This window comes from Massilistercora timonensis (assembly GCF_048354975.1).
Classification (GTDB): Bacteria; Bacillota; Clostridia; order Lachnospirales; family Lachnospiraceae; genus Massilistercora; species Massilistercora timonensis.
Genome location: NZ_DBGCJQ010000070.1, coordinates 1 through 56,014, shown reverse-complemented (window position 1 = coordinate 56,014; position 56,014 = coordinate 1). Strand labels below are relative to the sequence as shown.

Annotated in this window: 58 protein-coding genes and 1 tRNA gene (1 of these 59 cut by a window edge); 9 read left to right on the top strand and 50 right to left on the bottom strand. The window is 54.7% G+C overall.

The window, feature by feature from the left end:
* Together ACML7B_RS06570 and argS are read right to left on the bottom strand one after the other, a co-directional pair.
* A protein-coding gene (locus tag ACML7B_RS06570; protein ID WP_418540034.1) for an alanyl-tRNA editing protein crosses the window boundary here: on the bottom strand, positions 1-607 show its 5' portion. Its footprint begins 569 nt before the window's first position; the window shows 607 of its 1,176 coding nt (coding positions 1-607); its start codon is at positions 605-607; its stop codon lies off the left edge, out of view.
* 3 nt (positions 608-610) lie between these two features.
* On the bottom strand, positions 611-2,377 hold the full coding sequence (argS, locus tag ACML7B_RS06565) for an arginine--tRNA ligase (RefSeq protein WP_418540031.1): 1,767 nt from the start codon (positions 2,375-2,377) through the stop codon (positions 611-613).
* 187 nt (positions 2,378-2,564) lie between these two features.
* Between argS and ACML7B_RS06560 the strand changes: the two genes are divergently transcribed.
* Positions 2,565-3,212: a flavin reductase gene (locus tag ACML7B_RS06560; protein ID WP_418540029.1), complete on the top strand. Its 648-nt coding sequence runs from the start codon at positions 2,565-2,567 to the stop codon at positions 3,210-3,212.
* Positions 3,213-3,263: 51 nt separating this feature from the next.
* Here ACML7B_RS06560 and ACML7B_RS06555 read toward each other — a convergent pair whose 3' ends face one another.
* The 14 genes from ACML7B_RS06555 to ACML7B_RS06490 all read right to left on the bottom strand — a co-directional run bounded on the left by ACML7B_RS06555 (position 3,264) and on the right by ACML7B_RS06490 (position 16,174).
* Complete coding sequence (locus ACML7B_RS06555) at positions 3,264-3,803, bottom strand: stage II sporulation protein M (protein ID WP_418540028.1); 540 nt, start codon at positions 3,801-3,803, stop codon at positions 3,264-3,266.
* A 61-nt stretch (positions 3,804-3,864) separates the two neighbouring features.
* Positions 3,865-4,407 carry an NUDIX domain-containing protein gene (locus ACML7B_RS06550; RefSeq protein WP_418540027.1) on the bottom strand — a complete coding sequence of 181 codons (543 nt, stop codon included), beginning with the start codon at positions 4,405-4,407 and terminating at the stop codon, positions 3,865-3,867.
* 73 nt (positions 4,408-4,480) lie between these two features.
* On the bottom strand, positions 4,481-6,034 hold the full coding sequence (rny, locus tag ACML7B_RS06545) for a ribonuclease Y (RefSeq protein WP_106790412.1): 1,554 nt from the start codon (positions 6,032-6,034) through the stop codon (positions 4,481-4,483).
* A gap of 72 nt (positions 6,035-6,106) precedes the next feature.
* Complete coding sequence (locus ACML7B_RS06540; RefSeq protein ID WP_106790411.1) at positions 6,107-6,721, bottom strand: regulatory protein RecX; 615 nt, start codon at positions 6,719-6,721, stop codon at positions 6,107-6,109.
* Positions 6,722-7,783, bottom strand: a complete 1,062-nt coding sequence (recA, locus tag ACML7B_RS06535) for a recombinase RecA (RefSeq protein WP_418540026.1) — start codon at positions 7,781-7,783, stop codon at positions 6,722-6,724. It abuts the gene before it with no gap.
* Positions 7,784-7,965: 182 nt separating this feature from the next.
* Positions 7,966-8,586 (bottom strand): sugar O-acetyltransferase, encoded by a 621-nt coding sequence (locus ACML7B_RS06530; protein ID WP_418540025.1) that lies wholly within the window; start codon positions 8,584-8,586, stop codon positions 7,966-7,968.
* 18 nt (positions 8,587-8,604) lie between these two features.
* A complete protein-coding gene (locus ACML7B_RS06525; protein ID WP_418540023.1) occupies positions 8,605-10,275 on the bottom strand; it encodes an alpha-glucosidase in 1,671 nt (556 codons plus the stop codon).
* Between the two features lie 96 nt (positions 10,276-10,371).
* On the bottom strand, positions 10,372-11,259 hold the full coding sequence (locus tag ACML7B_RS06520; protein ID WP_346708242.1) for an AraC family transcriptional regulator: 888 nt from the start codon (positions 11,257-11,259) through the stop codon (positions 10,372-10,374).
* 4 nt (positions 11,260-11,263) lie between these two features.
* Entirely contained in the window at positions 11,264-11,731 is a 468-nt protein-coding gene (locus ACML7B_RS06515; RefSeq protein WP_346708241.1) for a YbaK/EbsC family protein, read from the bottom strand.
* Positions 11,732-11,793: 62 nt separating this feature from the next.
* On the bottom strand, positions 11,794-12,999 hold the full coding sequence (locus tag ACML7B_RS06510) for a D-alanyl-D-alanine carboxypeptidase family protein (RefSeq protein WP_418540021.1): 1,206 nt from the start codon (positions 12,997-12,999) through the stop codon (positions 11,794-11,796).
* 108 nt (positions 13,000-13,107) lie between these two features.
* On the bottom strand, positions 13,108-13,686 hold the full coding sequence (gene scpB, locus ACML7B_RS06505) for an SMC-Scp complex subunit ScpB (protein WP_197710834.1): 579 nt from the start codon (positions 13,684-13,686) through the stop codon (positions 13,108-13,110).
* An 11-nt stretch (positions 13,687-13,697) separates the two neighbouring features.
* Positions 13,698-14,444, bottom strand: a complete 747-nt coding sequence (locus ACML7B_RS06500; protein ID WP_106790404.1) for a segregation and condensation protein A — start codon at positions 14,442-14,444, stop codon at positions 13,698-13,700.
* A 68-nt stretch (positions 14,445-14,512) separates the two neighbouring features.
* A complete protein-coding gene (locus tag ACML7B_RS06495) occupies positions 14,513-15,367 on the bottom strand; it encodes a metallophosphoesterase (protein WP_418540018.1) in 855 nt (284 codons plus the stop codon).
* Positions 15,368-16,174, bottom strand: a complete 807-nt coding sequence (locus tag ACML7B_RS06490) for an HAD-IIA family hydrolase (protein ID WP_418540015.1) — start codon at positions 16,172-16,174, stop codon at positions 15,368-15,370.
* 151 nt (positions 16,175-16,325) lie between these two features.
* Here ACML7B_RS06490 and ACML7B_RS06485 point away from each other — a divergent pair, with 151 nt between their 5' ends.
* The 3 genes from ACML7B_RS06485 to ACML7B_RS06475 are packed head-to-tail and all read left to right on the top strand — an operon-like array spanning position 16,326 to position 18,219.
* On the top strand, positions 16,326-16,694 hold the full coding sequence (locus ACML7B_RS06485; RefSeq protein ID WP_106790401.1) for a GntR family transcriptional regulator: 369 nt from the start codon (positions 16,326-16,328) through the stop codon (positions 16,692-16,694).
* Positions 16,695-16,696: 2 nt separating this feature from the next.
* Positions 16,697-17,398: an ABC transporter ATP-binding protein gene (locus ACML7B_RS06480; protein WP_418540013.1), complete on the top strand. Its 702-nt coding sequence runs from the start codon at positions 16,697-16,699 to the stop codon at positions 17,396-17,398.
* Positions 17,392-18,219, top strand: a complete 828-nt coding sequence (locus ACML7B_RS06475; protein ID WP_418540011.1) for a hypothetical protein — start codon at positions 17,392-17,394, stop codon at positions 18,217-18,219. Before ACML7B_RS06480 ends, ACML7B_RS06475 begins: the two co-directional genes overlap by 7 nt.
* A 75-nt stretch (positions 18,220-18,294) precedes the next feature.
* Here the strand turns inward: ACML7B_RS06475 and ACML7B_RS06470 are convergent, their stop codons facing one another.
* The 17 genes from ACML7B_RS06470 to ACML7B_RS06390 form a co-directional block, all read right to left on the bottom strand.
* Complete coding sequence (locus tag ACML7B_RS06470) at positions 18,295-20,700, bottom strand: ATP-dependent DNA helicase (protein ID WP_418540009.1); 2,406 nt, start codon at positions 20,698-20,700, stop codon at positions 18,295-18,297.
* 48 nt (positions 20,701-20,748) lie between these two features.
* Positions 20,749-21,558 (bottom strand): TIGR03915 family putative DNA repair protein, encoded by an 810-nt coding sequence (locus tag ACML7B_RS06465; RefSeq protein ID WP_418540007.1) that lies wholly within the window; start codon positions 21,556-21,558, stop codon positions 20,749-20,751.
* Positions 21,555-22,865, bottom strand: a complete 1,311-nt coding sequence (locus ACML7B_RS06460; RefSeq protein ID WP_418540005.1) for a putative DNA modification/repair radical SAM protein — start codon at positions 22,863-22,865, stop codon at positions 21,555-21,557. The genes ACML7B_RS06465 and ACML7B_RS06460 overlap by 4 nt, the downstream gene beginning before the upstream one ends.
* A 90-nt stretch (positions 22,866-22,955) precedes the next feature.
* Complete coding sequence (locus ACML7B_RS06455) at positions 22,956-23,768, bottom strand: Uma2 family endonuclease (RefSeq protein ID WP_346708230.1); 813 nt, start codon at positions 23,766-23,768, stop codon at positions 22,956-22,958.
* Between the two features lie 137 nt (positions 23,769-23,905).
* A complete protein-coding gene (locus ACML7B_RS06450; protein ID WP_106790395.1) occupies positions 23,906-24,736 on the bottom strand; it encodes an Mrp/NBP35 family ATP-binding protein in 831 nt (276 codons plus the stop codon).
* A 25-nt stretch (positions 24,737-24,761) separates the two neighbouring features.
* Positions 24,762-25,136, bottom strand: coding sequence for a RidA family protein (locus tag ACML7B_RS06445; RefSeq protein WP_106790394.1), 375 nt, complete (start codon positions 25,134-25,136; stop codon positions 24,762-24,764).
* A 3-nt stretch (positions 25,137-25,139) separates the two neighbouring features.
* Positions 25,140-26,090 (bottom strand): ornithine cyclodeaminase family protein, encoded by a 951-nt coding sequence (locus tag ACML7B_RS06440; protein WP_346708229.1) that lies wholly within the window; start codon positions 26,088-26,090, stop codon positions 25,140-25,142.
* Positions 26,091-26,110: 20 nt separating this feature from the next.
* Positions 26,111-27,292: an iron-containing alcohol dehydrogenase gene (locus tag ACML7B_RS06435; protein ID WP_418540001.1), complete on the bottom strand. Its 1,182-nt coding sequence runs from the start codon at positions 27,290-27,292 to the stop codon at positions 26,111-26,113.
* Between the two features lie 18 nt (positions 27,293-27,310).
* On the bottom strand, positions 27,311-29,425 hold the full coding sequence (gene glgX / locus ACML7B_RS06430; RefSeq protein ID WP_346708227.1) for a glycogen debranching protein GlgX: 2,115 nt from the start codon (positions 29,423-29,425) through the stop codon (positions 27,311-27,313).
* Between the two features lie 166 nt (positions 29,426-29,591).
* Positions 29,592-30,743 (bottom strand): double-cubane-cluster-containing anaerobic reductase, encoded by a 1,152-nt coding sequence (locus ACML7B_RS06425; RefSeq protein ID WP_418539998.1) that lies wholly within the window; start codon positions 30,741-30,743, stop codon positions 29,592-29,594.
* 28 nt (positions 30,744-30,771) lie between these two features.
* Positions 30,772-31,545, bottom strand: coding sequence for an acyl-CoA dehydratase activase (locus ACML7B_RS06420; protein ID WP_418539995.1), 774 nt, complete (start codon positions 31,543-31,545; stop codon positions 30,772-30,774).
* Positions 31,546-31,734: 189 nt separating this feature from the next.
* A complete protein-coding gene (gene dnaJ, locus ACML7B_RS06415) occupies positions 31,735-32,928 on the bottom strand; it encodes a molecular chaperone DnaJ (protein WP_346708215.1) in 1,194 nt (397 codons plus the stop codon).
* 119 nt (positions 32,929-33,047) lie between these two features.
* On the bottom strand, positions 33,048-34,934 hold the full coding sequence (gene dnaK / locus ACML7B_RS06410) for a molecular chaperone DnaK (protein ID WP_106790387.1): 1,887 nt from the start codon (positions 34,932-34,934) through the stop codon (positions 33,048-33,050).
* Between the two features lie 32 nt (positions 34,935-34,966).
* On the bottom strand, positions 34,967-35,644 hold the full coding sequence (gene grpE / locus ACML7B_RS06405) for a nucleotide exchange factor GrpE (protein ID WP_418539993.1): 678 nt from the start codon (positions 35,642-35,644) through the stop codon (positions 34,967-34,969).
* 17 nt (positions 35,645-35,661) lie between these two features.
* On the bottom strand, positions 35,662-36,705 hold the full coding sequence (gene hrcA / locus ACML7B_RS06400; protein ID WP_106790386.1) for a heat-inducible transcriptional repressor HrcA: 1,044 nt from the start codon (positions 36,703-36,705) through the stop codon (positions 35,662-35,664).
* Between the two features lie 244 nt (positions 36,706-36,949).
* Positions 36,950-37,243, bottom strand: a complete 294-nt coding sequence (locus ACML7B_RS06395) for a hypothetical protein (RefSeq protein WP_106790385.1) — start codon at positions 37,241-37,243, stop codon at positions 36,950-36,952.
* Positions 37,244-37,308: 65 nt separating this feature from the next.
* On the bottom strand, positions 37,309-37,935 hold the full coding sequence (locus tag ACML7B_RS06390; RefSeq protein ID WP_418539990.1) for a Crp/Fnr family transcriptional regulator: 627 nt from the start codon (positions 37,933-37,935) through the stop codon (positions 37,309-37,311).
* A 121-nt stretch (positions 37,936-38,056) separates the two neighbouring features.
* On the opposite strand from ACML7B_RS06390, the gene ACML7B_RS06385 reads away from it, so the two are divergent.
* Positions 38,057-38,719 carry an ATP-binding protein gene (locus ACML7B_RS06385; protein WP_418539988.1) on the top strand — a complete coding sequence of 221 codons (663 nt, stop codon included), beginning with the start codon at positions 38,057-38,059 and terminating at the stop codon, positions 38,717-38,719.
* A 21-nt stretch (positions 38,720-38,740) separates the two neighbouring features.
* Here the strand turns inward: ACML7B_RS06385 and ACML7B_RS06380 are convergent, their stop codons facing one another.
* From ACML7B_RS06380 to ACML7B_RS06370, 3 genes are read right to left on the bottom strand one after another with little or no spacing between them, the layout of a single operon-like run.
* Entirely contained in the window at positions 38,741-40,057 is a 1,317-nt protein-coding gene (locus ACML7B_RS06380; RefSeq protein ID WP_418539985.1) for a replication-associated recombination protein A, read from the bottom strand.
* Positions 40,058-40,077: 20 nt separating this feature from the next.
* The gene (locus ACML7B_RS06375) at positions 40,078-40,797 is read right to left on the bottom strand and encodes a ThiF family adenylyltransferase (protein ID WP_418539982.1); all 720 of its coding nucleotides are present in this window, start codon (positions 40,795-40,797) and stop codon (positions 40,078-40,080) included.
* A gap of 16 nt (positions 40,798-40,813) precedes the next feature.
* The gene (locus tag ACML7B_RS06370; RefSeq protein ID WP_418539979.1) at positions 40,814-41,500 is read right to left on the bottom strand and encodes a polysaccharide deacetylase family protein; all 687 of its coding nucleotides are present in this window, start codon (positions 41,498-41,500) and stop codon (positions 40,814-40,816) included.
* A gap of 134 nt (positions 41,501-41,634) precedes the next feature.
* Here ACML7B_RS06370 and ACML7B_RS06365 point away from each other — a divergent pair, with 134 nt between their 5' ends.
* Complete coding sequence (locus tag ACML7B_RS06365; RefSeq protein ID WP_418539976.1) at positions 41,635-43,029, top strand: MATE family efflux transporter; 1,395 nt, start codon at positions 41,635-41,637, stop codon at positions 43,027-43,029.
* A 71-nt stretch (positions 43,030-43,100) separates the two neighbouring features.
* On the opposite strand, the gene ACML7B_RS06360 is transcribed toward ACML7B_RS06365, so the two are convergent.
* Positions 43,101-43,667, bottom strand: a complete 567-nt coding sequence (locus ACML7B_RS06360; protein ID WP_418539974.1) for a flavin reductase family protein — start codon at positions 43,665-43,667, stop codon at positions 43,101-43,103.
* Between the two features lie 13 nt (positions 43,668-43,680).
* Entirely contained in the window at positions 43,681-45,327 is a 1,647-nt protein-coding gene (locus ACML7B_RS06355) for a putative manganese-dependent inorganic diphosphatase (protein ID WP_418539971.1), read from the bottom strand.
* A gap of 172 nt (positions 45,328-45,499) precedes the next feature.
* Between ACML7B_RS06355 and ACML7B_RS06350 the strand changes: the two genes are divergently transcribed.
* Positions 45,500-46,222 carry a S1 RNA-binding domain-containing protein gene (locus tag ACML7B_RS06350; protein WP_346708199.1) on the top strand — a complete coding sequence of 241 codons (723 nt, stop codon included), beginning with the start codon at positions 45,500-45,502 and terminating at the stop codon, positions 46,220-46,222.
* A gap of 41 nt (positions 46,223-46,263) precedes the next feature.
* On the opposite strand, the gene ACML7B_RS06345 is transcribed toward ACML7B_RS06350, so the two are convergent.
* The 6 genes from ACML7B_RS06345 to ACML7B_RS06320 all read right to left on the bottom strand — a co-directional run bounded on the left by ACML7B_RS06345 (position 46,264) and on the right by ACML7B_RS06320 (position 50,980).
* The gene (locus ACML7B_RS06345; protein ID WP_418539968.1) at positions 46,264-46,692 is read right to left on the bottom strand and encodes a C-GCAxxG-C-C family protein; all 429 of its coding nucleotides are present in this window, start codon (positions 46,690-46,692) and stop codon (positions 46,264-46,266) included.
* A gap of 27 nt (positions 46,693-46,719) precedes the next feature.
* A complete protein-coding gene (locus tag ACML7B_RS06340; RefSeq protein WP_418539965.1) occupies positions 46,720-48,630 on the bottom strand; it encodes an NAD(+) synthase in 1,911 nt (636 codons plus the stop codon).
* A 15-nt stretch (positions 48,631-48,645) separates the two neighbouring features.
* Complete coding sequence (hslO, locus tag ACML7B_RS06335; protein ID WP_418539963.1) at positions 48,646-49,521, bottom strand: Hsp33 family molecular chaperone HslO; 876 nt, start codon at positions 49,519-49,521, stop codon at positions 48,646-48,648.
* Positions 49,522-49,539: 18 nt separating this feature from the next.
* A complete protein-coding gene (locus tag ACML7B_RS06330) occupies positions 49,540-50,298 on the bottom strand; it encodes a class I SAM-dependent DNA methyltransferase (protein WP_106790372.1) in 759 nt (252 codons plus the stop codon).
* 64 nt (positions 50,299-50,362) lie between these two features.
* Complete coding sequence (locus ACML7B_RS06325) at positions 50,363-50,764, bottom strand: type II toxin-antitoxin system HicB family antitoxin (RefSeq protein ID WP_346708192.1); 402 nt, start codon at positions 50,762-50,764, stop codon at positions 50,363-50,365.
* Between the two features lie 33 nt (positions 50,765-50,797).
* Positions 50,798-50,980 carry a type II toxin-antitoxin system HicA family toxin gene (locus ACML7B_RS06320; protein ID WP_346708191.1) on the bottom strand — a complete coding sequence of 61 codons (183 nt, stop codon included), beginning with the start codon at positions 50,978-50,980 and terminating at the stop codon, positions 50,798-50,800.
* 145 nt (positions 50,981-51,125) lie between these two features.
* Between ACML7B_RS06320 and ACML7B_RS06315 the strand changes: the two genes are divergently transcribed.
* Positions 51,126-51,716: a chromate transporter gene (locus ACML7B_RS06315; RefSeq protein WP_418539958.1), complete on the top strand. Its 591-nt coding sequence runs from the start codon at positions 51,126-51,128 to the stop codon at positions 51,714-51,716.
* Positions 51,716-52,291, top strand: a complete 576-nt coding sequence (locus ACML7B_RS06310) for a chromate transporter (RefSeq protein WP_106790370.1) — start codon at positions 51,716-51,718, stop codon at positions 52,289-52,291. Before ACML7B_RS06315 ends, ACML7B_RS06310 begins: the two co-directional genes overlap by 1 nt.
* 266 nt (positions 52,292-52,557) lie before the next feature.
* On the opposite strand, the gene ACML7B_RS06305 is transcribed toward ACML7B_RS06310, so the two are convergent.
* The 6 genes from ACML7B_RS06305 to ACML7B_RS06280 all read right to left on the bottom strand — a co-directional run.
* A tRNA-Thr gene (locus ACML7B_RS06305) sits at positions 52,558-52,630 on the bottom strand.
* Between the two features lie 81 nt (positions 52,631-52,711).
* Complete coding sequence (locus ACML7B_RS06300) at positions 52,712-53,371, bottom strand: hypothetical protein (protein ID WP_106790368.1); 660 nt, start codon at positions 53,369-53,371, stop codon at positions 52,712-52,714.
* A 92-nt stretch (positions 53,372-53,463) separates the two neighbouring features.
* Positions 53,464-53,772: a helix-turn-helix transcriptional regulator gene (locus ACML7B_RS06295; protein ID WP_346708188.1), complete on the bottom strand. Its 309-nt coding sequence runs from the start codon at positions 53,770-53,772 to the stop codon at positions 53,464-53,466.
* Positions 53,756-54,313: an O-acetyl-ADP-ribose deacetylase gene (locus tag ACML7B_RS06290; RefSeq protein ID WP_418539954.1), complete on the bottom strand. Its 558-nt coding sequence runs from the start codon at positions 54,311-54,313 to the stop codon at positions 53,756-53,758. The genes ACML7B_RS06295 and ACML7B_RS06290 overlap by 17 nt, the downstream gene beginning before the upstream one ends.
* A 41-nt stretch (positions 54,314-54,354) precedes the next feature.
* Positions 54,355-55,845, bottom strand: a complete 1,491-nt coding sequence (locus ACML7B_RS06285) for an AAA family ATPase (protein ID WP_418539951.1) — start codon at positions 55,843-55,845, stop codon at positions 54,355-54,357.
* Between the two features lie 24 nt (positions 55,846-55,869).
* Positions 55,870-56,014 (bottom strand): lecithin retinol acyltransferase family protein (locus ACML7B_RS06280; RefSeq protein WP_418540046.1); only part of this gene is annotated, 145 nt, incomplete at its 5' end.

Sequence of the window (56,014 nt, the reverse complement as noted above, 5' to 3'; positions counted from 1 at the left end):
TATGGGGAGCGCAGCAGGCGCACAGGTCGTATCCCGGGATGGAGACCAGACGCACCTGTCCCTGGATCTCGATCTTGCTTCGGTATTCCAGGTCTTCCAGTTCCTCTTTCGACGGATAGAAAACGGTCACCGGGAGATCGGCGAACACTGCCCGGTTGGCTTCTCTCTCGATCTCTTTTAACTGGTCTCTGGAAATGGGACCGCTAAAATCCATGGTACAGTAGTCTTCCCCCAGATGGAAGCCTACATTGTCATAGCCAAACCGCTGATGGACCAGACCGGAGACAATGTGTTCCCCCGTGTGCTGCTGCATCCGGTCGAAACGCTGCTCCCAGTCAATAATCCCGTGAACCCTGGTCCCCGGCTCCAGAGGTCCTTCCGTCTTATGCCAGATCATCCCCTTCCGGTCTTTTACATCCAGCACCCGGACCCCGTTCAGCACGCCGGTATCTGCATACTGGCCGCCTCCTTCCGGGAAGAAAGCAGTCTGGTCCAGCAGCACCTGGAACGCTTCCCCCTCCGTCTCACAGGCCAGTACCTCTCCGTCAAATTCTCTCTGATGGCTGTCCTCATAATACAGCCGCCTGGTCGTCTTCTCTTTCTCCATGGCCTACATCCTCTCCGGAGCCTCAAAGCCCAGCATGTCAATGCAGGCTTCCAGTACCTTTCTGGTAAGCACCAGAAGGGCGATATAGCTTTCCTTCTTCTCCTGATCTTCCTCCGCCAGGATCCTTGTCTCATGGTAGAACCGGTTGAAATCATTTGCCAGGTCATAGATATAGGCGCAGATCTTGTGGGGCGCCAACTCCTCATAGGCTCCCTCGATCACCTCGTTGTACCGGGCACAGCTGAGCATCAGAGCCCGGGTCAGTTCCTCGTCTGTCCCCCGGATCACAGCCTTGTCCGGGTCAGCTCCCTCCGCCTGGTATTTATTCAGGATGGATTTGATCCGCACGATGGTATACAGGATATAGGGTCCGGTATTACCCTCAAAAGAGGTAAACCGGTCCACGTCGAACACATAATCCTTGGAAGCCTGGTTGGACAGATCTCCGTACTTGATAGCAGAAAGCCCTACGATGCCGGCGGTCTGTCTTGCCTCCGCCTCCTCCACCGTACGATTCTCCGTGATCTTCTTGTACATCTCTTCCTGGATCTCCGAGATCAGGACCTCCAGGCGCATCACGCCGCCTTCCCTGGTCTTGAAAGGCTTCCCGTCCTTGCCGTTCATGGTGCCAAATCCCAAGAAGCGAAGCCTGGTCTCCTCCGGCACGATGCCGCTCTTGCGGGCCGCCCGGAACACCTGGACAAAATGCAGTTCCTGGCGCTTATCCACCACATAGATGATCTGATCCGGGTGATAGTCCCTCTCCCTCTGGACCAGAGTGGCAAGATCAGTGGTCCCGTAGAGGGAGGCGCCGTCCGACTTCTGGATCATACAGGGCGGCACTTCCTTGGTATCGGATTCCTCCTGCACGTCGATCACAAGAGCCCCCTGATCCGTGTGGGCATATCCCTCTTCCTTCAGCCGCCGGATCATATCCGGGATATCCGCCTGGGCGTCAGACTCCCCTTTCCACAGGTCAAAATCCACATTCAGATTGGCATAGTTCTTCTTCAGATCCGCCACGGAAACATGCATGATATGCTGCCAGATGGCCCGGCAGCCCCGGTCTCCGTTCTGCAGGAGGTAGGTGGCATGAAGCGCCCTCTCCCGGTACTCTTCATCCTCTTTGGCCCTTGCGCTGGCCGCAGGATAGATCTCCTCCAGTTCTCCGATGGTAAAGGGCGCCTCCGCGGGATAGTCCCCCTCATAATCCTTCTGAAAATAAGGAAGGTCCGGCTGGCGCTCCTGAAGCTCGGTGATGATAAGCCCCATCTGATAGCCCCAGTCGCCCAGATGGATGTCTCCCAGCACCTTGTGCCCCATCCGGCGGGCGATCCTTTTCACACTCTCCCCGATGATGGCTGAGCGAAGATGTCCCACATGGAGAGGCTTGGCCACATTGGGGCCGCCGTAGTCCAGAACGATGGTCTGAGGCTTATCCGTCTTCTCAAGGCCCAGCCCCTCATCCTCCTTCATGGCGTTTAAGTAGGCTGCCGTCTTGTCTGTATTTACATGGATGTTGATGAAGCCCGGCTTCACCACCTCCACCTTCTCCATCCATTCCCGCTTCTCAAGATGGGCGATCACATCCTCCGCGATCATAAAGGGCGCCTTATGGTAAGCTCTGGCCCCCGCCATGGCCCCGTTGCACTGATACTCGCACAGATCCGGGCGGTCTGAGAGGGTCACCTTGGCGTAAGACGGGTCGTATCCGGCCTTCTCAAAGGCTTCCGCCAGTTCCTGTCCGATCAGGTCCACCATTTTCTTCATGCTGCTTCCTCCTCCATTTATCCGTAAAACATTTCTTATTGTACTGCAGTTTTCATACTTAGTCATTCTATCATAAGAAAATCCCGGCAACAACTATATCTTACAACTCTCTTGCAAAAACTCCGGCTCCATGATACTATAATGATAACTATTACTGTTTTTCTAAGATAAAGAAAAGGAGGTTCCTATGAATACCAAAGTGTTTCGCAATCTTTCTTACGGGGTCTATGTGATCTCTTCCCTGGACGGGGAGCGTCCCACCGGCTGTATCGCCAACAGCGTCATGCAGATCACCTCTTCCCCTGCCACCATCGCCCTCAGCATGAACCACGACAACTATACCAACTCCTGCATCGCCGCTTCTGGTAAGTTTGCCGTCTCCATCCTGTCTGAGGAGTCGGATCCCGGCCTGATCGGCAACTTCGGCTTCCAGTCAGGGAAAAACGTAAATAAATTCGACGCTGCCGACTACCGGATGGAAAGCGGCCTCCCCATCGTCACCGATTCCTGCGGCTACATTGTCTGCCGGGTCATCGACAAGATGGAGACTTCTACCCACACCGTATTCCTGGGAGAAGTAATGGACGGGGACGTGATCGGTTCCAATCCTCCCATGACCTACGCGTATTACCATCAGGTGGTCAAGGGCAAGAGCCCCAAAAACGCGCCCACCTACCTGCCGGAAGAAGACGCTCCGGCCGCGAAGGAAGTCTGGAAATGCAGCGTCTGCGGCTACGTCTACGACGGGGAGACACCTTTTGAAGAGCTCCCGGATTCCTATACCTGCCCCATCTGCCGGCAGCCCAAATCCAAATTTCAGAAGGTTTCTTCATAACCTTTAACCTTAAGTGGGGACGTGGTATTTTTAAAAATACCACGTCCCCACTTATAAGCTTCCGATCATCCACTTCAGGAGCACCGGGTTCACATAGCACTCCAGCAATACCCCCACCGCCGTAAGAAGAAAAAAAACCAGGGTTTTCATCCGGTTCCATTCCACCTTCGGATACTGGAAGAAGTACCACAGAAGGATCACCCACGCCGCCCCGTAGAAAAGGAAATGGGGAAATAAAGCCGCCAGGCACAAAAAGATCCCCCGGATCCCTGTCTGCAGCACTGCGGAGGTCATCAGGATCCCGCCGGAAAAGCCTGTCCACGCCAGGAACCCCACCGCCACCGCTCTTCGAAGCCTGGTGCAGCCCAGGGCACAGACAAGGATCAGCGGAAGACTCCTCTTTTGCAGGACAAACCACAGAAACTCCTCTCCATCAATACTGGTCTGTCCGTACTGCTCCAGAAAATAATCGCTGAAACTCCCCATGCTGGCAATATAATCCCGGGACAACAGATTGGTATACAGGATCCCAGCCAGGAATCCCAGCATACAGAATAAAATGAAGCATCTCTTACTCTCCCGTATCCTCACAGACCGGCCCCCTTATCATCAAGATACTCCATATATATGTCCGGGGCTCCCGAATATGCCCCTACCTTCTCAGATACTTCGCCTCATAGGCCAGAAGGGCCGCAATGGTCTTGGCGTCCTCGATCTGACCGGCGAAGATCTTCTCCTTCAGCTCCTCCAGGTCACAGGGCTGCACATCCACATACTCATCCTCATCCAGGTGCTGTCTGGAAGGGATCAGGTCCCTTGCAAGGAAGATCTGGATCTTCTCATCACAGTAGGCGATGGTAGGCCGCAGGGTAAGAAGCCACTCCAGGTTCTCACAGCGGTATCCCGTCTCCTCCTCCAGCTCTCTTGCGGCGCATACAATGCCCTCTTCATCCGCCCCGTCCAGTTTTCCCGCCGGGATCTCCAGCGCCTCTCTCCCAAGGGCAGTCCGGTACTGACGCACCATCAGGATCCGGCCGTCCTCCAGCACCGGAACTACAGCCGCCGCGCCGTCATGGTGGATATAATCCCAGTCCGCCTTGTTCCCGTTGGCGAACTCCATATGATCCTGATAGACCTCAATAATGGCTCCCCGGTAGATCAGGTCTCTGCCCACCCGCTTTACATTCTCACTCATCTTCTATCTCCTTTCCTGTCCGTAAAACAAAACAGGACCGGCGATGACACCGGTCCTGCTCTACATTTATCTTCTACTTGGCATAGTCAACCACCCGGGATTCCCGGATCACATTGACCTTGATCTGGCCAGGATACTCGAGTTCACACTCGATCTGCTTCGCGATATCTCTGGCCATCAATACCATGTCTGCATCAGATACATGCTCTGGAACTACCATTACACGAATCTCTCTACCCGCCTGAATTGCAAAAGATTTGTCAACACCTTTAAACTGATTGGTGATATCCTCTAACTGTTTTAACCTGTTGGTGTATGTCTCCAGCGTCTCTCTTCTCGCGCCCGGTCTCGCCGCGGAAATGGTATCCGCCGCCTGGACCACGCAGGCGATCAGGGTCTGCGGTTCCACATCACCGTGATGTGCTTCTACTGCGTTGATAACGGTTGCCGATTCTTTGTACTTGCGGCAAAGATCGACACCGATCTGGATATGTGATCCTTCTACATCATGATCGATGGATTTGCCAATGTCATGAAGAAGTCCGGCCCGCTTCGCCACTCTGACGTCCAGACCGATCTCACCGGCCAGAAGTCCGGCCAGCTGCGCAACCTCAATGGAATGCTTCAGCGCATTCTGACCATAGCTGGTCCGGAATTTCATCCGTCCAAGGAGCTTGATAAGCTCCGGATGGATCCCGTGAACGCCGACTTCGAGAGCTGCCGCCTCTCCTTCTTCCCGGATCATTGTCTCGACTTCTTTCTGCGCTTTCTCCACCATCTCTTCGATCCGCGCAGGATGGATCCTTCCATCCACGATCAGCTTCTCAAGGGCGATACGCGCCACTTCTCTTCTGATGGGATCGAAACCGGAAAGCACTACCGCTTCCGGTGTATCGTCAATGATCAGTTCGACGCCGGTCATGGTCTCAAGGGTCCGGATGTTCCGCCCCTCTCGTCCGATGATCCTTCCTTTCATCTCGTCGCTTGGAAGCTGGACTACAGAGATCGTGGTCTCAGCCACATGGTCCGCCGCGCATCGCTGGATCGCGTTGACCACGTATTCCTTGGCCTTCTTGTCCGCCTCTTCCTTCGCCTGCGCTTCCATCTCCTTGATCATTTTAGCAGTGTCATGTTTCACATCGTCTTCAACAGTTTTTAATAAATACTCTTTTGCCTGTTCGGAGGTAAGTCCTGAGATTCGTTCCAGTTCCTGTACACGCTGCTTGCTCAGCTCTTCCACTTTCGCTTCACGCTGTCTGAGCTGTTCTTCTTTTGCCGCAAAACCAGCTTCCCGCCGCTCAATGGCATCGGACTTCTTGTCTAAGGCCTCTTCCTTGGAAAGAACGCGTTTCTCATAGCGCTGTAACTCCGCTCTGCGTTCCTTTGTCTCTTTTTCAAGTTCATTTTTATTCTTGATAGACTCTTCCTTAATTTCCAAGAGAGACTCCTTCTTCTTTGCCTCAGCCGTCTTCACCGCATCATCGATGATCTCTCTTGCCTTGCTTTCCGCGTTTCCGATCTTGGATTCCGCGTTCTTCTTCAGGCTGGAGACCGTGGCGAAATGACTGATGGCTGCCGTTGCCAGGATCAGTACCACTGCCGCAGCAATTATGATTCCAATCGGCACAGGAGCACCTCCTTATTTAGTTTTCATTGTACAAATACAACACTTAAATTCTATACTGTTTTCACAAAGATGTCAAGCATTCCACTCAGAAACTTGTATCACTTGACGGATATCCTCATAGGAAAAACCCTTCCTGGTAAGAAACCCCAGCATTTTCCGGCGTTCCTTCTCGTCCATCCCCTCCGGATTCCAGCCCTTTTTCCTCAGAAGCTCCCGGATCGCCTCCCGGGAATCTTCCCCGGAGTAGCACTCCTCCATGGCAGCCTCGATCTCTTCCCTGCTGATCCCTTTCTCGCAAAGCCTGGCATAGATCTCCCGTCGGCTCTTCTGGCCCTTCCTTGTCTCAATGAAATTCCGGGCATAAGCCCCGTCGTTAACATAGCCAAAGGACTTCACATAGGCCAGGGTCTCCTCTACGATCTCTTCCGTATAGTGGTTCTGCCTGAGCTTGGCCCGAAGCTGGGCCTCTGTCCGCCCCATGTCGTTCAAAAGGTGGAGTGCCCGCATCTTGGCCCGCTTTAGCACCACTTCCCTGCGGATCTGCCGGCAGGTCTCCTCCGGGATCTCACACCCTCTGGCCAGATGATATCTTGCCAGATCCCCTTTGTATAACACAAAGGCGAATTTCCCGTCTATATAGACCTTATACCGGGTCCTGGAAAGGGGCTCTACTTCTGTTATGACCATTTACTTCTCCCTGGCGGCGTCCTTTGCCGCCGCGCCTTCTGCTACAGCGTCTTCCGCGCCTGCCCCGTTGAAGTGATAGTGTGCCCGGATCTTCTGCTCCATCTCCTCCAGAAGCTCCGGATGCTCTGCCAGATAGAGCTTGGCATTCTCCCGGCCCTGGCCGATCTTCTCCCCGTTGTAGGAGAACCAGGCGCCGCTCTTGCCGATCAGCCCCAGATTCACCGCCAGATCCAGGATATCTCCCTCCCTGGAGATCCCCTTGCCAAACATGATATCGAATTCCGCCTCTTTGAACGGAGGCGCGATCTTATTCTTCACGATCTTTACACGGGTCCGGTTCCCCACCATCTCGCCGCCCTGCTTCAGAGTCTCGGTCCGGCGCACATCCATCCGGATGGATGAATAGAACTTCAGCGCCCGTCCGCCTGTGGTGGTCTCCGGGTTTCCGAACATCACGCCCACCTTCTCACGGAGCTGGTTGATAAAGATCACCACGCAGTTGGACTTGCTGATCACCGGAGTCAGCTTCCGCAGGGCCTGGGACATCAGCCGCGCCTGCAATCCCACATGGGAATCTCCCATATCTCCCTCGATCTCCTGGCGGGGCACCAGGGCCGCCACCGAGTCGATGACAATGATGTCGATGGCGCCGGAGCGTACCATTGTCTCCGCGATCTCCAGGGCCTGGTCTCCGCTGTCCGGCTGGGAAATGTATAATTCGTCAATATCCACACCGATATTCCCGGCATAAACCGGGTCCAGAGCGTGCTCCGCATCGATAAAGCCCGCGATGCCGCCTCTCTTCTGCACTTCCGCGATCATATGAAGGGCCACCGTGGTCTTACCGCTGGACTCCGGCCCGTAGATCTCCACGATCCTTCCCTTGGGAACGCCTCCAAGTCCCAGGGCGATATCCAGGCTCAGGGAACCGGTGGGAACCGTCTCCACCGCCACTCTGGCCGCCGGGTCTCCCAGCTTCATCACCGTGCCCTTGCCAAAATCCTTCTCCAGCTTCGCGATCGCTGCATCCAATGCCTTCTTCTTATCTTCATTTCCTGCCATGATAAATTCTCCTCCAAAATATCGAACGAATGTTCGTGTCTGTTACTATAGTAGTATACCCCTGTCAAAATGTCAACCAGAATTTTGGAAATTTTCCAGCAGAAACCGCCGGAAAGAAACTGTAGATCTGCCTTAAAGACAGATTAACTATAACACAGCTTCTCCCGGCGGTCAATGGCTTCCTAGCCAAGCCCCATAACCTCTTCATATTCTCGTTTCTTCTCTTCCCAGTAATCCCGGTCCTCCCGGGTGATCTCCCGCAGCACCCGGCAGGGGTTGCCCACAGCGATCACATTGTCCGGAATGTCCTTCGTCACCACGGACCCGGAGCCGATCACCACGTTGCTCCCAATGGTGACCCCCGGATTGATCACCGCGTTCCCGCCGATCCACACATTGTCCCCGATGGTGACAGGCGCGCCAAACTCCAGGCCGGAATTGCGCACGCCGGCGTCGATAGGATGGCCCGCCGTGTAGATCCCTACTTTGGGCGCCAGGAACACATTGTCCCCTATGCGCACTTCGCACACGTCGATGATGGTGCAGTCATAATTGGCGTAAAAGTCCTCCCCCACATGGATGTGGCAGCCATAGTCACAGTGGAAGGTCTGCTCCACGTGCACCCACTCCCCGGTGGAGCCAAAAAGTTCTTTGATGATCTCCATCCGCCGGTCCATTTCCTCTTCCGACAGGGAATTAAAAAGCCGGGTCAGCCTGCGGGCCCTCATAAAATCTTCCTTCAGCTGGGGATCCCCGGCAGGATTATAGAGTTTTCCCGCCAGCATCAGTTCTTTATCTGTCATCTTCTCTTCATCCTTTCCTTAAGATACCTGGAGCACCACCGTCTCGCAGGGACGGAGCAAAAGACGGGTCCCTTCCCGGTGAGGAGTCCCCAGATTGGCAAGAAGCACCTGTTCCACCTTCTCTTCCAGGTTAAGCTCCACCGTCTCTTTTCCAAAATTCGCCAGGATCAGCGCCCTCTTCCCGCCGCCGCTCCTTTTGAAGGCAAAGAGATCCTCCTCTTCCTCATAGGCAGGCGCAAAGTCTCCGTAGACAAAGGTCTCCTTCCACGCCTCGCTTTTTCTGAGGGCGATCAGCTTCCGGTAGTAGGCAAGGACTGAATCCGGATCCTGCTCCTGGGCTGCCACGTTGATGGCCCGGTAATTCTCATTTACCTTCAGCCAGGGAGTCCCGTCGGTAAAGCCTGCGTTCCTGCTGCCGTCCCACTGCATAGGCGTCCGGGCGTTGTCCCGGCTGTTCCGGTAGCAGGCCTCCATGGCCTCCGCCGGCGTACATCCCTTCTCCAGTGCCAGGTGATACTGATTCCTGGTATCCAGATCGTCATATTCTTCCAGGCGCTCCATCCGGCAGTTGGTCATGCCGATCTCCTGCCCCTGATAGATAAAGGGGATCCCGGCCAGCAGCACGCTCACGGTTCCCAGCATCTTAACCCCCGCTTCATTTCTGGCGTGCTCCGGCAGATACCGGCTGGCGCCTCTGGGCTCATCGTGATTCTCAATAATGTTGGAGAGGAACACCTTCCCCTGATGGGCCGTCTGGGACTGGTAAATGGTGTCCCGCCATTTATCAAACTCCAGCGCCGGCGCGTCATACCAGCCATGCTCCCCCTGAGTCAGTATGTGGGGCGCGAAATCAAACATGGTGCAGAAATACCCGTTTTCCCCCACAAATTCTTCCAGCTTGTCTTCCCCCACGTTGAAGACTTCCCCCACGGTAAAGGCATGATGTGGCGCAAAGGTACGGTCCCGCAGTTCGCCCAGGAAGGCACCGATGCCCCTGGCCTGTTCCACCATCTTCGTCACCTGGCACAGCCCGTCCGGCCCGTCCGGCGGGAAACTGGGGAAATTTAAATCCTTCTTGATGTTGATGATGGCATCGATACGAAATCCCGCGATCCCTTTATCAAGCCACCAGTTCACCATCTCATAAATCTTCTCCCGCACCACCGGATTCTCCCAGTTAAGATCCGGCTGCTCCTTGGCAAATGCGTGGAAATAATAGTAGTCTGTACCCGGCACCGGCTCCCAGGCGCTGCCGCCGAAATAAGACCGGTAATTGCTGGGCGCCCTGCCGTCTCTTCCCTTCCGGAAATAGAAATAATCCCCGTACTCTCCCTCCGGGTCCGCCAGGGCCTTCTGGAACCATTCATGCCGGTCCGAGCAGTGGTTCACCACCAGATCCATCACAATGCCCATGCCCCGCTTCTTCGCTTCCGCCACCAGAAGATCAAAGTCTTCCATGGTCCCGAACTCTTCCGCGATCCGGTAATAATCTGAGATGTCATATCCCTGATCTACAAAAGGCGACTGATAGACGGGAGAGAGCCAGATCAGGTCCACCCCCAGCTCTTTCAGATAGTCCAGCCTGTCAAGGATCCCCCGCAGATCTCCGATCCCGTCTCCGTTGGTATCCTGGAAACTTTTGGGGTAAATCTGATATACGATCTTATCCTGCCACCATTTTCTTTCCATGAGAACTCCTCCTGTAATCCATTTGTTTTCCAAAATTGATTACAGTATACATACCTTATCTTAGAATTTCTTCTTCTATTTAGTGAAATAGTTTCACTATCTTGACTTCTTCATCTGTTCCCTGTACTCCGACGGAGAGACACCCCTGCTTCTGCGGAACCGGCTGATGAAGTAGCCTGCGTTCTCATAACCGCACCGGACCGCGATATGCAGGATCTTGTCGTCAGTCTGGGCCAGAAGCCGGGAGGCCTGGCTGATCCGCACATCGTTGATGTACTCCGTCACCGTCCGCCCGGTATGCTTCTTAAAATACCGGCAGAAATACTGGGGGTTCATGCCCGCCACCGCTGCCGCCTCTTCCACCCGGATCCGCCGGCCGTAATTCTGCCGGACAAATTCCAGCACCTTCTTAAGGCTGTCCATATTCCCCGCCTCCTCATCGTCGGCGCCTGTCCGGATCATCTGATCCCCCTCGAAGAAGCAGGCAAACAGACGGTAAAGCCCGGCCTTCAGCCTGAGATAAGGACCTGCTTCCCGGATCTTAGACGCCTGCCAGATCTCCTGATACAGACAGACCGCCTGGGGCCACAGTTCATCCCCCGGCTTCAGGGCACAGGGGAACTTAAGCTTCCCCTCCATCCAGGGACCCAGGATCACATGCTGAAGACTGTCGTAGGAAGCAAACTCCAGCATCTGGGGCGCGTACACCAGCGCCGTCTCCACCGTCCCCCTCTTAAATTCCAGAGAGTGGATCTCCTCTGGCCCTACAAAGAACAGCGCCGGTCCCTCCCCGGCATACCGCTCTCTCTGGATCCACACCTGATATTCCCCTTTCTCCACGAAAATGATCTCCGCCTCCGGGTGCCAGTGCAGCGGGACCGGGAAATCCTCCTGCCCGTCAAACTGGTAACAGGCGTAAGGGTAAGCCTGAGTGCCGTGGACTGCCTTCTCCTTCAGAGATGGCTGCTTTCCCGTTTCTTTCATTCTTCTAGCGCTCCTTGCACACATCCACCCATCCGCAGGAATTGCTGTACCGCTCCAGCTCCGGGATGGTAAGCTCGATCATACTGTTGGAACTTCCCGCCGCCGGGAACACCGTCTCAAACCGCTTCAGGGAATCATCCAGATAAACCTTTACCCCCTCATTGACCGCAAAGGGGCACACGCCGCCCACGCCGTGGCCGATCAGAGATTCCACCTCTTCAAACTTCAGCATGTGGGCCTTGCAGTCGAACTGGGCCCGGTATTTCTTATTGTCGATCTTCTGGTCTCCTGCCGTTACCACCAGGATCACATCCCTATCCGTCCGGAAGGACAGGGTTTTGGCGATACGCTCCGGGCCGCAGCCAAGGGTGGCCGCCGCTTCCTCTACCGTGGCGCTGGAGGTGGCCGCCTCCATCACCCGTTCTTCCATGCCAAACTGGGCAAAATATGCCTTTACCTTCTCAATTGCCATTTTCTTTCGTCTCCTTTATCTCTACATCTGTGGTCTATTATGAAACAGCTTTTCTCCCCCTGTCAAGACTCCTCTTTACAAAGCAGCCATGCCTTTGCCGCCACTTTCAGACACCACCCGGGATCCCGCTTTTCTGCCGCCTCCAGGGTTACCACCTCATACTCCCGGATCTTGGTGCCGTCCAGCATGCACAGCACCTTCCCCGCCTGCTGCCCCTTCCTCACCGGAGCCTTCAGTTCTTCTTCCAGTTGAGTGCGAAATTCCACCTGTTCATCCTTCCTAAGCAGCATCCGGAAGATCTCCTCCCCGGGAAGGCCTGTTTCCACCGCCGTTTTGTGCCGGTATGGGAATTCCGGGTCCGCGCCGTCTGTCACCGGGATCTCTTCTGCCTCCATCTTCACCGGGATCTCCCGGTACTCATAGTTGGCAAGCCCGTACTCCATCAGCGCCCGGGTATCCTTCCATTTATAACTCTTGTTGTTGGGCCACCCGCAGGCAAGAAGAGCCACAATGAAGGTCCGCTCCCCCCGGCGCAGCGCGCCCACATAACAGTAGCCCGCATCCCCGGTAAATCCGGTCTTGCCGCTTAAGGCTCCCTCCATCATGGTAAGGAAGGCATTCTGGTTATGACAGGTAAAGCTCCGTTTCCCGGCGCAGTCCTGGAACTCATACGCTTCTGTCCGGGTGATGGCAAGGAATTCCTCCCGCTTTGGCGACTCCATGATGCAATAACGCATGATCCTTGCAAGGTCCGCCGCCGTGGTAGCGTGGATCCCTCCTTCGTCCTCCCCGTCCAGCCCGTTGGGCGTCACGAAATGGGTGTCCCCACATCCCAGTTCCCGGGCCTTCTGGTTCATCCGGTCCGCGAATGCTTCCACGCTTCCGCTGATCCCCTCGGCGATCACCACGGCGCTGTCATTGTAGGACTCCAGCATCAGGGCGTAGAGAAGATCCTGGATGCGGTACTCCTCTTTTCCCCGCACTCCCAGCCGGACTTTGGGCTGGCTGGCGGCGTAGTCGCTTACCTTGGCCGTCTGCCCTTCCTCCATCTCCTCCAAGGCCAGGATGCAGGTCATGATCTTGGTGGTGCTGGCCATGGGCCGCACTTCCCGCTCCTTTTTCCCAAATAAAATACGCCCGCTGTCAGCATCCATAAGGACCGCCGACCGGGCGTACAGACTGGAAGGTTGGCCGGTCCCTTCTTCTGCTCTTACCGGGAGCGCCCCAGGCAGCGGAGCTGCCAGCAGGAACGCTGCCAGCAAACACATAAGGGGCCGCCAGTTTATCCTTCTCTTTCTTCCACAATCCTTCATATTTCATCCCGCATTTTCTCTGGTTGTTCTCAGTCTATGATGCAGGAATGCCGTCTATGCCTGTCAGATATCCAGCTTCAGCTGGACTTCCTCCTCCGCCTCTGTCTTGAAGTGCTCCATCTGCTCCGGATTCAGGCCCGGAAGATCCTCGATGGAATGAATGCTGAACCTGCGCAGGAATTCCTCCGTGGTCCCGAATAGAAGGGGACGTCCCGGGGCGTCCAGTCTTCCCGCCTCGCAGACCAGATTGTACTCCACCAGCTTGTTCACCGCGTGATCCGATTTGACTCCCCGTATCTTCTCGATCTCCAGCTTGGTCACCGGCTGCTTGTAGGCAATGATGGACAGGGTCTCCAGAAGCACGTCGGTGAGCACGTACTTCCGGGGCTGTCTGGCCACCCGGATCAGATACTCGTACATCTCCGGTTTGGTGCACATCTGGAAGGAATTCTCCAGCTCCACGATCCGGACTCCCCGGTCCTCTTCCTCATACTTGTCCATCATCTGGTGGATGATCTTGCGCACCGTGTCTTCATCATGCTCCACTGCCGCCGCGATCTTCCCAAGTTCTACTGAATCTCCCATTGTAAACAGGATGGCTTCGATGGCGCCTTCCAGTTTCTTAATCTCCACGCTCTCCATACAACCTTTCTCTAATCTTCCGTCCAAGTGATCAAAATATCGTCAAAGGGCTGCTCCTGCTCGGTGCGGATAGACCCTTCCTTCATCATCTGCAGCACCGCCAGAAATGTGACCACGATCTGGGTCCTGGACTTCTGGCTGGTCAAAAGCTCCCGGAAGCTGAACCTGCGGCTCTTTCTGGCAAAGGTACGGATATCCTCCATCCGCTGGGACAGGGTCACCGTCTCCTTCTCGATCTTGCCGAATGTACTGCGGACCGGGTCGATCTTGTCCGCCTGCCTGCGGATCACATCCTGGAAAATGCTGTTCAGCTTCGCCAAAGTCAGATCCCCCAGCAGCGCGTCCATGTCGATGGGCTCCACATACTCCTTCACTTCCTCCGGAAGGTCCGGCGCCCGGTAGAGCGCCCGCTGGCCCTCTGCCTCCCGGTCCCGGAGCTCATAGGACATATACTTGTACATCTTGTACTCCAGAAGCTGTTCCACCAGTTCCTGCCGGGGATCTTCCTCCTCCCCGTCTTCTTTCACTTCCTTGGGAAGGAGCATCCGGCACTTGATGTCCAGAAGGGTAGCGGCCATCACCAGGAACTCGCTCATCACATTTAAGTCTTCCCGCTCCATGGCCCGGATGTAATCCATATATTGATTTGTGATCTCCACGATCGGAATGTCGTAGATATCGATCTTATTCTTATCGATCAGGTGAAGAAGAAGATCCAGGGGACCTTCGAACACCTGCAGTTTTACCGGAATTCCCATTTACTTTCCTCATACATTTTCAAAGGCAACTGTAATATTATACAGGATTTTCCTCATTTGCACAAGTATTACCCGTGAATCCGCAGAAGGACTGCCTCTGCCGGGTTAAACAGCCGGACATGGAAGGTGTGGGTCCCCAGCCCTTTACTTACCACCATCTCCTGATCCCCCTCCCGGTAATGGCCTCCGGAATAAGCCGGGAACACCTGGAAGCTGGGCGAGAACACTGCCCCCACTCCGGGAAGCCGCACCAGCCCGCCGTGGAAATGGCCGGACAGGATCAGATCCGCCCCCCAGGCAAGGTATTCTTTCATATAGGAAGGATTATGGGCCAGAAGGATGGTAAAGACCTCCCTGTCACAGTCCCCGATCCGCTCCCGGATCTCTTCCGGCCTGAGCTCCTTCTGATGGAACCGGGTGTAGTCTTCCAGAGGGATCTCAAGCCCGGTAAGGCGCACGACCGTCTCTCCCAGGGGAATCTTAACCGTCTCATTTTCCAGGAAAGTTACCCCCATCTCCTTAAGCGTCCTTTTGTAGATCAGATAATCGGTCCCGAACCGGTCCTGCTGCTCCTTCATCCGCTGCTCATGGTTGCCGTTTGCATAATAGACCGGCGCTTCCCCGGTGATCTGCCGCAGGAACTCCACCGCCGGAGCGAAGGACTGCTCCTCCTTCCCCACCAGCATATCCCCGCCGATCAGGATCAGGTCCGGCTTCGCCTGGCGGACCGCCTCCACCAGCCGCCGGTTTCTGAAGCCGTAACGGTGGTTGTGAAGATCGCTGAGGAAAAGCACCCGGGCCTCCCCTTTCATTTTCTCAGACCGGATGTCATACTCGGTGGTCCGGAATCCGTGAAGCTCCCGGAAATTTTCCAAAAGTCCCAGTATCACGGCGCCTCCCGCCGCCATTTTCCAAAATCCCATCTATTCCTCTCCTCTGGCTGCCTGGAATGCCTCCAGCAGCTCTTCCACATTCTCAAACACATAGTCCGGCGGATATGCCGTCTCCTTCAGATCTTCCGGTCGGGCCTCCCCGGTATAGACAAGGGCCGTCTCCACCCCTGCGTTTAATCCGCAGGCAATGTCCGTATAAAGCCGGTCCCCCACTACCAGCACTTCCTCGGGCGATGCTTCCACCTGCTCCATGCACATGGATACGATGGCAGGGTTTGGCTTACCTATATACAGCGGCTCCCGGTCCGTGGTCACATTGAGCATCTGGCAGATCCCGCCGCAGTCCGGCATGAAGCCATAGGAAGTGGGACAGCGAAGATCCGGGTTGGTCCCGATGTAATCCACCTCCGGGCGGAACAAAAGCTCACAGGCTTTGTCCACCTTGTCATAGCAAAGTGTGGCGTCAAAACCCACCACCACGCAGGCCACATCCTGCTCTGCCCGGTCTGTCACCGCAAGGCCAAAGCTCTTCACTTCCTCTGTAAAAGAAGGGGTTCCCATGACAAACAGCTTCTTTCCCTGATAATGCCGCTCCAGATACCGGCAGGTTGCGTAAGACGCCGTCATGAACTGGGATTCCTCTGTCTTTATCCCCCAGCCGGCAAATTTCTTCACGTAATCCTTCCGGCTTTTGATGGAATTGTTGGTAATGTAAAAGCACCGGCCGCCCAGGGAATCGATCTTGCGGATCAGCTCCAGGCTTCCGGCAAACAATGTATTGTCCACTGCCAGTGTCCCGTCAATATCAAACAGGAAATATTTCTTGTCTTTCAGCATCCTTGTCCCGCCTCTTCTTGTTATCTCCGTCTTATCTCCCGTCCAGTATAGCAGAGATCCAGATTTCTTTCAATTTCTCTTGACATTTCTCTTTATTCGTATTATTGTATTATACAGGTAATACAATAATACTGGAAGTGAGGTGAATGGTATGCCATGGGATCTGTCCAATGACCGCCCCATCTATCTGCAGCTGATGGAGCGCATCCAGCAGGATATCGTCTCCGGCGTCTACAGTCCCGGCGACCGCCTGCCGTCTGTGCGGGAGCTGGCGCTGGAAGCAGCCGTCAATCCCAACACCATGCAGAAGGCCCTCTCTGAGCTGGAACGGAGCGGCCTTGTCTATTCCCAGCGGACCAGCGGAAGATTTATCACGGAGGATGAAACTATGTTAAAGCAACTGAAGAGCCAACTGGCAGAAGAACACATCCGCGATTTTTTTGAGAAAATGAGACAGCTTGGTTTCCAGACAGAAGAAACCCTTGCGCTGATCCAAGAAACTGTAAAGGAGGAACCCTGATCATGAAGCCGATTTTGGAATGTCACGGTCTGTCAAAACAATATAACCGCATGAGCTATGCCCTGCAGAATCTGAACCTCGCCCTGGAGCCCGGTCAGATCGTGGGACTTCTGGGGCCCAACGGCAGCGGCAAGACTACCCTTATCAAGCTGATCAATGATCTTCTGGTGCCCACAGAGGGCCGGATCCTGATCGACGGCAGGGCTCCCGGCGTGGAGACCAAGAAGATCGTCTCCTATCTGCCGGAGCGAAGCTGCCTGGACGAATCTATGCGGATCAAAGAGATCCTTCGGTATTTCGCCGATTTTTATCAGGATTTCTCCACGGAGAAGGCCGACGCCATGCTCCGGGATCTGGAGATCGACCCTGCCGCCCGCCTCAGGACCCTGTCCAAGGGAAGCCGGGAGAAAGTGCAACTTGTGCTGGTCATGAGCCGGGACGCACGCCTTTATGTCCTGGATGAACCCATCGGCGGAGTGGATCCTGCCGCACGGGATTATATCCTGCGGACCATCCTTTCCAATTACAGGGAGGATGCCACCGTCCTTTTGTCCACCCATCTCATCTATGAGATCGAGAATATCCTGGATCGGGTGCTCTTCCTGCGCCAGGGCCAGATCGTATTGAATGCCGGGGTGGATGAGATCCGCACCCAGCAGGGCAAATCCGTAGATACACTGTTTCGGGAGGTGTTCAGATGTTAGGAAAACTGATCAAATACGACTTAAAATCAACCAGCCGGATCCTTGTCATCATCCATGTGTTTCTGATCCTGTCCGCGCTTTTTATGCGCTTTCTCATCACCGGACGGGTGGAGGAAGACCTGTTTATGGCTTCCGGCGGATCCGAGGTATTCTATACCCTCCTTGTCATGGTTTATACCCTGGTCATCATAGGCGCCAGCTTCGCCACCTGCATGGTGGTCGCCATCCGGTTCTACCGGCATCTTTTCTCAGATGAAGGATACCTGACCAACACCCTGCCGGTGAAGCGCAGCACCCACCTGCTGGCCAAGACCATATCCGGAAGCCTGTGGCTTTGCATTGATATGATCCTGATCATGCTCTCCCTTTTCCTGGTGGCTTTCCCGCCGGTGGTCCTTGAGATGTTCCGGGAGAACCAGGAAACGGTAGCCAGGTTCTTTGGCTTTGGGGCAGGCTCCCTTCCATCCCTGCCTGCTTTCCTCGGCTTATTTCTGCTCGTGTGTGTGTTAAGCGGGATCTCCAGTGTGGTTACCCTCTATGGTTCCATCGCCCTGGGGCAGCTCTTCTCCGAGCACCGGGTGATCGGAGCGGTGGCCTGCTACTTTGCCATCACCACCATCACTTCCGTTATCTCCTATATAGCGATGGCCATGCTGGGAATATCCGGCAATTACCTGGCAGTAGCGGACGGAACTGTTCTGAACCTGGGCGAATTCCTGTGGAAACTGATCCTCTTCTCCCTGGTTTGGTCCCTGATCCTCAGCGTCATCCTCTATGTGGTCACCACCTGGGTGATGAACCGGAAGCTGAACCTGCCCTAGGATCCGGATCGCCTGTAAGAAACTGATAAGGGTGCTTCTCATCTCGAGAGGCACCCTTTTTGTCACCTGCACTTCTTATTCTTCCGCCCAGAATTCCCGTAGCCTTTCCTCCACCCCTGTCAGGGTGCAGACCTCGATCTTCTCCCACTCTCTGGGGAAGGTCTCCCGGTAACGTGCATCCCCGAACCGGTCGTCCAGAAGCAGGATCACACCCCGGTCTTCGTCGGTGCGGATCACCCGCCCTGCGGACTGAAGTACCTTGTTCATCCCCGGATACAGGTAGGCGTAATCGAATCCCTTCTTCCCCTTCCCCTCAAAGTACTCTTTCAGAAGTTCCCGTTCCCGGCACACCTGGGGAAGTCCGGTGCCCACGATCACCGCGCCGATCAGCCGATCCCGGGCAAGATCGATGCCCTCGGCGAAGATCCCGCCCATCACACAGAACCCCATCAGGCTCTGGTCCCTGGCTTCTTCGAAATTTTCCAGGAAGATCTCCCTTGCTTCTTCTGTCATATACTGAGACTGCATCACACATTCGATCCCCGGGTTCTCCTTCTCTTCTTCCAACAGCTTCTGAAACTCCTCATAGACTGCCTCCATGAACCGGTAGGAAGGGAAGAATGCGATATAATTTCCCTGCTTTCCCGAGGCGGCAGCCAGAAGATACCGGGCATATCTTTGGTACATTCCCTCCCCTCTCCTGGTATACCGGGTGCTTACATCCTTTCCCAGCAGAAGGAGCCGGTTGGCCGGATCAAAAGGCGATCTGGCATAGATGGCATAGGCCTCCTCCTCTGTGCTCAGAAGCTGTTTATAGTAACGGATGGGAAGCAGCGTGGCAGAGAAAAACACGGCGCTTCTCCCCTTCTCCAGGAAATTCTGCAGGTTGCGGGAAGGATTTACACAGAACAGGCACACCTGGAACTTTCCATCCTCCCGGATCTCCGAGTAGAGAAGGTAATTCTCATCCACCCGCTCACAGGTACTGACAAACCGGCACACAGCAAAATAGAACTCCAGAACCGCCTCCCGCTTTTCATCCTGTCCTTTGTGTTCTTCCAGATACCGCTCCAGCTCCCCCATCAGGTTAAGAAGCCTGAGATAGAGGGCGGAAACGCTGTCCAGAATCCGGCAGCCTTCACACTCCCGCTTCAGGGCCAGCATCTGCCGGTTGCAGTCCTCCAGACGCCGGGACAGTTTTCCGTCTTCTTCTTTAATAAGCCGCCGGATCTTCAACACTTCCTCTTTGCAGAGACTGGCACTGTACATCTCCCTGCCCCGCTCCACCAGGTTGTGGGCTTCATCGATCAGGAAGAGATAATCCCCCTTCATTCCTTCTCCGAAGAACCGGCGCAGATGCGCGTTGGGGTCGAACACATAGTTGTAGTCGCAGATCACCGCATCCACCCACTCTGCCAGATCCAGGCTCATCTCATAGGGGCAGACCTGCCATTTGCGGGCCTGCTCCTCCAGGATCTCCCGGCTCATCTCATCAGAGGTGGTCAAAAGCTCATAGACTGCGTCGTTGACCCGGTCAAAATGTCCCTTTGCATAGGGACAGGCTTCCGGATTGCAGTCCTGCTTCTCGCAGAAACAGATCTTCTCCTTGGCGGTGAGCACCAGCACCTTCATCCGCAGCGCCTGCTCCTTCAGGATGTCAAAGGCCTGCCAGGCCACTGTCCGTGTGATGGTCTTGGCGGTCAGGTAGAAGATCTTCTCCCCCAATCCTTCTCCCATAGCCCGTACAGCCGGAAAGACACAGGCCATGGTCTTCCCCACTCCCGTAGGCGCCTGGATAAAAAGTTCCTTCCCCTGCTGGATGGTCCGGTACACTGAGGCCACCAGTTTGCGCTGTCCCTCCCGGTAGGGGAAGGGAAATTCCACCTGTCGGATGGACTGGTTGCGCTTCTCTTCCCACTGGATCCGGTATCTGGCCCACTTCTCATATTTCCCTACCAGGTCATAGAACCACCCTTCCAGCTCCTCCCGGGCGTAAACGCTCTGGAACCGTTTGATGTCCTCTGTCTCCAGATGGCAGTAGGTCATCTGCACGCCGATCTCCTCCAGATCATGCTGACAGCTGTAAATATAGGCGTAACAGCGGGCCTGGGCAAGATGGACCTCCACCGGCTCCTCCAGAAGGGCAAGATCCTTGAAGACGCCCTTGATCTCATCGATCACCACGCCCTCTTTCCTCTCCCACACACCGTCCGCACGGCCTTCGATCTCCAGTATGAACCCCTTGCAGGGGACGGAAAAGCGCAGGGAAACCTCCGGATGATATCCGGCTCCCATTCCCCGCTGGATCTTCCGGTGAAGCTTTGCTCCCAGCAGCATGGCATCCTTATCCGCCGTGCCCATCCGGTTATCAATGTCTCCGCTTCGCAGGATGAATTCCACCAGTGCCCGCACGGAGATCCTTACATGAGGAAGTCCCTGATCTTTTGTCTCTGTCTGGTTGTTCTCTGTCTGTGCCGGCAATGCTTTTTCTGTCCTTTCCGCCCTGTTTGGACTGTTCTCTGGCACTGATTATACACCCGCCTCCGGAAACATACAACCGCTCTCCAGATCCCACTCCTGGAACTCGGTCATCTCCGGCCGGAAACGGAGGGGCAGATTCTGCCTCTGGCACCGGGGATTCTTCCGGGCGTCGATGGCAATGGTCTTACAGAATCCGGTCCACAGCCTGGCAAATTCCCGCTCCCGATCCGAAACCCGGGCAAACTTCTCCCAGGCAAAATCTTCCCCGCACACCAGCACCCACTGCTTTGAAGCTTCATGGACCACAAACATGTTGTGGGATTCATCCCAGATCATCCAGTTCTCCAGGGGCAGCCGGTCCGCGAAATGAGGCGCCAGGCAGGGAAGCACCTGGGACCTGGGGCGGATCCGGGCGCAGAGGATCCCTTCAGTAAGTTCCCGAAACCGTAAGAACCCCTTCAGATGATGGGCCTCGCACCCCACCTGACGGCTCAGTTCGAAGACCTTCTCTACTTTTGGATGGCTCAGATGGTCCATGATCTTCCGGCTGTCCGGGATGGTCCGGGCGGCAAGCATGGTCCCCAGGATGGCCTCTCCTTTATCCGGGTCATAAGACAGCGCCGCCTGGGAGATCTCCTGATAGGCATATGTCCCCAGATGCTTCTTGATAAGGGCGATCACCGCTTCCGCCTTGCGCTCGGTCTCCTCTACTTCCACATAATCACAGAAAAGCTGAAGCTCCACCTCTCCCTTGACGGCAATGCCGCAGGCTCTCCCGGCAAGAGCCGCCTTCCAGGTGTCATAGAGCGCGGAGAAAAGTCCGGTCAGCGTATCCCCGCACAGATAAACCGTCTTCATCGGATCCCCCCTCCAAACCTTACATCGTCAAACAGGGAAAGCTGCCGGTATCCCTGTCCGGTCACCTCTTCTGGCAGCTTCTCCCCGGCGGATAGAAGATTCCTGGCGATGGAGTCCTCATTCATCCGGACCGGGCCCTGCATGCGGCCGCTGCAGGTGATAAAATACACCGCCCGCTTCAGCACCACCCCCATCTTCTTCAGGTCCGGGAAGTCCAGCGTCCCCAGCTTCCTGGCCTTCACGATCCGGCTTGCCGACTTGTACCCAATGCCCGGAACCCGCAGAAGTGTCCGGTAGTCCGCCCGGTTTACCTCCACCGGGAAAGCTTCCAGATGCTTTAACGCCCAGTTGCACTTAGGGTCAAAAAGCACATTGAAATTCGGATCCTCCGAAGACAGAAGCTCCTCCGCCCGGAAATGATAGTAGCGCAAAAGCCAGTCCGCCTGATACAGCCGGTGCTCCCGCAGAAGAGGCGGCCCCTCTCCCGTCCGGGCAGGCAGGTCCCGGTCCTCATTTACATGGACAAAGGCAGAGTAAAACACCCTCTTCAGATCGAATTTCTGGTACAGGCTCTCCGCCACCTGGATGATCTGAAAATCCGTCTCCGGGGTGGCGCCGATGATCATCTGAGTGCTCTGCCCGGCAGGCACAAACCGGGGCGCATTCCGGTAAAGCTGGATCTCCTGGCGGTTCTCCCGGCTCCGGTCCTGAATCAGGCGCATAGGCGTAAGGATCTTCTCCCGGGTCTTATGAGGGGCCAGAAGGCGCAGCCCCTCTGCCGTAGGAAGCTCCAGATTGATACTCATCCGATCCGCCAGGAATCCCGCCCGTCGGACCAGCTCCAGGCTGGCTCCCGGGATCGCCTTCACATGGATATACCCCTGGAAACGATACTCTCGTCGCAGCTTCTCCAGGGCCGCGCAGATCAGTTCCATGGTATAATCCGGGCTGATAAGCACCCCAGAGCTTAAGAACAGCCCTTCAATATAATTCCGGCGGTAGAACTCCATGGTCAGAGTACAGATCTCATCCGGGGTGAAAGAAGTCCGCTCCACATCGTTGGATCTGCGGTTAATGCAGTATTTGCAGTCGTAGATACACTCATTGGTAAAAAGAATCTTCAAAAGAGAGATACACCGCCCGTCCGCGGAGAAGCTGTGGCAGATACCGGCCTGCTCGCAGTTTCCCATGCCGGTCCCGTCTCCCCGACGGGAGGTGCCGCTGGAAGTACAGGCCACGTCGTACTTGGCCGCGTCCGTCAAGATCTTCAGTTTCTCATACAGGGTCTTTTCTTCCTGGATCCGCATAGTCCCACCTCATTTTCAGCACAGAAAAAGAACGTCTGTTCGATAAATTTATTATACGAACAAACGTTCTTTTTGTCAACGGATTTCCATCTAAAACTGCCCGTCATGCTCTGCCAGGAGTTTCCCTAATTCCAGTGTCAGCCCCTTCACCACACGAGAGGAAACCTTCCTGGAGAAAGGCGCCACCTCAGGCAGGATCCCTTCTTCCAGGACATAGATCAGGATCGATTCCTGCTCTGGATCCACGATCCAGTACTCACGCACCCCATATTTACTGTAAATGCCCGGCTTCTCGAAAAGATCATATTTCTTATTCTCAGGAGACAGTACTTCCACCACCAGATCCGGCGCTCCCTCGCAGCCTCCGTCCCGCAAAAGCTCCCGTCTGCACACCACGGAAAGATCAGGTTGGACCACCACGCCGTCCGCCCTGCTTAAGATCACACAGAAAGGCGCCGGGATCACTTCGCATTTCTTACAATGTGTCCAGATATCCTGATAAAACTGCATAAAGATCTGGCCGGCGATGATCTGATGCCGGTATCCGGAGACATTCTTCTTCACAAGCTTTCCCTCGATCAGCTCGTAATCCCCCTGCTTTGGCAGCGCAAAATAATCCTCCACCGAATATCTGGGCTCCGAGTAATACTCTGCTTTCGCTTGCCGAATGAGATTAGGCGTTCCATAATCGTAACGGCCCAAAAGCTCGTCCGCCGACACAAACAATTCTTCAGAGAGCCTGGCGAACATCTCCACATCCGGCGACCGCTTCCCAGTCTCATATCCGGCATAGGTGGACCTTGCTATCCCCAGTCTTTCCGCCATCAGAGCCTGGCTGTAGCCTCTGGCTTTGCGGGCGAATCTCAGATTTTCCGCGAAAACGTCGATCACCTTCTGCTCCATAGCAAGACCTCCTTGTTCTGTTTGGATCTTCCTTTTTCTTAGTATAACAATTTATGTGTCGAAACGCAACATTTCCCGCGACAAAAAAACCGGGGACGTGGTATTTTTAAAAATACCACGTCCCCAATTAATCGTTTTTACAATTTATTTACTGCCGCCGCCAGATACTCATTGCTGACCTGGTAGAACTTCTCCTGTTCCACTGCCTCTGAAAGTCCGGCGTCAATGGGCATCTTGCCCAATACCGGAAGATCCAGCTCTTTGGCCGCCTCGTCAATATGGCTCTCGCCAAACACAGAGATCTTCCTGCCGCAGTCCGGGCAGATCAGGTAGCTGTAGTTCTCTACCACGCCCAGTACCGGGATATTCATCTGTCTCGCCATGTTGTAGGCCTTCTTCACGATCATCTGCACCAGATCCTGGGGCGATGTGACGATCACCACACCGTCCACCGGCAGGGACTGGAACACCGTCAACGGCACGTCCCCGGTTCCCGGAGGCATGTCCACGAACAGATAATCCAGTTCGCCCCAGATCACATCAGTCCAGAACTGAGTCACTACATTTGCGATGATGGGACCTCTCCAGATCACCGGATCCGACTCGTGCTCCAGCAGAAGGTTGACGGACATGATCTTGGTGCCGTCTTTTGCCTCGCTGGGGAAGATCCCGTCTTCCGTTCCTTTTGCCGTCTCGTGGATGCCGTACATCTTCGGGATAGACGGCCCTGTAATATCCGCGTCCAGGATCCCCACGGAGAATCCCTGCTCCCGCATAAGCCTTGCCAGGGACGCGGTCACCATGGACTTGCCCACGCCGCCTTTTCCGCTGACTACCGCGATCACCTTATTGATATGAGAATGAGCGTTGGCTGGTTTGCGGAAATCCTGTGGCTTGCTGCTGCAGGAATCCGCGTGGGCGCATCCCGCGCAGTCGGACGGGGAGCATCCATTTTGCTGCTCTGCCATGTTTCCTTACCTCTTTTCTACTTTCCTATTCTTCTGCTGCCGCGATCACTTCGATCTCGCACAGCGCATTCTTTGGCAGTGTCTTTACCGCCACACAGCTTCTGGCCGGTTTGGATGTGAAATATTTCGCATATACTTCGTTAAACGCAGCAAAATCTCCCATGTCCGCCAGGAAGCAGGTAGTCTTCAGGACCTTGTCAAAAGAAGTTCCGGCCTCTTCCAGAACCGCGCCTACATTTCTGCAGGCCTGGTCCGCCTGGCCCTCGATCCCTTCCGCCAGTTCGCCAGATACCGGGTCAAGCCCCAGCTGTCCTGCGCTGTAGAAGATGCCTCCGTGTACATATCCCTGTGAATATGGCCCCAGCGCCGCCGGAGCGTTCTTTGTAGCTACTACTTTCATATTCTACCTCTCCTTTGCTGATTGTAATAATTTTTGCGCGATACAGATATCAAAGAGCCCCATTCCAACTGATTTGAAATATGTGGTCCCTTTGGCGGCTTCTTCCACCGGCTCTCCCGACGCCAGGAAATCACTCATCAGCACCACCTGGTCCATCTTTAAGCGGCCTTCTGCCAGAGGCTGGCTTAAGTCTCCGCTCTCCTCACAGGCATAGGGCAGTTCCACATAGACCCGGTCCACCAGATCCCAGATGGCGTCCGGGATCTCCCGCATATCCGGAGTGTAGGAGCCGATGGCGATGATACATTTCCCTCGCAGAAGCTCCCGGTCGTTGGGGAGTACTGGCGTGGCGGAACTGGTGGTGGTACAGATTATATCACTTTTCGCCGCTAATTCTTCCGCTGTACTACATTGTACTACCTTTACCCTGGGGTCCGCAACCGCTTTTTCCAATCTCTTCCCGTATTCCGTCAGGTCCCTTCCACTGTGGCTGTAGAGATAAACGGTATGGATATCCCGGGCCGCGCAGGCGTAGAGCGCCTGATAGAATCCCTGCACGCCGGCGCCTACGATTCCCACCGTATGGCAGTCCTTCCGGGAGAGATGGCGGACTCCCACGCCGCCTACCGCCCCGGTGCGCCAGGCAGTCACCGCCTGTCCGTCCAGGATCGCCTGAGGCGCTCCGGTCACCGGATCATTTAACAGCACCACCCCGTCGATGGAAGGCAGCCCCAGTTTCGCGTTGTCCGGGAAAATGGTAAGGATCTTGGTGCCGATGGCCTCTTTGGTGTAGCAGGGCATATACATCAGCGTCTTATTGTCATGCTCCACCGAAGGCCGGTTTGGCACATAGTAATCTCCCGACCGGATGATCTGGTAGGCCCGCTCGATCTCGTCCATCATCTCGTCCCGGTCCACCAGCTGTTCAATTTCGTCTTTTCCAAGTAAGATCATTGCTTTTTTGTCCTTTCTTCTTAATGATTTGCCGCCTGATAGATTTCATACATCTCTCTGGCTCCCAGCTTTTTAAAGCAGCCAAGCTTCACCGTATCCCCTTTGGTGGCGCTGTCCGCCAGCTCTCTTAAAACTTCTTCCGGCTGCACGCCCATGGAGAGTTCTCCTATGGATACCGGCATCTGGATCTCCCGGAAGAAGGCTTCCGTGGCTTCGATGGCCATCACGGCCGCCTTCCCGTCCTCCTCTTCCTCAATGCCCCAGACCTTGCGGCCGTACCGGGCAAATCTGGGAACATCCAGCTGATAGACGTATCTGGCCCAGCTTCCCCACACTGCGGACAGGGTCGCCCCGTGGGCCTCGTCAAAATGGCCGCCGATCTCATGGCCCAGCTTGTGGCAGGCAAAGTCCTTGGGCCGTCCCAGACCTGTCAGGCCGTTGTGGGACAGGCTTCCGCACCACATCAGCTCGCTCATGGCTTCATAGTCCGTCTGGTCCGCAAATGCTTTTCTCCCGTTGCGGATCACAGTTCTCATCAGGCCTTCCGCGATCTCGTCTGTCAGTTCATTTCCCGCAACCGGGGTAAAATACCGCTCCAGAGTGTGCATCAGGATATCGGTGATCCCGCAGCACAGCTGGTATTTGGGCAGACTGTAGGTCAGTTCCGGGTTCATCAGGGCGAATCTGGGCCGGATCAGATCGCTGTTTACCCCTGCCTTTTTCCCCGTTTCTTTGTTGGTGAGCACAGCAGAATCGCTGGTCTCGCTCCCTGCCGCGGAGATGGTCAGCACCGCTCCCACCGGCAGAGCGCCTGTAAGAGGCGCCTTGCCCATCCAGATGTCCCAGATGTCTGTTCCCGGCACATAGGCGCCTGCCGCCACTGCCTTGGCCGTGTCGATGACACTGCCTCCTCCCACCGCCAGGATGAGATCCGCCTGGAAGGCAATGGCCTTCTCCACTCCTTCCCTTGCCAGGGCCAGACGGGGATTGGGCTGTACCCCTCCCAGCTCCTCACAGGCAATGCCTTCTCGATCCAACTCTTCTTTGATCTCCTGCAAAAGGCCGCTGCGCACCGCGCTTCCTCCGCCGTAGACCAGCAGCACCCGGGAACCGCCCCACTTCTTCGTAAGTTTCCCGGCTTCCTTCTGGGCGCCCCTGCCAAACACGATCTCCGTTGGGGTATACTGTGTAAAACTCTGCATATAAAACTCACTCCTTTTCTATGATTCCAGGGGTTCGCCGGTGAGCACCGCCACAGAGCGGGGCCCGAACAAGAACTCTGTCCCCCCGATCTGGGCCGGCTCCTGATAACAGCCGCTCCCCTCTGCTCCTGTATTTACCGCTACCTTCCAGTGAAAGCCCTCCGGCAGGGCCGGAAGCTCACAGGTCACTGCCTCCCAGAAGGCGTTCACGCCCACATAGACGATGTCATCTTTCCCCTGCTTTTCGTCAAATCCTGCAAACATGGCTGCCACCAGCCCTGCCTGGTCTCCGTAGTCTGCCTCCCAGGCTTTCCGGGAATGAAGGCTCACTTCCGGCAGGCCGCAGCGGGCTTCCTTGCAGGATCCTGCGATGGCCGGATGCATTTTCCGAAACCGGATCAGGTAGCGGAAGAAATCGTGGATATCCCGATATTTCTCCAGATTACCCCAGTTAAGCCAGGAGATCTCGTTGTCCTGGCAGTAGGCGTTGTTGTTGCCAAACTGGGTGTTGCCAAACTCATCTCCGGCAAGGAACATAGGCGTTCCCCGGCTGGTCAGCAGCACTGCGCAGGCATTCTTGATCATCCGCCGGCGAAGCGCATTTACCTGAGGATCTTTCGTCTCCCCCTCCGCCCCACAGTTCCAGCTGCGGTTATCGCTGGCTCCGTCGGTATTCCCCCAGCCGTTGGCCTCGTTGTGCTTCTCATTGTAGGAATAGAGATCATACAAGGTGAAGCCGTCGTGACAGGTAAGGAAATTGACGGAAGCGTCCTTCCCCCGGATGTTGGTGTCGTAGATATCCGGGGAGCCGATGATCCGCTGTGCCGCGGCGGAAGCCGCCCACAGGCCCCCTTTTAGGAATTCTCTTACATCGTCCCGGTACCGGCCGTTCCATTCGCTCCAGCGCCGGAAGGCCGGGAAATTTCCCACCTGATAGAGGCCGCCCGCGTCCCAGGCCTCTGCAATCAGCTTGGTGTCCCCCAGGATGGGATCCTGGGCGATTGCCCTTAAAAGAGGCGGATTCTGCATGGGCGAGCCGTCCTCATTTCTCCCAAGGATGGAGGCCAGGTCAAACCGGAAGCCGTCCACCCGGTAGGTGGTGACCCAGTAGCGCAGGCAGTCCAGGATCAGCTGCTGCACCACCGGATGATTGCAGTTCATGGTATTCCCGCAGCCGCTGAAATTATAATAGTAGCCGTCGGGAGTCAGAAGATAGTAAATGTTATTGTCAAAGCCTTTAAACGAGATGAAAGGACCGTCCTCGTTGCCCTCCGCCGTGTGGTTGAAGACCACGTCCAGGATCACTTCGATGCCATTTTCATGAAGCGACTTCACCAGCTGCTTGAACTCCATTCCTTCCCGGTTATACTCCACCGCAGATGCATAGCTGGTGTTGGGAGCGAAAAATCCCACCGTGTTGTAGCCCCAGTAGTTGACCAGTTCCCGCCCGTCCACCTCCCGGCGGCCGCTGAGCTCGTCAAACTCGAAGATCGGCATAAGTTCAATGGCGTTGATCCCCAGATCCTTCAGGTAGGGGATCTTCTCTTCAATCCCCCGGAAGGTTCCCTGCGCTTCCACGTCCCCGGCCATCTTGGTAAAGCCCCTCACATGCATTTCATAGATGATCAGCTCCTCCATAGGGATCTTGGGCTGACTCTCCGTGCCCCAGTAGAAATTATTGCGCACCACCCGGGCCCGGTAGCCCTGCTCACTCACCTTCCGGCCCCACACACTCTGGCCGGTGACCGCCCTGGCATAGGGATCCAGAAGTACATGTTCCCTGTTGAACAACAGCCCCTTCCCGGGATCCCAGGGACCGTCCAGCCGGTAGGCATACTCAAACTCCTCCACATTCAGGCCAAACACGATCATGGAGTACACGTCCCCGATCCGGTAGTTCTCCGGGAAAGGCAGCACCGCGTATGGCTCGGTCTCCTTCCGGTGATAGAGAAGAAGTTCGCAGGATGTGGCCCCCTTGGACTGGACTGTGAAGTTCACCCCTCTCGGAATAGGCGTGGCTCCAAGGAACATATAGAAGCCCGGCCGCACATCAAAGCCGTTCACCCGGTCCAGCGGCTCCATGTGCTGGATCTGCGTTCCAAACAGACTGGCAGTGGTAAGTTCATCAGACATAGCCGACTCCCCTTTCATATAATTTTCAGAATATTACCCTTACTTTTACCTGTTTAAATAGTACCAAATTTACGGGAAATAACCAAGTAGGGACGTGGTATTTTTAAAAATACCACGTCCCAGATTGAAAATACCCTGTCCCTTTTCGAAGTTTTTCTTACAATTCTTACAACATCTCGATGAACGCCGCGATCCGGGTGTTCAGCTGACCGATGTCCGCCTGAGAGTAATCGGTCTCTACATTGATGTAGGGGATTCCTTTCTCTTCGTTTACGAATTTCCGGATTCCAAAAGCTTCTACGTTATAGGTATGGCAGGCCTGCAGGGTCATCTCTACCACGCCTTCTACATTATACTCGTCGATCAGGCGGCCCAGAAGCTCCAGCCGGTTGGGGTTGGGCGTCATGACGGAGCAGCCGATATTCAGATATCTGCGGGCCAGTGCGTCATATACGTCCGGATTGTCCTCATCTACCAGCTTATCGATGGATTTGGCGCCGGAGCAGCTCTCATAGGTAACCACGATACCGCCGTTGTCCTCTACGGCCCGGATCACCTTCTCCGTGGCGCCGCCGATGGGACATCCGGTGATCAGGATCCTGGGCTTCTTCTCCTGCATTTTCCCTTCTGCGTACTCTTTCTCGATCTTATCCACCAGGGCGTCTACCTCTGCCGGGATCTCTTCCCGGTTGAACTTGAAGGTGCTGCCGTAGAGAACTTTGAAAAGTTCCTGTCCGGTAATGGGCGCAGGATCGTTTTTCATCACCTCGTAGAGACGCTTCAGGGACCGTCTGCCTGCGTTGTTGATCTTGATGGCTCTGCGGATATCATCCTCCGTAATGGTCACGTTGAACTTCTTCTCCAGATATTCTTTGAACCGGATGATCTCATTTCTCCACAGCTTCAGCGCGTCCTCCCGCTGGGTGTTGGGCAGTTCCATGATATACACGTCCTTAAACTGCGCCATATACTCGTACATTTTCTTCTTCCCGTCGCAGGTAGTCTCTCCCACTACCACGTCGGAGAAATAGAAGAAGGGACATTTGTCCGTCCGGGCAAATCCATAACTGGACTTGATCAGAGGACATAAATTCTTGGGCAGCTCCCGCTCTGCGTCTGCGATAGTCTCATCGGAAGTGGAGCACAGGCTCACGCTTGCCGCCCCCATCGCCAGGGCGATCTCCTGTGGAAAATATGTACAGTAAGAGCCGATGACCGGCATCCCCTGCTCTTTGATCTTCTTGATCCCCAGGAAGGAATTCTTCCTCTGCTCTGCAAATTCTTCAAATACCTCGGGCAAATCTTTTACCAGTTCCATAACCGCACCTCTTTCTTATCTTTTCCTCTTAATGCTTTTTCTTCTTTGACTTTTCTTCCGCCAGAAGGGCCGCTCCCAGTGCTCCCGCATACCTGCCGTAATCGGTTGGAGTCACCGTCTGGTCCATCTTGGCGGACAGGATCCGGGTGAAATACCGGCTGTGGCTCAATCCCCCGGTCAGGATCACCTGTTCCGGAAGATTCTTGCGCTGAGCAAGCTGGGCCACCTTGGCCGCCACTGAATCCACCACGCCTGCGGCGATATCTTCCCGTTTCCGGCCTTCGCCGATGTAATTGATCACCTCGGACTCTGCAAACACCGTACACAGAGAACTGATGGGGAGAACTTCCCCCGCCGCCGCCAGATCGAAAAGCTCCTGCAAGGTCACGCCCAGCCGGTTGGCCATAACCTCCAGAAATTTCCCGGTTCCCGCAGAACACTTGTCATTCATCAGGAAGTCATGCACCATTCCGTTCTGTACCAGGATCACCTTGGTGTCCTGGCCGCCCACATCGATGATGCCGCAGTTGTCGCTGCCCAGCTCTCTTCCTCCCCGGGCATGGCAGGTGATCTCCGTGATCACATAGTCCGCAAAATCCACGGCGATCCGGCCATAGCCAGTGGCTACCACTTTAGTGGTCTCATCCAGCACGTCCACGTTATGCTCCTTCAGACGCTCCTGGATGATACGGGTAGTCTCCTTGCTGTTCCACCCGGTGGGCAGCACAAACTCCATCTGGGTCTCCCCTCTTGCCACAACCTTGGAGGCTGTAGAACCAATGTCAATTCCTACGTAATTCATAAAAAACCTCACTTATCTGCCGTTTCTCGGCCTTTTATGCACGTAATAATGTTAGCACTACTGGAAAAAGAACGGAAATTGATAATCTTGATATGATTATAGATATTTTCTATAGATAAAAAGGGACAGGGTATTTTCAATCTGGGACGTGGTATTTTCAAAAATACCACGTCCCCACTTGAAAAAAAATCAATCATCTAGTACTTCTTTCATCTTATCCATGAAGCCTTTTTTCTTCTTGCCGGCCTTGGCGCCTGTTTCGCTTTTTCCCTCCGCCGGCGTCCCAAGGGTGTTGCCGGAGAGTTCATCAAACCGGCGTAAGGCCTCTTTGGCCTCCGGGCTCAGCCGCTCCGGCGTCTGGATCACCAGGGTCACATAGTGGTCGCCCCGCACTTGAGGATTACGCACGGAAGGAACGCCTTTTCCTTTCAGCCGCACTTTGGTGTCGGTCTTGGTTCCTGGCTTCACGGTATAAAGCACCTCGCCGTCCACCGTCTTGATCCGGATATCTGCTCCCAGAGCCGCCTGGGCGAAGGAGATTGGCACGGTGGAAAAGATGTGCATATCCTGGCGCTGGAAAATGGGATGTCTGGACACGGAAACTTCTACCAGAAGATCCCCTCTCGGCCCGCCGTTCACACCCGGCTCGCCTTTCTCCCGGATGCGCACACTCTGGCCGTTGTCGATCCCTGCCGGGATGGATACGGAAATGGTCTTCCGGTTGGATACATATCCGGTGCCGCCGCAGTCCGGACATTTCTCTTTGATGATCTTGCCGGTGCCGTGGCAGTCCGGACAAGTCTGTACATTCTGAACTGTTCCAAAGAAGGACTGCTGTGTGAAGACCACCTGGCCTTTGCCGCCGCATTTTGGACAGGTAACCGGAGAAGTCCCCGGTTTTGCTCCGGTGCCGCCGCACTTGGGGCAGGGATCTTTAAGGACAACGTCCAGCTCTTTCTCGCAGCCAAACACTGCCTCTTCGAAGGTGATCCGCACGCTCTTGCGGATGTTCATCCCCTTCATCGGTCCCTGGCTGGCGCGGCCTCTTCTCCCGCCGCCAAACAGATCACCGAAAATATCGCCGAAAATGTCGCTGAAATCCGCACCGCTGAAATCGAACCCTCCGAATCCGCCGGCGCCTCCGGCTCCTCCTTCAAAGGCGGCGTGACCGAACTGATCGTACTGGCGCCGCTTCTCCGGATCGCTGAGGATTGCGTAGGCCTCGGAAGCTTCTTTAAACTTCCGCTCCGCCTCCGCGTCTCCCGGATTCATATCTGGATGGTACTTCTTCGCGACCTGACGATATGCTTTCTTTAATGTCGCCTCATCCGCGTCTCTGCTGACGCCAAGGACTTCATAGTAATCTCTCTTTGCTTCCGCCATCGCAACTGTTCCTTTCTCCTGGCCAAGAACCTTTTACACAAGGAAATTCCGGAGACTCCGGCAGGCGCCCCTAGGGACTTCCCGCCGGTTCCCCGGAATCGTCCGTGCTTTTACAGCTCTTAGACTTCTTTATAATCTCCGTCTACTACGTCATCTCCCTGGAATCCTTCCGGAGCCGGGCCTGCGCCCTGAGTGGATCCTGCTCCCGGATTGGGGCCTGCTCCCTGTGCGCCTGCTGCCGCGCCTGCCTGCTCATACATCTTGGTGAACAGTTTCTGGGCGCTCTCCATCAGTTTCTCCTTGCCGGCCTTGATCTGGGCAACCTGATCATCGGTCATGCTCTCCATGTTCACATTCTCCAGGATATCCTTCAGGGCCTTGCAGTCTGCCTCTACAGAAGCTTTGTCTGCGGCGTCGATCTTGTCGCCCACTTCGCCCAGCGCCTTTTCAGTCTGGAATACCAGCGCGTCTGCGTCGTTCTTCGCGTCAATGCCCTCTTTACGCTTCTTGTCCTGGGCCTCGAACTCAGCCGCCTCTTTCACTGCCTTGTTGATCTCGTCATCGGACATATTGGAGCCGGCAGTGATGGTGATATGCTGCTCTTTGCCCGTTCCCAGATCCTTGGCGGAAACATTTACGATACCGTTGGCGTCGATATCGAAGGTAACCTCGATCTGCGGTACTCCACGGGGAGCCGGCGGGATTCCATCCAGACGGAACTGGCCCAGAGACTTGTTGTCTCTTGCAAACTGCCGTTCGCCCTGTACCACGTTGATATCTACCGCGGTCTGATTATCCGCCGCTGTAGAGAAGATCTGGCTCTTCTTGGTCGGGATGGTGGTGTTCCGCTCGATCAGTCTGGTAGCTACGCCGCCCATGGTCTCAATGGACAGAGACAATGGAGTAACATCCAGAAGGAGCACATCCCCTGCGCCGGCGTCTCCTGCCAGCTTGCCGCCCTGTACAGAAGCTCCCAGAGCAACACACTCATCCGGGTTCAGAGACTTGCTGGGCTCTTTGCCGGTCAGACGTTTTACTTCCTCCTGAACCGCCGGGATACGGGTAGATCCGCCTACCAGAAGTACCTGGCCAAGCTCGGAAGCTGTGATCCCTGCGTCGGAAAGCGCGCGGGTCACCGGCTCAGAAGTCTTCTCTACCAGATCGTGGGTCAGTTCATCAAATTTCGCTCTCGTCAGGTTCATGTCGAAATGCTTCGGTCCTTCTGACGTAGCAGTGATAAATGGAAGGTTGATGTTGGTGGTGGTTGCGGAAGACAACTCTTTCTTTGCCTTCTCCGCAGCTTCCTTCAGTCTCTGAAGGGCCATCTTGTCGGTGGACAGGTCCACTCCTTCCTGTTTCTTGAATTCAGCGATCATGTAATCGGTGATCTTCTGGTCGAAGTCATCGCCGCCCAGACGGTTGTTTCCGGCTGTGGACAGAACCTCGATAACGCCGTCGCCGATCTCGATGATAGACACATCAAAAGTACCGCCGCCCAGGTCGTAAACCATGATCTTCTGTTCTTTCTCATTGTCCAGGCCATAAGCCAGGGCCGCCGCTGTAGGCTCGTTGATGATACGTTTTACATCCAGGCCCGCGATCTTGCCGGCGTCCTTGGTCGCCTGACGCTGCGCGTCGTTGAAGTAGGCAGGAACGGTGATAACCGCCTCTGTCACTTTCTCTCCCAGATAGCCTTCCGCATCCGCTTTCAGCTTCTGAAGGATCATCGCGGAAATCTCCTGTGGAGAATATTTCTTTCCGTCGATGGTAACTCTGTAATCGGAACCCATCTCTCTCTTAATAGAAGAAATGGTCCTCTCCGCGTTGGTGACTGCCTGACGTTTCGCAGGCTCTCCTACCAGACGCTCTCCTGTTTTTGTAAATGCAACTACAGACGGTGTAGTCCTGGCGCCTTCGGTATTGGCGATAACGGTAGGCTGTCCGCCTTCCATTACGGCTACACAGCTGTTTGTTGTTCCCAAGTCAATTCCAATGATCTTGCCCATAATGCTCTTCCTCCTAATTTATGATTTCAATCTTAGTTTGCTACCTTTACCATGCTGTGTCTCACCACAGAATCATGGTACATATAACCTTTCTGGAACTCTTCTGCGATAATGTTCTCGCCAAGCTCCTCATCCTCCACATGCATCACTGCGTTGTGGAAATCCGGATTAAACTCCTTGCCCACCGCTTCGATGGGTTTGACTCCAATCCCGTCCAGTGTTGTCATTAACTGCTTATACACCTTCTCCATTCCCTGTACAAAGGGATCTTCTTTTTTCTCTTCCGTCACCGCCCCCAGACCTCTCTCGAAGTTGTCGACGATGGGGAGGATCTTATCTATGATATCTTTCGCGCCTATCTCGTACATCTGGGATTTCTCCTTCTCTGTACGCTTGCGGAAGTTATCAAACTCAGCCATCTGGCGGGTAAGCTTATCCGTCAGTTCTTCGATCTTCTCATCCTTCTTGTCTTTCTTGTTCTTCTTGCCAAACAGTTTCTTACCGGATGAGTCTTCGCTTTCTTCTTTTCCTTCCGTCCCCTCAGAGGTTTCTTCTTTGGAATCCTCTTCTTTGGAAACGTTTTCTTCCTTTTCTGTTGCTTCCCCGGCGGCGTCGGCTTTGGCTTCCTCTGCCTCCTGGGCTTTGGCCTTCGCCTCCTCCACAGCTTCCTTCACCATTTCTTCCTGGCTTTTCTCCTGCTTATTTTCCAAGGGTCATTCCACCTTTCCTATTCTTTCTTGTGAAACATCTGATCCAGCTCATTTTGCAGGCGCTTCATGGACCGCAGCACATGCTCGTAATCCATTCGCTTGGGTCCGATGATACCTATGGTTCCCTTCATCCCCTCGCCCAATTCATAAGTGGCGGTGACCACACTGCAGTCCTTCATGGTCTGTACCGGCGTCTCATCGCCGATGTAGACCTGGATCCCTGTGTTGTCCTCCCGGGACAGGGTCTGGGTCACAAGTTCCGTCAGCTGCTGCTTCTCCTCGAAGGCGCTGATGATCTCCTGCGCGCTCTGCTTGTCGCTGAGCTCCGGATATTTGAAAATGTTGGTGGCGCCGCTGGTGTAGATCTGCATATCCTCATCGATCTGAATGGCGTCCGCCACGGCGTCCAGCACATTTCCGATCACCTCGCTGTGGATCCCGGCCTGCTCTTTCAGCCTGGCGATCAGCCCCAGGTTGATCTCCTCGATGGCCATCCCGTTCAGCGTGGTGTTCAAAAGCATGTTCAGTTTCAGCAGATTCTCATTGCTGATCGGCTCCTCGATGGGGATGATCTTGTTCTTGATCACATTGCCTCCCAGCACGATCACTGCGATCACCTGTTCCGGATCTACCATGGAAAGCTGAATGAACTTCAGCTTGTTGGCGCTGTTCATGGGGGTGGAGACCATGGTGGCATAGTTGGTGCTGCTGGCAAGAACCTTTGCCGCCTGCTTCAGGAGCTGTTCCATCTTGTCTGCCTTATCCAGCATCTGCTCCTGCAGCTCATTGAGCTCCTGCTCCTTCTGCTCCATCAACATATCTACATATAATCGGTAGCCCTTATCCGAAGGAATCCGTCCCGCCGATGTGTGGGGCTGGATGATGTAGCCCATCTCTTCCAGGTCCGCCATCTCATTGCGGATCGTAGCGGAACTTAAATTCATATCCGTATATTTGGAAATGGTCCGGGAACCTACCGGCTCGCCTGTCTCCAGGTAAGTCTGGATGATCGCGTGAAGAATCTTAAGCTTCCGTTCACTCAGGCCCTGTTCTGCTACCATCACGGCTTCCTCCTCTCAGGTTTTTGGTCTGTTAGCACTCATTACTTTCGAGTGCTAATTCCTTCCGACTATTAATTTAGCACTCCCCTTTTTGTTTGTCAACAGTATTTCTAGAAAATTTTTCAATTTAGGACGTAGCCTTTTTACATTTTACTACGTCCTAAATTGACTTTTGCCCTGTACCTAAATGCAAAATGCCCTGTACCCAAATGCATGGGTACAGGGCATCGCATTCCCAAATGGATTAGCTTAACTCTACTTTTTCTGCCTCTTCCGGCTTGAAGTCGTTCTCCAGGTCATAGATGTTATGGCCGGTGGACTCGCTTAAAACTCTTCCTTCCAGGGAATAGCAGCGGATGAAGCGCTTGCCGTCTACGCTGGACCAGTGCTCCACATCCCAGCTCATGTAACCGTCCTCGTCGCTTTTCTTCTCCTTCAGGTACAGGTCCACCTGGCGGCCGTCCTTCATCAGCTGGATCAGGCCCTTGGTGCCGTCTACTTCTACCTCGGTTTTGTTTACAGAATCATAGATCTTCATGATAGTTCCCTCCTGGTATTCTTTCTATACTCTAGTCCTCATTATACCCTCTGGCCGGCGAAAACTCAAGACAGCAGCCGGAACTCATTTTTCCAGAGATCAATCTTCCCTTCCCGCTTCAGTTTCCCAAGCTCCGCCGACATGGCGCTGCGGTCCACGCACAGGTAATCTGCCAGCTCCTGCCGGTCAAAGGGGATGGAGAAATCCTTCTTTCCCGCCTTCTTTGCCTGATCTGCCAGGTAGGCCAGCAGCTTCTCCCGGGTGGTCCGCCGGGAAATGTGTTTGATTTTTTCATTGAGCGCCACATTCTTTCTGGCCAGTAGATACACCAGATTGCGGATCATCTGCTGATGGGCCGGGCAGCTGTTGGGACAGACCTGCATCAGCTTCTCCATCTGGATCCTCAGAACGCGGCTTTTCTTCGCCGCCACCACGCTGACTGGACTCTTTTGGATCCCCGCGCAGGCAAATGCAGCTCCATAGAGCTCGCCCTCGCCCACCTGCTCCAGGATCCCCCGGTTGCCCCATATATCCTCCTCGACTACCTGGAGACTTCCTTCCAATACAATGCCCAGGTGGTCCGCCGGCTCTTCTTCCCCAAGAAGGATCTGCCCCTTCTCCCACACGGTTTCCCTGCCGTCCATGCAGGCCAGAAGCTTTTTCCTCTCTTCTTCCCCGATCTGATGAAACAAAAAGCAATTCTCCCACGGATTTTTCATTTTTCTCCTTTTTGTTGGAAATCCAACATCCTTTTTCTTTTCATTGTAGTATTCTTTCCCCAGAAAGTCAAAAACACAGAAGGAGGAATCTCATATGATCCGAAAAATCATCCATATAGACCAGGAGAAATGTAACGGCTGCGGCGCCTGCGCCAACGCCTGCCACGAAGGCGCCATCCAGATGGTGGACGGCAAGGCCGCTCTCATCCGGGACGACTACTGCGACGGCCTGGGCGACTGCCTTCCCGCCTGCCCCACCGGCGCCATCACCTTTGAAGACCGGGAGGCGGCAGCCTACGATTATGAAGCCGTGCAGAAACATCTGGCCGCACAGGGCAAAGTATCCCGGGAAAGCCAGCTCTCCCACCAGGCCAAAGCACCTCAGGAAAGCCAGCTCTCCCAGTGGCCGGTGCAGATCAAGCTGGCGCCCCTTACCGCGCCTTATTTTGACCAGGCTCATCTTCTCATCGCCGCGGACTGTACCGCTTACGCCTACGCAAGCTTCCATCAGGATTTCATCCGCGGGCGGGTCACCCTTATCGGTTGTCCCAAGCTGGACGCCGTGGACTACACGGAGAAGCTGACCCAGATCCTGCGCCAGAACTCTATCAAAAGCCTTACCATCGTGCGCATGGAAGTCCCCTGCTGCAGCGGTCTTGAACATGCCGCAACCCAGGCCCTGAAAGCCAGCGGACGGTTCATCCCCTGGCAGGTGGTGACCATCGGCATCGACGGGCGGATCCTGGAAAATAAATAACAGAAAACAAAAGGGGGGAGATCACTCCCCCTTTAAAAATTCCATCCATGCCTGGATCTCTTTTTCTTTCCCATTGTCCCCAGGCTCATAAAACCTTGTCCCCAGGATCTCGTCCGGCAGGTACTGCTGGCGTACATAGTGATGAGGATAGTCATGGGCGTACTGGTACCCGGTGCTCCGCCCCAGCTTCTTCGCCCCCTGATAATGGCCGTCCCGCAAATGAGCCGGCACCGTAGTCTTATAATTCCTCACATTTTCCATGGCCGCGCTGATGGCGTTGACCGCGGAATTACTCTTGGGCGCCGTGGCCACATAGAGCACCGCCTGGGAAAGGATGATCTGGGCCTCCGGCATCCCCACCCGCTCCACGGCCTGGGCTGCCGCCACCGCCACGGACAATGCCTGGGGATCTGCGTTCCCCACATCCTCAGAAGCGCAGATCATGATCCGCCGGGCGATGAACTTGATATCCTCCCCGGCATAGAGCATTTTCGCCAGATAGTAGACTGCCGCGTCCGGGTCTGACCCCCGCATGCTCTTGATAAACGCAGAAATGGTGTCGTAATGCTCATCCCCGCCCTTGTCATAGCGCACCACCCGCTTCTGGATACATTCTGAAGCCACATCCAGGGTGATATGGATCTTCCCGTCCGCCGAGGGCGTGGTGGTTAGAACCGCCAGTTCCACTGCGTTCAGGGCATTCCTTGCGTCCCCGCCTGCCAGGTCCGCCAGGAATTCCACTGTCTCCTCGTCGATCTGGGCGCCGTAGCCTCCCATCCCCTTTTTCTCGTCATAGACCGCCCGGAGGATCAGCTCCCTTACATCCTCCCTGCTCAGGGGATATAGTTCGAAGATCACCGACCGGGACAGCAGCGCCCCGTTCACCTCAAAATAGGGATTCTCCGTGGTGGCGCCGATAAGGATGATGGTCCCGTCCTCCACAAAAGGGAGCAGATAATCCTGCTGCCCCTTGTTGAACCTGTGGATCTCATCTACAAATAGGATGGTCTTACGCTGGTACATGCCAAGGGTCTCCTTCGCCTTCTCTACCACCGCCTCCATGTCCTTCTTCCCCGCCACCGTGGCGTTGATCTGGGTAAACTCCGCGCTGGTGGTGTTGGCGATCACCCGGGCAAGGGTGGTCTTTCCGGTGCCCGGCGGGCCGTAGAAAATGACGGAGCTTAGCTTGTCCGCCTTGATGGCCCGGTACAGTAATTTATCCTTTCCTATAATATGCTGCTGCCCCACCATCTCCTCCAGGGTGGCAGGCCGCAGCCGGGACGCCAGGGGCGCCTCCCGCTCCTGACTCTTTTCTCTGGCATATTCAAACAGATCCATCTTGTCTCTTCCTCCATTTCTCACAGTTCCAGAAGATCCCGGACCACTTCGCCCGCGATCAGAAGCCCCGCCACCGGCGGCACAAAAGAAATGCTTCCCGGAGGCAGCCGTTTCCCCTCATCCTCATCCTCCCCCTTCTCCGGCGTCTGGGGAGGGATGGGCTTCTCTGTGGAATAAAGCACCTTCAGATGTTCGATCCCCCGTTTCTTCAGTTCTCTTCGCATCACCCGGCACAGAGGGCACACGGAAGTCTCACTGAGATCCCCGATCTGAAACAGCTCCCCGTGCAGCTTATTACCGGTTCCCATACTGCTGATCAGAGGGATCTTATACTCCCTGGCCTTCTCCGCCACCGCGATCTTGGCGGACACGGTGTCAATGGCGTCCACAATATAATCCGGCCGTTCTCCAAAGAGAGTGTCTACATTGTCCGGCAGCACGAAGGTCTCCCGGCACTCCACCTGAGTATCCGGGCAAATGTCCCGGATCTTCTCCTTCATCACTTCCGTCTTGTAGCGCCCTACCGTACTTAGAAGGGCGATGGACTGGCGATTGATATTGGAAGGAGCCACCCGGTCGCTGTCCACCAGAGTCAGCCTCCCCACCCCGGCCCTTGCCAGGGCTTCCATACAGTGAGACCCCACGCCTCCTGCCCCCAGCACCATCACATGGCACCGGCGAAGCTTCTGGAACTTCTCCCTTCCCAGCAGTTGTTCTGTTCTGGAAAATACTTCTTCCATTCTCTTCTCCTCTTCTCTATGGGATCAGCAGTTCATCCACTCTTACAAAATCAAACCCTTCCGCCAGAAGCCGGTCCACGATCTGCAGGGCCGCCTCCACAGAAGAGTCATAACAGTCATGCAATAGAATCATATCATTTTCCCCGGCCTGCGTCACTACCCGATCCACAATTTCCTCTACATTTTCTGTGGTCCAGTCCAGAGGATCCACCGTCCACATCACCGGGAGCACCGGATAGGTAAGCTCCAGATCCTCCTCCCATTCGCCAAAAGGCGGCCTGAGATAGGCCACATGCTTTCCCGTGATCTCATACACCGCCTCATCTGTCTTCTGGATCTCTCTTCTGGTTTCCTCCGGGGAAAGGCCTTTCAGCTTCACATGGCTGTAGGTGTGATTCCCGATCAGATGTCCCTCTTCCTCCATCCGTTTTACCGCCTCCGGGTATTCTTTCACAGATCTGCCGATCAGGAAAAAGGAAGCTTTCACCCCCCGCTCCTTCAGCCCATCCAGGAGACGCTCCGTATAAGGTCCCGGCCCGTCGTCGAAGGTAAGGGCGATCCTGGGTCCCGGCTCGGAAACCCCTTCCTCCCGGACCGCCTCCCCGCTTACCGGGACTCCTTCCTTCCCGCCAGGCGCCCCCACTGCCAGCGCGAGAAAGACCAGCCAGGCAAACATCCAGATCCCCTCCAGCTTTCCCGACATTTTCAGTCCAGCTCCCTTCCATTCCCCTTGTCACTCCTATCCTATGAAGGAAAAGAAAATCCTATGAAATGCCATTGAAATCCCCTGTTTCCAATGGTATAATAGCCCTTGGCTTTTTACGAGGAGGTTCGATCATGTCAAATACACAAGAACAACAGCTCCCAATGGAAGAAAATAAAATGGGGGTCATGCCTGTCACCAGACTTCTGGTCACCATGTCCCTTCCTATGATGCTGTCCATGCTGGTGCAGGCCCTCTACAACATCGTGGACAGTATGTTCGTAGCACAGTTAAGCGAGGACGCCCTGACCGCGGTCTCTCTGGCATTCCCGGTCCAGTCTCTCATGATCGCCGTGGCTTCCGGAACCGGCGTAGGTATCAATGCCCTGCTCTCCCGGAACCTGGGGGAACGGAATTTTGAAGGCGCCAACAATGCGGCAAGGAACGGGGTGTTCCTGGCCATCGTAAGCTGCATCGTCTTCGCGCTGCTGGGACTTGTGGGCTCCCGTCTCTTTTTCTCCCTTCAGACAGACAATCCGGTGATCCTGGAGTACGGCGTCCAGTATATGTCCATCATCACCCTGTTCTCTGTAGGGATCTTCCTGCAGATCACCTTCGAGCGTCTTCTGCAGTCCACAGGAAGAACTTTTTACAATATGATCACCCAGGGGACCGGCGCCATCATCAATATCATCCTGGACCCTATCATGATCTTCGGTCTCTTTGGCTTTCCCCGTCTGGAGGTTGCCGGCGCTGCCATCGCCACAGTTGTAGGGCAGATCGTGGCTGTGATCATGTCCTTTTGCTTCAACCACTTTAAAAATAAAGAAATTTCTTTAAGCCCCAGGGGATTCCGCCCCCACGGCCGGACCATCCTCTTTATCTATAAGGTAGGGATCCCGTCCATCATCATGCAGTCCATCGGTTCTGTCATGACATTCGGCATGAACAAGATCCTTCTGATGTTCTCTTCCACCGCAGCTGCGGTATTCGGCGTGTACTTCAAGCTCCAGAGCTTTATCTTCATGCCGGTATTCGGCCTTAACAACGGAATGATCCCCATCATCGCCTACAACTACGGGGCAAGGAATAAGCACCGGATCATTGAGACCGCCAGAAAGAGCGTACTGATCGCCGTGTGCATCATGATCCTTGGATTTGCCATATTCCAGATCTTCCCGGCATTTTTCTTAAGCACACTCTTCCGTGCTTCAGAAAACATGCTCTCCATCGGCGTCCCGGCCCTCAAGATCATCAGCATAAGCTTCTTGTTCGCCGGATACTGTATCATCGTGGGCTCCATCTTCCAGGCTCTGGGAAATGGCGTCTACAGCCTGATCATCTCCGCTGCCCGTCAGCTGATCGTGATCCTTCCGGTGGCCTATATCTTCGCCACGGTATTTGGCCTTTCCATGGTATGGTGGGCCATCCCCATCGCCGAGATCGTATCGGTGATCTTATCCACTCTGCTTCTTAAGCGGATCTACCGGAAGGTGATCAAACCCCTGCCGGACCAGGCCACTTCTTAAATCATACAACCGGAAAAAGAGTAAAAAAAGGGAACCGGGCGATCGTGATCGTCTGGTTCCCTCTTAAATTACTATCGTTTCTTTACACTCCACCCGAATCTTCCCAGAGGCTTTCCCATACAAAAGTATTCCCCGTGGGAGTAGGTGATAAGGCCGCTTTGGTTCAGTTCGAACTTGCCGCTCTCCGCAAGATACTCCTCCTCCACCTGGACGGCGGAAACCTCCGCCAGGAACATGTGGTGGGATCCCAGCTCCAGGATCTCCCGTACTTTACATTCAATGTTCACCGGGCTCTCCACAAGGATAGGGGCATAGGCAAGAGTCTTTGCCTTCCCCCGGGTCAGCTTCATTTCCTTCCATTTATCCACATCCGCGCCGGAGCGCACACCGCACCAGTCCGCGGCCCGGCTAAGCCGCTCCGTGGTCAGGTTCACCACGAACTCCCGGCTCTCTTTCAACATATGATAGGAATACCGCTCCGGCCGCACAGAGATATAGAGCATGGCCGGATTGGTGCACACCGTTCCCGTCCAGGCCACCGTCAGAAGGTTGTCCTCCCCTTTTTTGTCCGCCGTACTCACCAGTACCGCAGGCAGGGGATAGAGCATATTTCCCGGCTTCCAGACTTGTTTTCCCATAATCTCTCTCCTCCTACTGCTGCAGCGCCGCCACCAGAGCTGGGATCAGCTGCTTCTTCCGGGACACCACGCCTTTTAACACGATCTTGCCCGTATCGGTAGGCAGGTCAAAGGCATCCAGTATGTACTCCCGGGCGTCCTTGCCGCAGCACAAAAGCTCCGTGGATTCGTCCAGGATGTCCGTCAGCATGAAGTATACCATCTGCAGCTTGTTCTGCTCCATAGCCTTTGGCAGATAATCCTTCAAAAGCTTCTTCATCTCCTGGAGTTCCTCCTGGTTCATAGAGTTGATCTGACCTACGCCAAATACGCTCTCGTTGACGGTAAACTGCTTGAAATCCTGGAAACAGATCTCCTCCGCCGACTTGCCCTTAAGGCTGCTGCCTGCGTTGAACATGGCCCGGGCCAGTTCTTCCAGATTGACCTCCGCAATCTTGGAAAGCTTTTTGGCTGCTTTCTCATCCAGCGCCGTACAGGTGGGAGAACGAAATAACAGAGTATCGGAAACAATGGCCGCGCACAGAAGCCCTGCGGTCACCGGCGGGATCTTCACCCCTGCCTCCTCATACATCTGCCAGACAATGGTGGCCGTACAGCCCACCGGCTGGTTGCGGAAGAACACCGGCCCTATGGTCTCAATATTGCCCAGTCTGTGATGGTCGATGATCTCAATGATCTCCGCCTCTTCGATCCCCTCGATGGCCTGGGACTTCTCATTGTGGTCCACCAGGATCACCCGCTTTTTGCTCACATCCATGAACCGGCGCCGGGAGATGAATCCCTTGAACCGTCCGTGCCGGTCCAGGATGGGGAAATCACGGAATTTCTTCTTGGTCATCACATCCTTGATGTCCTCCACATAGTCGTTCATCCGGAAGGTAGTCAGAGGACCCTTACTCATGAAATGCTTCACCGGGATGCTCTGGTTGATAAGCCTGGCCGCAGTAAAGGTATCGTGAGGCGTCTGGATGATCACAATGCTCTGCTCTTCTGCCTTGCGGATCAACTCTTCCGGCACCTCCGCATTCTGACAGATCACCAGGCAGCTGGCGTCGATATCCACCGCGCAGGCCTGGGCCTCATAGCGGTTCCCCAGGATCACCAGGTCATCTTTCTCAATAAACTCTTCCATCATATCCGGGTTGGAAGCGCCGATGGTCACCTTCCCCTTGGTAAAATACCCATGTTCATTGCCAGTGATCAGCTTTCCGTCCAAGGTCTTGATGATATTCCGGTACTGGGTCCTGGCCTGGGACAGGATCCGGCTGTCGTAGACACCCATATAGGAATTGGCGATATCTCCCGTGGAGATCACACCCACCAGTTCGTCTTCCTTCAGCACCGGCACCGTCTTGATATTCTCTTTCTTCATCTTGGCCCAGGTGTCCTTGATGGATACGTTGGGATCCACGCCCTCGATCTTGTGGATGTCGATATCCTTCACCTGAAGCTTCACGTTCTGCAGAAGGGCCGGGGGCTCCACCCCGAAACGGCCAAGCACGTAGTGAGTCTCCTCATTGATGGGGCCCGCCCGCCTTGCCGTATATTCCTCCCCGGTAATCTTCTTCTTTAATTCCGCGTACGCGATAGCCGAACAAATAGAATCCGTATCCGGATTCTTGTGGCCTACCACATATACTTTACCTGCTTTTTTACCCATAAGATTACTCCCTCGTTAATGTCTTTCATTTAGCTTGCCATCTTTTCCCCGTTTCGTCAACCATATTTTTCCCGGCTTTGCAGATTTTCTTTGAACAAACCGCCACTTTTATGCTATACTGGTAGAAGCATACAGAACGTATGGACACGAATCGAAGAAGGGATGTAGTATTATGAACGAAGAATTATTGCAGGAAGAAACAAAAGTCGCGGAAGACACCGTAGCTGAGGCCGCTGCCCAGACAGAACCTCAGACCATGGCAGACCTGGAGGAGCATTTCGACGATGCCAACCCCTGGAATGTACTGGAATCCTACCTGGAGAAGGGAACCGTCCTTCCCGTCAAGGTAGAGGGGATCGTAAACGGCGGCGCCATCGCCATGGTAGAAGGGATCCGTGGATTCATCCCGGCTTCCAAGCTGTCCTTATCCTATATCGAGAATCTGGAGACCTATCTTCTGAAAGATATCGAGGTCCAGGTCATCGAAGTGGATCAGGCCAACAACCGTCTGGTCCTCTCCGCAAGAGAAATCCTGAAGGAGAAAGAGAAGAAAGCGCGGGAAGAGCGGATCGCCGGCATGAAGGTTGGCACCGTACTTACCGGCAAGGTAGAGAGCCTCCAGAACTACGGCGCTTTCGTTCGTTTTGAGGACGGTCTGTCCGGTCTGGTCCATGTATCTCAGATCAGCCAGAAGCGGGTGAAACTCCCCAAGGACGTGTTAAGCGTAGGCGACGAGGTGAAGGTGAAAGTCATCGGGATCAAAGACGGCAAGATCAGCCTGAGCATGAAGGCTCTGGAAGAAGTGAAAGAAGAGCCGGAAGAAAAGGTAGAGATCCCCAAGTCCGAGAGCATCGGCACCAGCCTGGGAGACCTGTTCAAGAACATCAAACTGTAAATGGATATGAAGAGGACAAGGCAAATGCCTTGTCCTCTTTTTTATCTCTTCTCTTCTTCTATCTTCGCCAGATATTCTTCTGTCAGCCGGGCCGCCGTCTCCACGCAGCGCACGCAGCACTCCAGCGGCTGGGGGCCGTCCTCGGTCTTCAGATCCCTGCAGTACAACGAGCCACGCTCTTTTTGGAAGACTTCCGCCGCCTCCAGAAACTTAGCGTAGGTATCCATCTTGGTAGCATAGGGATCCTCCATATCCCCTGCGCTGTTGGCCAGGCTCAGGGTCAGGAACATACCCATGGCCGCCCCGCAGGTGTCTTTGAGCCCGCCGATCCCAGAGCCAAACCCTTCTGTCATGCGGAACATATCCTGCTCCCTGATCCCCAGATCCTCACAGTAGGTGCAGGCCACCGCCTGACAGCAGTTGTACATCTTCTGAAACCGTTCTGTTGCCTGTTCTTTCTTTCCTTCCATCTTCTTTTGCTCCCTTTCCTTATATTTCTACAGATCTTCCAGATCCGCAAGCCACAGATCCACGCAGGCGTCGCTTGGCATCCGCCAGTCTCCTCTGGGCGACAGAGCCACCGTTCCCACCTTGGGCCCGTCCGGCAGGCAGGACCGCTTGAACTGCTGGGTAAAGAACCGGCGCAGGAAAGTGCGGAGCCATTTTAAAATGGTCTCCTCTTCATACTCTCCCGCAAAGGCCAGCCGGGCAATGCGGTAGATCTTCCTGGGGCTGTATCCGAACCGGAGGAAGTAATACAAGAAGAAATCATGCAACTCGTAAGGTCCCACCAGATCCTCGGTCTTCTGGGCGATCTCCCCGTCTTTGGGAGGCAGAAGCTCCGGGCTCACCGGCGTATCCAGCACGTCATAGAGCACGTCTTTTAGCACCTGATCTCCGCAGGTATCGGCATAATAATGTACCAGATGGCGCACCAGCGTCTTGGGCACTGAGGCGTTGACCCCGTACATGGACATGTGATCTCCGTTGTAGGTGGCCCATCCCAGAGCCAGCTCCGACATGTCCCCGGTCCCAACCACCATGCCGCCGTCTGCGTTGGCGATATCCATCAGCACCTGGGTCCGCTCCCTGGCCTGTGCATTCTCATAGGTGACGCTGTGATCCTCCGGATCGTGTCCGATATCCCGGAAATGCTGCTCCACTGACGCCGCAATGGGCACCTCCCGCAGGGTAGCCCCCAGTTTGCGGGCCATCTCGCAGGCGTTGCGGTAAGTCCGGTCTGTGGTGCCAAAACAGGGCATGGTCACCGCTACGATCTGGCTGCGCTCAAGCCCCAGGGCGTCAAAAGCCTTGGCCGTCACCAGCAGGGCCAGGGTGGAGTCCAGTCCGCCGGAGATCCCCACCACCGCGCTTCTTGCATGGGTGTGGGCCAGCCGCTTCTCCAGACCCTTGGCCTGGATGGTCAGGATCTCCTCACAGCGCTGGTTCCGCTCTCCCTCCTCAGACGGCACGAAAGGCCGGGAGGCAAAGCTTCTGGTAAGGGTTGTCTCCGAAAGTTCCAGGGCAAAGGGAATCCTGGGCAGGATCCGCTCCTTGGCGTTCTGGAAGGTGGTGTTCCTGCGCCGCTCCCCGATCAGGCGTTCCAGATCAATCTCCGTGGTCAGGATCCCTCCCTGGAACCGGGGTGCCTCCGCCAGTACCGTACCGTTCTCAGCGATGATGTTGTGGCCGCCGAATACCAGGTCTGTGGTGGATTCCCCTTCCCCTGCGTTGGCGTACACATACCCGCAGATCAGCCGGGCAGACTGCCCCTCGATCAGGCTTCTCCGGTAAGCCGCCTTGCCGATGGTCTCATCGCTGGCAGAACAGTTGACGATCACAAGGGCTCCCTCCCGGGAAGCCTGGATACTGGGCGGCACCGGAGACCACACATCCTCGCAGATCTCCGCGGAGACCACCAGAGAAGGCAGGCTCTCCGCCTCGTAGAGAAGGCCCGGGCCAAAGGGCACCCGTCTTCCCTCAAACAGGATCTCTCCCGCCCGGGAAGGCCCTTGGCGGAACTGACGCATCTCATAAAATTCTCCGTAGTTTGGCAGAAAACTCTTGGTGGTGAATCCCAGTACCCGGCCCCGGTTCAGTGCCGCCGCCACGTTATAGAGTTCCCCGTTTTCCTCCAGAGGCAGACCCACAAAGACCAGGGCGTCCATATCCCGGGTGGCCTCTCCGATCTCCTTAAGCCCCTGCTTCGCCTGCTCCAGCAGGATCTCCTGGGTAAACAGATCCCCGCAGGTATAACCGGTAAGGCACAACTCCGGGAATACCACTACTTTGGCTCCTTCTTCCACCGCTTTCTCCATCATGCTTTTGATCTGCACCGTATTGTAGGCCACATCCGCCACCCGGATCCCCGGGGTGGCCGCCGCTACTTTGATAAATCCGTCTTTCATCCTTTTCTCTCCCCTCTATCTGCTGTGCTTCAGGATCCGCTTCAGATCTTCCACCGTATACTGATAAGCGGTATTGCAGAAATGACATTTTACCTCGATGTCCTTGCCCTCATCGATCATCTCCTGGATATCCTTCCTGCCGATGCTGGCCACCGCCTGCTCCACCCGCTCCTTGGAGCAGTTACAGTAAAACCGGGTGGACAGCCGGTCCGTCACTTCCAGTCCCACATTTCCCAGCAGGATCTCCAGCAGGTCCTCCGGCAGCTTCCCTTCACTCAGAAGAGAAGTTACAGAAGAGATCTGTTTCAGATTATCCTCGATCTTCTGGATGGTGTCTTCTGTTGCAAAGGGCATCATCTGGATGATGAATCCGCCGGCGCAGCGCACGGTATTGTTCTTCTCCATCAGAACTCCCAGACCCACCGACGAAGGCACCTGCTCGGAGTTGGCAAAATAATAGGTCAGGTCCTCCGCGATCTCGCTGGTCACCAGAATGGTCTGCCCGCTGTAGGGCTCTTTGAGCCCCAGGTCTTTGATCACCTGGAGAAGGCCGATGCCCACGGCTCCGCCCACGTCCAGCTTCCCGTTCTTAGGGGGCAGCATCACGTCCGGATTACCCACATAGCCCTTCACATTGGCGTGGCTGTCCGCCGTCACCGTGATCCCGTTTAAGGGGCCGTCCCCCCGGATCTGCAGGGTCAGCATATCTGTATCATTCTTCATCATACTTCCCATCATGGCTCCCGCCGTCAGCAGACGTCCCAGGGCCGCCGTTGCCACCGGGCTTGTGCCGTGGCGCTGCCTGGCCGTCTCCACCGTCTGTGTGGTCAGGGCGGCAAAGGCTCGCACCTGTCCCTCCGCCGCAGTCGCTCTTACAATATAGTCTTCCATTTTTCCTTCCTGTCCTCCTTATTTTCCAAACTCCCGGGCAGCCACAAGGATCCGCTGGCTGGTATAGGTAGGCGCTTCGTCCGCATAGCCGTCCCACGCCCGCATAAAAGTCATACCGGCCCGCTCCAGCAGCCGTTTTATGCGCTCCAGGGTATAAGCCTTCTGAAAATGGGTTTCCTGATAGCGCCGGTAAAGCTCCGGATCCTCTTCCTCCCGGACAAATAAAGTCAGCTCATACTCATTGATCTCTTCCTCTGGATCATAGTAGTTCTCCCAGATAAAACTACATTCCTCCCGCTCCTCTGCAAAAGTGTTGTCCCCCAGGATCTCCCGGTACTTGTACTCCGTATTAAAGTCAAAAAGAAAAATCCCATGGGGATCCAGATAATTGTTGGCCAGCCGGAACACTTCCAGCAGTTCCTCCTCATCGGTGATATAGTTGATGGAATCACAGACGCTGACGATGGCTCCCACTGTGCCGTAGAGTTCAAATTCCTGCATATCCTGCAGAAGATAGAGAATATCATGACCGCTCACAAGCCGCTTCTCCATGGCAAGCTCCAGCATATCCTCGGAGTTGTCCACCCCGATCATATCGAATCCTGCTTCCGCCAGAAGTTCCGTCATCTTCCCTGTGCCGCAGCCAAGATCCAGGGCCAGGCCTCCGGTAATGCCGTACTGGCGAAGGATCGTCCGGATCCGGTCGGACCAGTCCTCATAAGGGACGTTGTCCATGAAGGTGTCGTAGACTTGGGCAAAACTGGTATATGCTTCCATAGGAGCTCCTTTCTGAGTGGTACTGGGGATATTATAGCACAGAGAGCGCAGAAAAAGAAGATTCCTATTTCGCCTGTGCCATTTTACTTAACGCTTCCTGCAACACCTTCGAACAGCTGATTCCATTTTGTTCCACAAATGTATTCAGCCATGCAGGAATTGTCAACGTTTTCTTTACCGAATTACTTCCGTATTTTGCAGCATATGCATCCATATCCAGGGCAATCAGACTCACAAACTGTCCCTGTTCCACTTCAATATCACTAAGTTGTCTGGCTTCCGGCACTTTTCTTCCGGCTTCCAATTCTGTCAGGATCCATCCACTTGCCGCATCTTCCGCCATAAACACCGCTTCCGCCATATTGTCACCGCCTGTCGCACACCCCAAAAGATCCGGAAACTCCACAGCATATCCGCCAGACCCATCCTCATATGGTGTAAACAAAGCGGGATAAACCAATTTCATAAAATCAACCTCCTCCTTACCAAATACAAAGCACTATAATCCAGCTTGTTTTAAGATTTTCTTTGCAACTGTTGGATTAATATCTTTTCCTCCATGTTCTGGTACAGTTACTTTCCCCAATTTATTTGGATGTTTATATTGATGATGTGAACCAACTTGTTTCACTTCATACCACCCATCTGCTTTGAGAATTTTATCCATTTCTCTGAATCTCATTCGTTCTCTCCTTTTACCATAATAGCACGTGCAATACGTATTGTCGATATTTTTGAGATTATTTTTTATTACCCACCACATTGGATTTTCCTTTTATTTGGTTTAAAATATACTGGTAAACGAACACAGAAAAGAGGAATGCCCTATGGAAAATACAATCTCAGATAAATCCAGACTCTGGACCCTTTTCAAAACTTGCTTTATCATCAGCGCCTGTACCTTCGGAGGCGGCATGGTGATCATCTCTATGCTCCAGAAGAAATTTGTAGAGGAACTCCACTGGATCAGCCAGGACGAAGTCATGGACCTGGTGGCCATCGCCCAGTCCTGTCCCGGCGTGATGGCAGTCAACACTTCTATCATCATCGGATACCACATCGCCGGAGTAGCAGGCGCCCTTCTGACAGTGACAGGCACCATCCTGCCTCCTATGATCATCCTCACCATCGTCTCCATGTTCTATGTCCAGTTCCGCAGCAATCCGGTGATCGCCCTGCTGTTGAAAGGAATGCAGGCCGGAGTTGCAGCCGTTATGATCAATATGACCATCACCATGGCAGGAAACGTACTGAAAGACAGAGAAGTTTTCTCTCTTCTTATGCTGATCGCCGCCTCCGTCGCAGCCATCTTCTTCGGTGTTGATATTATCCTGATCCTGCTGGTCTGCGGCGTTGCCGGAGGAATCTACTCCTGGCGGAAACGCAAAGAGGTTCCTGTTGGAAAGGAGGAAGACTAATGCTCTATCTCCAGTTATTCAAAACCTTTTTCCTTATCGGCCTCTTCAGCTTTGGCGGCGGCCTTGCCTCCATGGAACTGATCCGCAGCCGTGTAGTCACACAGCAGCACTGGCTTACCAACACAGAATTTACGGACATCATCTCCATTTCCGAGATGACTCCCGGTCCCCTGGGGATCAATATCGCTTCCTTCGTAGGCACCCGGACCGCCGGGATCCCCGGCACGGTGATCGCCACCTGCGCCTATGTCCTTCCTGCCGTGATCATCGTGATGATCCTTGCGAAGCTTTATTACAAATATAGGAACTTAAGCAGCGTCCACGGAGTTCTGAACGGGCTTCATCCGGCTGTGGCTGCCATGGTCCTGGCCGCCGCGGTAAAACTGGTCAGCACCGCGTGGTGGAACGGGCTGGAACATTTCAGCCTGCCGGACACTGACTGGATCGCCGTCCCCATCACTCTTGTCTTCCTGGTTTTACTCCGAAAGAAAAAGATCGGACCGGTACAGGCGATCCTGACAAGCGGCGTTGTAGGCGCTGTGTTCTATGGCCTGTTTCAAGTACCTGTGGTATAAAAATACAACTTTAAAGGGAGCTGCTGCCGCAGCTCCCCAGTCCCAACATGCCATGCCTATATTACAGCCATGAGGATAACCTCCGGCCAATCAGCTTAACACCAACCTTTTTCATGGATTTCAACATATCTCTATGTCTGAACAAACGTTTCTTCCTCACCAAAGACGATTCAAGGACAAAATCGTTGACCGTTCCCAAAGCACCGTTCACCGACAAACGAAAACACAAAACTGCGGGGCGCTGCCGTGCGCCATACATTTCCCGGTTCTAAAGACAGGATTCGAACCTGCGACATCATGATCACTAGTCATGTGTGCTACCTGCTGCACCACTTTAGAATTTGGTCCTTTTCTCTCGTAACGTAACCCTGTTACAGGGAAGCTGAGTCTGAGGTTTTCGTAATACAGGCTGCCCTCTTATCACACCTCGATAAACGTTGTGGCGTTGGACACTTTGATCTGGGTATCCAGCTCCCTCAGAAGGGTATTGCGCTTTTCCTCCAGATCTTCGATCTTCTTCTCCACCTTCAGCGGATCCACCAGTTCTGTAGTGTTCTCCTTGACATAGGCTTCCACTACGCCCAGCGGCTTCTCATCCTTCGTCTTTGCATCCCGTCCCAGAATGCTCAGTCTCATATTCTCAGCGGTGGTCTGCAGCTGGCTGTTCTTCATGTCACAGAAACGGACCCGCTCCTCATACTCACTGCGCAGTTTCTTCTGCAGATTCCCTTCGAAATCCGCCTCCTCCTCATAGACTCCAAGCCCCCGGAGACGGCTTCTCAGCGAGATCGCCCCCGCAACTGTAAATGTTCCGTAGGAAGTCTTCACTTCCGTCCTGGCATTGGAATCCACAATGGCCGCGTCGATCTTCTGATATCTTGCGATCAGATCCGTGATCTGCTGATAGGCCGCCTTCGCCTCTTTGGTAAACTCCGCTTTCTCAACCCGCCTGGCGTAAACCTTATCCTCATTGGGCCGGATCGTATCCACGAAATTCGCCTTCGCGATCTTATCCCCGATCTTCTTTACCAGCAGATCCCTCTCATCCAGTGCCTGCGTTACCAGCATCTTCTCGCTCATAGAAAGCCCTCCTCCTTGAAATGATCTGTTATCATTTTAAGGGAGTTCTTCCGGTTTGTCATTGAACTTGTAGTATAATTCTACAGCCCCATTTAAGCTGCCCGCAGTTCCTGCAGCGCCGCGCAGTATGCCTGCAGCCTCTGGCGCTGCCGGTCTTCCAGGCCGGCAGATTCCCTGCGGCGGTTCCCGCGCACGATCTCATCCATGGGCAGCTGAAACAGCTCACTTAAAGCATACAGATTATCCACCGTGGGCATGCTGATCCCGTTCAGCCAGTGGTAGACACTCTGAACGCTTCCCAGTCCCAGATACTGCTGGATATCTCTGACCGTAAGCTCCCGCTCCTCCATAAGCCTGCGCAGATGGATCCCGGTTTTTCTCTTGTCAATGATTGGATACATGCTTCTCCCTTCCGGCGATGGCCGCCTCGTACACCTGCCAGGTCCTGTCGTCAAACAGCACCCACTCCACCAGTTCCAGCGCTCCCGGATGAGCAGCCGTGAATTCCGCCGCCGTCTCCACCGCGATCCGGGCAGCCTCCTCCACCGGGAAATGATAGATCCCTGTGGAAATAGAGGGAAAGGCGATCCGCTTTACTCCGTTTTCTACTGCCAGGGTCAGGCAGGACCGGTAACAGGAAGCAAGGAGCTTTCGCTCATCATGATCGCCGCCCCGCCAGATGGGACCGGGGGTGTGGATTACATACTTGCAGGGCAGATCATAGGCCCCGGTGATCTTTGCCTCCCCTGTGGCACAGCCGTGAAGTCCCCGGCATTCTTCCAGAAGCTTTGGCCCTGCAGCCCGGTGGATGGCTCCGTCTACACCACCGCCTCCCAGGAGACTGGTGTTGGCCGCGTTTACAATGGCCTCCACATCCCGGATTTTCGTGATATCTCCCCGGACAGCCCGGAAGATCTCTTCTATCTTGATCTCATGTTTCATACCGCTCCTCCTTTCCGCCTTATCCATTTCTTATCTTTCTATTAAAGCAACAGGTTTCGCACCATAGTTTCGTCAAACACCACCGACTTCACATGATCTGCCTCGATCTGGTACAGGGCGTTGGCCGCCAGGTGCTCCGCCGCCTGCTCCAGATCCCGGATCCCGCTGGTATTCCTGTGAAGATCGATCACTGCTTCCAGACCGTCTTCTGTCAGGCTGCACTCTTCTTTCTCCATACCGATCCGCCTAAGTACTTTGGGAAGGGCATACTCAGAGAAGATCACCTTCTTCTCCTCCGGGGTATAGTCCGGGATCTCGATCACCGCAAACCGGGACATCAAAGGCGCGCTGATCTGCTCCCTGTCATTGGCGGTGGCGATGGGATAGACGCCCCCGGTGGGGATCATACACTCGATATAATTGTCGGTAAATCCCAGATTGTCCAGAAGGGTCAAAAGCACATCCGCAGGATTGCCGTTCCCTTTCCCTGCGGCAGCCTTGTCCAGCTCATTGATGATAAACACAAGGTTGGACTCTCCCGCCATGGAAAATGCCTCCATAATGATTCCCGGCTTGGCGTTGGCGTAGATCCGGGAACTTCCGGTAAGCTGCTCCGGGTCATTGATGGAACTCATATCCAGGGTGGTCCAGGGCAGCTTCAGGATCCGGGCCACCGCATAGGCGATCTGGGATTTCCCCGTTCCCGCCGGTCCGATCAGAAGGATCCCGTAAGCCGGAAGGGTATGGGTCCGGTTAATCTGGATAATAGTCTCGATGATCCGCTGCTTTACCTGCTCCATACCATAAAGCTCCTCATCCAGGATACGCCGGGCTTCCACCGGATCCACCGGCGGAAAATAATTCCCCTTCCACTGGATATTCATCATAATAGACAGCGCCCGCTGAGCGTGGCGCTTCTCCTCCGCGGAAACCTCACTGGACCGGGCCACCGCCAGATTCCGTCTGGCCCAGAGCCGGATATTATCCGGCAGAGTCCGCCCCGCACAGTTCATGAAATCAGTAATACTCTGGATACTGGTAAGCTTCATGCTGTCCCCTGCTTCCTCTGCTTCCTCGTCCGGAACCTCCGGAGAAGGCGCGTCGCTGGAGAGAAGCCGTTCGATCATAAACTGGAGAAATCCGTCCTCCGCGGAAAGCTTACCGCCCCAGCCAAAAGCAATCTCCCGGATCTTGTACACTGCGTATCCATCCTCCCGGGGCGCTCCCGAGAGCCGTACATTGATGTGATTCTCCCCCAGCCACTTCAGCAGGCTGACAAAACGGGCGTCGATCTTAAGAATATCCACGCTGCTCATGCTTCCGCCTTCTTCCTCCTTGAACTCAAAGGCTGTCCTGCGGATGGGATTGGTAAATACGCCGGCAGAGTGATGTTTCAGTTTCCCCTCCCGGTTGTCCAGCACCAGCATGGGATGCTCCGGAGAAGCCTCCGGTTCGCTGGAATAAAAGATCTCATAGGTACACTCCGGCTCCCTGGATGGTTCCGGTGAATTATTAAAGTCAAATACTGGCATGATCATGATTCCTTTCTTTTGTTCTTATACGTAGTGCCATACCGGCATTCTCAGGAATACCGACAGATATTTCATCTTATTTTTCACCTGGTAGGACTCTGAGATGTTGGTCTTGCTCCAGATGGCAAAATGCTCGCAGTTGTTAAACAGAAGATGGTATCTGTCCTCC

Excerpts from the sequence above, each read along its gene's own strand:
- argS (WP_418540031.1), bottom strand. The coding sequence starts at position 2,377 with ATGAAGAAAATGGTGGACCTGATCGGACAGGAACTGGCGGAAGCCTTT.
- ACML7B_RS06560 (WP_418540029.1), top strand. The coding sequence starts at position 2,565 with ATGAATACCAAAGTGTTTCGCAATCTTTCTTACGGGGTCTATGTGATC.
- ACML7B_RS06550 (WP_418540027.1), bottom strand. The coding sequence starts at position 4,407 with ATGAGTGAGAATGTAAAGCGGGTGGGCAGAGACCTGATCTACCGGGGA.
- ACML7B_RS06540 (WP_106790411.1), bottom strand. The coding sequence starts at position 6,721 with ATGGTCATAACAGAAGTAGAGCCCCTTTCCAGGACCCGGTATAAGGTC.
- recA (WP_418540026.1), bottom strand. The coding sequence starts at position 7,783 with ATGGCAGGAAATGAAGATAAGAAGAAGGCATTGGATGCAGCGATCGCG.
- ACML7B_RS06530 (WP_418540025.1), bottom strand. The coding sequence starts at position 8,586 with ATGACAGATAAAGAACTGATGCTGGCGGGAAAACTCTATAATCCTGCC.
- ACML7B_RS06525 (WP_418540023.1), bottom strand. The coding sequence starts at position 10,275 with ATGGAAAGAAAATGGTGGCAGGATAAGATCGTATATCAGATTTACCCC.
- ACML7B_RS06520 (WP_346708242.1), bottom strand. The coding sequence starts at position 11,259 with ATGAAAGAAACGGGAAAGCAGCCATCTCTGAAGGAGAAGGCAGTCCAC.
- ACML7B_RS06515 (WP_346708241.1), bottom strand. The coding sequence starts at position 11,731 with ATGGCAATTGAGAAGGTAAAGGCATATTTTGCCCAGTTTGGCATGGAA.
- ACML7B_RS06510 (WP_418540021.1), bottom strand. The coding sequence starts at position 12,999 with ATGTGTTTGCTGGCAGCGTTCCTGCTGGCAGCTCCGCTGCCTGGGGCG.
- scpB (WP_197710834.1), bottom strand. The coding sequence starts at position 13,686 with ATGGAGAGCGTGGAGATTAAGAAACTGGAAGGCGCCATCGAAGCCATC.
- ACML7B_RS06500 (WP_106790404.1), bottom strand. The coding sequence starts at position 14,444 with ATGGGAATTCCGGTAAAACTGCAGGTGTTCGAAGGTCCCCTGGATCTT.
- ACML7B_RS06495 (WP_418540018.1), bottom strand. The coding sequence starts at position 15,367 with ATGGGATTTTGGAAAATGGCGGCGGGAGGCGCCGTGATACTGGGACTT.
- ACML7B_RS06490 (WP_418540015.1), bottom strand. The coding sequence starts at position 16,174 with ATGCTGAAAGACAAGAAATATTTCCTGTTTGATATTGACGGGACACTG.
- ACML7B_RS06485 (WP_106790401.1), top strand. The coding sequence starts at position 16,326 with ATGCCATGGGATCTGTCCAATGACCGCCCCATCTATCTGCAGCTGATG.
- ACML7B_RS06480 (WP_418540013.1), top strand. The coding sequence starts at position 16,697 with ATGAAGCCGATTTTGGAATGTCACGGTCTGTCAAAACAATATAACCGC.
- ACML7B_RS06475 (WP_418540011.1), top strand. The coding sequence starts at position 17,392 with ATGTTAGGAAAACTGATCAAATACGACTTAAAATCAACCAGCCGGATC.
- ACML7B_RS06465 (WP_418540007.1), bottom strand. The coding sequence starts at position 21,558 with ATGAAGACGGTTTATCTGTGCGGGGATACGCTGACCGGACTTTTCTCC.
- ACML7B_RS06460 (WP_418540005.1), bottom strand. The coding sequence starts at position 22,865 with ATGCGGATCCAGGAAGAAAAGACCCTGTATGAGAAACTGAAGATCTTG.
- ACML7B_RS06455 (WP_346708230.1), bottom strand. The coding sequence starts at position 23,768 with ATGGAGCAGAAGGTGATCGACGTTTTCGCGGAAAATCTGAGATTCGCC.
- ACML7B_RS06450 (WP_106790395.1), bottom strand. The coding sequence starts at position 24,736 with ATGGCAGAGCAGCAAAATGGATGCTCCCCGTCCGACTGCGCGGGATGC.
- ACML7B_RS06445 (WP_106790394.1), bottom strand. The coding sequence starts at position 25,136 with ATGAAAGTAGTAGCTACAAAGAACGCTCCGGCGGCGCTGGGGCCATAT.
- ACML7B_RS06440 (WP_346708229.1), bottom strand. The coding sequence starts at position 26,090 with ATGATCTTACTTGGAAAAGACGAAATTGAACAGCTGGTGGACCGGGAC.
- ACML7B_RS06435 (WP_418540001.1), bottom strand. The coding sequence starts at position 27,292 with ATGCAGAGTTTTACACAGTATACCCCAACGGAGATCGTGTTTGGCAGG.
- glgX (WP_346708227.1), bottom strand. The coding sequence starts at position 29,425 with ATGTCTGATGAACTTACCACTGCCAGTCTGTTTGGAACGCAGATCCAG.
- ACML7B_RS06425 (WP_418539998.1), bottom strand. The coding sequence starts at position 30,743 with ATGGAACTGGTAAAAGATTTGCCCGAGGTATTTGAAGAATTTGCAGAG.
- ACML7B_RS06420 (WP_418539995.1), bottom strand. The coding sequence starts at position 31,545 with ATGAATTACGTAGGAATTGACATTGGTTCTACAGCCTCCAAGGTTGTG.
- dnaJ (WP_346708215.1), bottom strand. The coding sequence starts at position 32,928 with ATGGCGGAAGCAAAGAGAGATTACTATGAAGTCCTTGGCGTCAGCAGA.
- dnaK (WP_106790387.1), bottom strand. The coding sequence starts at position 34,934 with ATGGGCAAGATCATTGGAATTGACTTGGGAACAACAAACAGCTGTGTA.
- hrcA (WP_106790386.1), bottom strand. The coding sequence starts at position 36,705 with ATGGTAGCAGAACAGGGCCTGAGTGAACGGAAGCTTAAGATTCTTCAC.
- ACML7B_RS06395 (WP_106790385.1), bottom strand. The coding sequence starts at position 37,243 with ATGAAGATCTATGATTCTGTAAACAAAACCGAGGTAGAAGTAGACGGC.
- ACML7B_RS06385 (WP_418539988.1), top strand. The coding sequence starts at position 38,057 with ATGATCCGAAAAATCATCCATATAGACCAGGAGAAATGTAACGGCTGC.
- ACML7B_RS06380 (WP_418539985.1), bottom strand. The coding sequence starts at position 40,057 with ATGGATCTGTTTGAATATGCCAGAGAAAAGAGTCAGGAGCGGGAGGCG.
- ACML7B_RS06375 (WP_418539982.1), bottom strand. The coding sequence starts at position 40,797 with ATGGAAGAAGTATTTTCCAGAACAGAACAACTGCTGGGAAGGGAGAAG.
- ACML7B_RS06370 (WP_418539979.1), bottom strand. The coding sequence starts at position 41,500 with ATGTCGGGAAAGCTGGAGGGGATCTGGATGTTTGCCTGGCTGGTCTTT.
- ACML7B_RS06365 (WP_418539976.1), top strand. The coding sequence starts at position 41,635 with ATGTCAAATACACAAGAACAACAGCTCCCAATGGAAGAAAATAAAATG.
- ACML7B_RS06360 (WP_418539974.1), bottom strand. The coding sequence starts at position 43,667 with ATGGGAAAACAAGTCTGGAAGCCGGGAAATATGCTCTATCCCCTGCCT.
- ACML7B_RS06355 (WP_418539971.1), bottom strand. The coding sequence starts at position 45,327 with ATGGGTAAAAAAGCAGGTAAAGTATATGTGGTAGGCCACAAGAATCCG.
- ACML7B_RS06350 (WP_346708199.1), top strand. The coding sequence starts at position 45,500 with ATGAACGAAGAATTATTGCAGGAAGAAACAAAAGTCGCGGAAGACACC.
- ACML7B_RS06345 (WP_418539968.1), bottom strand. The coding sequence starts at position 46,692 with ATGGAAGGAAAGAAAGAACAGGCAACAGAACGGTTTCAGAAGATGTAC.
- ACML7B_RS06340 (WP_418539965.1), bottom strand. The coding sequence starts at position 48,630 with ATGAAAGACGGATTTATCAAAGTAGCGGCGGCCACCCCGGGGATCCGG.
- hslO (WP_418539963.1), bottom strand. The coding sequence starts at position 49,521 with ATGGAAGACTATATTGTAAGAGCGACTGCGGCGGAGGGACAGGTGCGA.
- ACML7B_RS06330 (WP_106790372.1), bottom strand. The coding sequence starts at position 50,298 with ATGGAAGCATATACCAGTTTTGCCCAAGTCTACGACACCTTCATGGAC.
- ACML7B_RS06325 (WP_346708192.1), bottom strand. The coding sequence starts at position 50,764 with ATGAAATTGGTTTATCCCGCTTTGTTTACACCATATGAGGATGGGTCT.
- ACML7B_RS06320 (WP_346708191.1), bottom strand. The coding sequence starts at position 50,980 with ATGAGATTCAGAGAAATGGATAAAATTCTCAAAGCAGATGGGTGGTAT.
- ACML7B_RS06315 (WP_418539958.1), top strand. The coding sequence starts at position 51,126 with ATGGAAAATACAATCTCAGATAAATCCAGACTCTGGACCCTTTTCAAA.
- ACML7B_RS06310 (WP_106790370.1), top strand. The coding sequence starts at position 51,716 with ATGCTCTATCTCCAGTTATTCAAAACCTTTTTCCTTATCGGCCTCTTC.
- ACML7B_RS06300 (WP_106790368.1), bottom strand. The coding sequence starts at position 53,371 with ATGAGCGAGAAGATGCTGGTAACGCAGGCACTGGATGAGAGGGATCTG.
- ACML7B_RS06295 (WP_346708188.1), bottom strand. The coding sequence starts at position 53,772 with ATGTATCCAATCATTGACAAGAGAAAAACCGGGATCCATCTGCGCAGG.
- ACML7B_RS06290 (WP_418539954.1), bottom strand. The coding sequence starts at position 54,313 with ATGAAACATGAGATCAAGATAGAAGAGATCTTCCGGGCTGTCCGGGGA.
- ACML7B_RS06285 (WP_418539951.1), bottom strand. The coding sequence starts at position 55,845 with ATGCCAGTATTTGACTTTAATAATTCACCGGAACCATCCAGGGAGCCG.